This is a genomic window from Streptomyces sp. LUP47B (assembly GCF_001746295.1).
Lineage (GTDB): Bacteria > Actinomycetota > Actinomycetes > Streptomycetales > Streptomycetaceae > Streptomyces.
In genome coordinates, this window is record NZ_MJAH01000006.1 from 645,343 (window position 1) to 703,013 (window position 57,671).

Here is a 57,671-nt window from a genome sequence, read left to right on the forward strand (position 1 = left end):
GCCGCGGGGAACACCGCGGTTCCCCTTCTGGCCCTCGACCTGGGCGGCGGTGCCGGCTCCACGGGAGGAACGGTTCTGTTCGCGATCGTCGCCGCCGTCGCCTTCGCCACGATCCTCGCCGTCGTCGCCGGCATCACGCTCGCCTCCTCGGCCTCCGTCGCCCATGACCTGTACGCCTCACTGCGGCGCCGGCGGGCCAAGCCGCGCAGTGAGGTGGCCGTGGCCAGGACCGCCGCCGTCGCGATCGGCGTGGTCGCGATCGCTCTCGGCCTGCTGGCCCGCGATCTCAACGTCGCTTTCCTGGTGGGCCTCGCCTTCGCCGTCGCTGCGTCCGCGAATCTGCCGGTGCTGCTCTACTCGCTGTTCTGGCGCGGGTTCACCACCCGGGGCGCCGTCTGGTCCGTCTACGGCGGACTCCTGCCGGCCATGGCCCTGGTGCTGCTGTCGCCCGTGGTGTCCGGCAGCCCCGAGTCGCTCTTTCCCGACGTCGACTTCCAGTACTTCCCGCTGCAGAACCCCGGTCTGGTCTCCATCCCGCTGGGCTTCGTCGCGGGCTGGCTCGGCACGGTCACCTCGGCGGAGGTCGCGGACGAGGCCAGGCACGCGGAGACCGAGGTGCGGTCGCTCACGGGAGCGGGGGCCGTGTAGGAGCGGCGACCGTGAGCGGGCGGCGACCTCGTCGTCGTACGTCATGGGTCTTCGTCGTACGACTTCTGCCGGCGAGGCCTTTCGTGGCGTACGGCTATGGCGCCACCCATGCGTAGCGGTGCTCCGGCCGCCCCGTGTCGCCGTATCTGAGGGACAGGCGGAGGCGGCCGGCCTGTTCCAGATGGCGGAGGTAGCGCTGGGCCGTGGAGCGGCTCAGGCCCGTCTCGGCGGCGACCTCGTGGGCCGACAGTGGGTGGTCGGCGTGGTGCAGGACGCGGCAGATGAGGTCTGTCGTCGGCTCTGAGTGGCCGCTGGGCAGGCCCGGGGACGGCGGAACCGGGGTGGTGCGCAGGGCGCTGAAGATCCTGTCGACCTGCTCCTGGCCGGCGATGCCGCGGCCGCCGACCCGGTCGACGGTGCGGCGCAGGGCCGCGTAGGAGTCCAGCCGGGTGCGCAGGGCCGCGAAGGTGAAGGGTTTGACCAGGTAGTGGAGGGCGCCCAGGCGCATAGCGGCCTGGACGGTCGTCACGTCCCCGGCTGCCGTGATCATGATGACGTCGGTGCCATGGCCCTGTTCCCGCATGCGGTGGACGAGTTCGAGACCCGTCTGGTCGGGCAGGTAGTGGTCGAGCAGGACCAGATCGATGGTCCCGCGCTGCACGCTGGCCAGCGCCTGGGCAGCGCTGTGGGCGCGAGCGGCCACCCGGAAACCGGGCACCTTTCCCACGTACTTGGCGTTGATCTCGGCGACACGGAAGTCGTCGTCCACGACCAGGACGTCAATCATCGGGCCTCTTTCCCTCAAGGCCTGGCGGGCGTCACGCCCGTGTTTCGGCTTCGTTGTTGTAGCGCGCGCAAAACGAGCACAACAGGCTGTTGCAAGCAAAAGAACGGCATGTGCCCAGAAGACTGATGCCGTGGCGCAGGCCACATCTACCGTCCCCGGCCATGAGCGCAGACACCAGCCCCGCCATCGAGCTGCGGGGCGCGAGCAAGACATTCCGGACCCCGTCGGGGGGTCTGCATACGGCTGTCAGGGGACTTGACCTCACCGTGGGACGTGGGGAGTTCGTGGCGGTCGTCGGGCCCACGGGCTGCGGCAAGTCGACCACGTTGACGCTGGTCAGCGGGTTGGAAGAGCCGTCCGAGGGGGAGGTGCTGGTTGTCGGGGAGCCGGTCCGCGCAGTCGGGGAAAAGGTCGGTTTCGTCTTCCAGCAGGACGCCACCTTCCCGTGGCGCACGGTCCTGGCCAATGTCATGGCAGGCCCCCGTTTCCGGGGTGTGCCCAAGGCGGAGGCCAAGCGGAATGCCCGGGAGTGGCTGGCCCGGGTCGGGCTCGCGGCCTTCGAGGACCGCTACCCCCACCAGCTCTCCGGGGGCCAGCGCAAGCGCGTGGCGCTCGCCGCGACCTTCGTCAACGACCCCGAGATCCTGCTCATGGACGAGCCGTTCTCCGCGCTCGACGTGCAGACGCGGGCTCTGATGTCGGACGAACTCCTCGAACTGTGGGAGGGCACGGGCGCCTCCGTCGTCTTCGTCACCCACGACCTGGAGGAGTCCATCGCGCTGGCCGACAAGGTCGTGGTGATGACGGCCGGGCCCGCCACCGTCAAGCAGATCTTCGACATCGACCTGCCACGGCCGCGCAAGGTCGAGTCGGTGCGCCTGGAGCCGCGGTTCATCGAGATCTACCGCGAGATCTGGGAGTCCCTCGGTGAAGAGGTCCGCATCACCCGGGAGAGGGGCGCCGCCCATGTCGCCTGACATCATGCCCGAGGCCCAGCTCGCGCCGGCCATGACCGAGCCCGGCAACAAGACGGACCGCGCACATTCACGCGCGCGTGCCGTCCGCAGACGCCGGATCGTCGTCGCCGTGTCCCGCGTGCTGCTCCTGGTGGCCGTTCTCGGCCTGTGGGAGTTGCTCTCCCGGGCCGAGGTCATCGATCCTTTCAACTTCTCCATGCCCTCGAAGATCTGGGACCAGATCTGGACGTGGGTGACGCACGGGACCGCGCTCGGTTCGTTGGGCGAGCAGATCTGGTACACGCTGTACGAGGCGCTGCTGGGCTGGGTCGTCGGCGTGGTGGCCGGTGTGGTCTTCGGCATTGCGCTGGGGCGGATCACCTTGCTCGCCGACGTGCTTGGTCCATACATCAAGGTGCTCAACTCGATACCGAGGATTGTCCTTGCACCCATCTTCGTGATCTGGTTCGGACTCGGACCGGCCTCCAAGGTGGCCTCGGCCGTTGTCCTGGTCTTCTTCCCGGTCTTCTTCAACGCCTTCCAGGGCGCCCGCGAGGTCGACCGCAACCTGGTCGCCAACGCCCGCATCCTCGGCGCGAGCGACCGCAGGGTGACGCTTCAGGTCGTCATCCCGTCCGCGACCTCGTGGATCTTCACCAGCCTGCACGTCAGCTTCGGCTTCGCCCTCATCGGCGCGATCGTCGGTGAATACATCGGCGCGACCAAGGGCATCGGCCTGCTCGTCGCGCAGTCCCAGGGCACCTTCAACGCGGCCGGTGTGTACGCCGCGATGGTCATCCTCGCCGTTGTCGCCCTCCTCGCCGAAGGGCTGCTCACCTTCGCCGAGCGCCGCATCTTCCGCTGGAAGCCGGCGAGTTCCGACAGCTGAGGCCTTCCACGGCAGCCTCCCGATCCTCAGCCCAACCCCGGCTCAGCCCTTCCCCGCACCGCCCCTCACAAGGACGTGAACCCCATGCGCAAGACCGCCAGATACACCTCCCTGGCCGCCGCCGGCCTGCTCGCCCTCTCCTCGCTCACCGCCTGTGCCAACGACGCTTCCGGCACGGCGTCGGCCGAGGCGGGCAGCAAGGGTGACGGCAAGGGGACCAAGGTCAAGATCATGGTCGGTGGCCTCGACAAGGTCATCTACCTGCCCGCGATGCTCACCCAGCGGCTCGGCTACTTCGACTCCGAGGGACTCGACGTGGAGCTGCTGAGCGAGCCCGCCGGCGTCCAGGCCGAGACCGCGCTCGTCTCCGGCCAGGTCCAGGGGGCCGTCGGCTTCTACGACCACACGCTCGACCTGCAGGTCAAGGGCAAGGACGTGGAGTCGGTCGTGCAGTTCTCGCACGCGCCCGGTGAGGTGGAGATCGTCTCCAACAAGGCGGCGGGGGACATCACCTCGGCCAAGGACTTCAAGGGCAAGAAGCTCGGCGTCACGGGCCTCGGCTCCTCGACCGACTTCCTCACCAAGTACCTCGCCGTCAAGAACGGCGTGAAGGTCAGTGAGTTCACGCCGGTCGCCGTCGGCGCGGGGCCGACCTTCATCTCGGCGCTCCAGCAGGGCTCGATCGACGGAGGTATGACGACCGACCCGACCGTCGCGACGATCCTGGACAAGAAGGCCGGAAAGATCCTTCTGGACATGCGCACGCCCCAGGGCTCGGACGAGGCACTCGGCGGACCGTATCCGTCGTCAAGCCTGTACATGCAGACGGACTGGGTCAACGGTCACAAGGAGACCGTCCAGAAGTTGGCCAATGCATTCGTCAAGACGCTCAACTGGATGTCCACCCACAGCGCGACCCAGATCGCCGACAAGATGCCCGCCGACTACTCGCAGGGCAACAAGCTGCTGTACGCGGTGGCCATCAAGAACACGCTGCCGATGTTCACCAAGGACGGCGTGATGCCCGAGAACGGTCCCGAGACCGTCGAGAAGGTCCTCAAGGCGTTCAACCCCAACATCCAGAACGCCGACGTCGACCTCGACAAGACGTACACCACGGAGTTCGTCAAGAAGGCCGCGCAGAACGCCGGCTGAGCCTCCTCACGCGCGGGTCGCCCACACGTAACGGTGTTCCGGGCGGCCCGCGTCACCGTACTTGAGAGTGAGCCTGGCCCGTCCCGTGCGCTCCAGAAGCTTCAGATAGCGCTGGGCGGTCTGCCGGCTCACCCCCGTCCGGTCGGCGATCTCCTGGGCCGACAGCGGCCCCTCGGCGTTCATCAGGGATCTGCGGACGAGTTCCACCGTGGTGGGGGAGTGTCCCTTGGGCAGCTCGGGCTCCCCGGGCGTGGACAGCGCGCCGAAGATGCGGTCGACCTCCGCCTGTTCCGCCTCGCCCCCGCCGTCCAGGGTGCGCCGCAGCTCGGCGTACGCCTCCAGCCTGGCCTTGAGACCCGCGAAGGCGAACGGCTTGACCAGGTACTGCAGCGCGCCGTGCCGCATCGCCGCCTGTACGGTCGTCACGTCCCGCGCCGCCGTCACCATGATCACGTCGGTCTGGTGGCCACGTCGGCGCATCTCCTGGACGACCGCCAGACCCGTCTCGTCGGGCAGGTAGTGGTCCATCAGCACCAGGTCCACGTGGGGCAGTGCCTCCAGTTGCCGCAGCGCGTCCGCCGCGGTGTGCGCCTCTCCGGCCACATGGAAGCCGGGCACCTTCTCGACGTAGGCGGCGTTGACGCGTGCCACGCGGGTGTCGTCGTCCACGACCAGCACCTCGATCATCACGATGCCTCCTCGGTGGCGGCCCGCTGGGCGGGCGGCGCGGTGAGCGCCGGTTGCGGCTCGGCCAGTGCCTCGGGCAGCACGACGGTGAACTCCGCGCCTCCGCCGTCGGCATCTGCGACGGCCGCGCTGCCGCCCTGACGCTCGGCGAGCTTGCGTACGAGGGAGAGCCCGAGGCCGCGCCCCCGGTGCGCAGGAGGCTCCTTGGTCGACCAGCCCTCGGTGAAGACGAGTTCCCGCTGGTCCACCGGGACTCCTGGCCCGGTGTCCCGCACCCTGAGGACGGCGGTACGGCCCTCTGTGCGCAGTTCGACCTCCACGCGTGCGTGCAGGGCGCCGGCGGCGGCGTCCAGGGCGTTGTCCACGAGGTTGCCGACGATCGTGACCAGCCCGCTCGGATCGACCAGCCGGTCCGGCAGCCGGGTCCGGTCGGAGACCCACAGGGCGACACCGCGCTCCGCCGCGACGGTCGCCTTGCCCACCAGCAGCGCGGCGAGCAGCGGATCCTCGATCTTCTCGGTGACCTGCTCCGCGGTGGCCCGGTGGTCGCCGACGACCTCTCCGACGAACTCCACGGCGTCGTCGTACATCTCCAGCTCCAGCAGCCCTAGGAGCGTGTGCATCCGGTTGGCGTGCTCGTGGTCCTGCGCGCGCAGGGCGTCGATCAGACCGTGGGTCGAGTCGAGCTCCCGGCCGAGCTGCTCCAGTTCGGTGCGGTCGCGCAGGGTGGCGACGGCACCTCCGTCGTCGGTGGGCATGCGGTTGGCGACCAGCACCCGCTGGCCGCGGACGGTGATCAGATCGGTGCCCGTCACCCGTCCGGCCAGGACGTCGGCGGTACGGCCGTCCCCCAGGGCCTCGTCGGGGGGCCGGCCGACGGCCTCGTCCCCGATGCTCAGCAGCCGGCGGGCCTCGTCGTTGAGCAGCCGGATGCGCCCGGTGCGATCCAGGGCGACGACGCCTTCGCGGATGCCGTGCAGCATGGCCTCGCGCTCGGCGAGGAGGGCGGAGATATCGGAGAAGGCCAGGTCACGAGTCTGTCGCTGGACTCTCCGGGAGATCAGCCAGGCTGCCAGCGCGCCGACGGCGAGGGCCCCGCCGGCGTAGGCGAACAGCCCCGGGATCGCGTGGATCAGCCGGGCGCGCACGCTGTCGTAGGCGATGCCGACGGAGACCGCTCCGACGATCTTGTGTTCGTTGTCGTACAGGGGCACCTTGCCGCGGGCGGTGCGGCCCAGGGTGCCGCTGTCGATCTGCATGATCTCCTTGCCTGCCAGGGCCTGGCCCGGGTCGGTCGAGACGATCCTGCCGACCTCGCTGCGAGTGGGGTGCGACCAGCGGACGCCCCGCCAGTCCATCACCACGACGTATTCGGCCCCGGTCGCCCTGCGGATCCGCTCGGCCTCCCGCTGGACGGGGCCGGTGGGCAGTGGGGGCGTGTCCGTGACCTGCTCGGCGATCTGTGACTCGGCGGCGGTGGTCTGGGCGATGGCGAGGGCCCGGCGCATCGCCTGGTCGTCGAGCTGGTTGCTCAGAGGCGCGAGGAACAGACCGGTCGCGAGCACCGCGACTCCCGCGGCGATCGCCAGCTGCATCAGGAGAACCTGCGAGAACACCCGGCGGGGCAGCCCGAGGCGCAGGCGGCGGGCGGGGGGAGTGCGGCTCATACCGAAGACGGTACGTGGAGGTGCCCGATCCGCCGCAGGGGGTGTGACATGGATTTCTTGATCAATGCGTGGACGGGCCCGCGGGCCCGGTCAGCTCGCCGGCGCTACTGACGTCCTCAGCTCGTGCACGCTACGACGTCCTCAGCTCGTGCACCGCCACGACGTCCATCCGCGCGGGTGAGCCGAGCGCCGACGCACCGCAGCTCTCCGGACGGGGCGGCAGGGACGCGGTCTGGGCCACGAGGACGCTCCAGTGGCGGCCGTCGGCGTGTGCGACGGTCACCTCCCAGTGCGGGGCGGCGCCGTCCGTTCGTACGACCGTCAGCGCCTCCGCCGCGTGTTCGCGCACCGCTGTGCGCACGGCCAGCTCGGCCGCCTGGCCGGGACGTTCCCAGGCGGAGCTGCCGCGGCACCCCTCGACCACGATGCGGCCCTCCTGGACGCTGTGCAGGACTTCCTTGACGGCATGGGCCTCGGCGCGGCCGTAGGCATAGCCGTACGGCAGAACGAGCAGCGTCGGGGAGAACCGGTGACCACCCAGATGGGTGACCTCCCAGGCGCCCTCGACGCCCGAGGCGGCCAGTTCCGCGGCGAGCGGGCGGCCGAGGAGCGCGCAGCAGCGGTCCCGCTTGCCGTTGGTGCAGACGAGCGCGAGGGGATCGCCGGTGTGGGGGCGCCCGCCGAGCACGGAGTCGAAGGTGGCGTGTTCGCCCCTGCCGAGCGCGGCGAAGTCCAGGTCGAGCAGGTCCCGCGGATCGCGGGTGGTCGCACCGCGCAGCCATACGTTGCCGGGCACGGTGTGGGCGGCGTACACCTGCCGGGTGGTGGGTCTTCCGCTGTCTGCGTGCCGTCCGGGACGCCGGATCAGCGCGATCCGCACGCGCGTGTCGTGCGCCGCGGCCTCCAGGGCGCGGCCCAGGGCGGGGTCCAGGTGGCTCGAAGTGAGCGCCTTGGCGCCCCAGGGACCGGACTGTTCCAGCAGCAGCCAGGTCCGCGCGGTGGCCGCGGTTCCGGAAACGGGCTCGTCGAGGTCGTGCGAGACCGTTGAACAGGTACTCACAGAGGTGAGCCTAACCTGACTTGCGGCGCGACGACTTCCGGCCGTGCCGCTGTCAGGCCTCCGGCAGTGGTTGGGGCGGCTTCGGGCCCACATAAGTGCCGCTCGGGCGCATGCGCAGGGGGCGTTCCCCGTACTCCTCCAGTGCGTGGGCGATCCAGCCCGCCGTGCGGGCGACGGCGAAGATCGTCTCGCCGGCCGTGGAGGGCATCCCGGAGGAGGCGGTGAGCGCCGCGAGGGCCAGGTCCACGTTGGCGTGCAGGGGGGCGTGGCGGGCGGTGGTGGCCACGATGTCGCGGGCCGCGAGGAGTGCGGGTTCCGCGCGCGGGATCTCCTCCAGGAGGGCGAACAGGGCTCGCGCGCGTGGGTCTTCGCCGGGGTAGAGCCGGTGACCGAGGCCCGGGATCCGGCGGCCGGCCCGCAGTTCCTCCGCGATGACGGGGGCCGCGTCGCCCCGGTCGAGCACATCGAGCAGCAGTTTGTGCGCGAGCCCGCTGGCAGCGCCGTGCAAGGGGCCCTCCAGGACACCGAGTCCGGCGGAGACGGCGGCGTACGCGTGCGCGTGGGCCGATGCGGCGACGCGTACCGCGAGGGTCGAGGCGGCGAGGTCGTGGTCGACGAGCAGACCCAGTGCGGTGTCCAGGGCGCGCAGGGACGCCTCGTCGGGCTTGCGTCCGCTGAGGCGCGTCCACAGCCTGTGGGCCAGCGGGCCGTCGTCGCGCCGGCGGTCGCGCAGCACGGGCGGGAGAGCGGCGACGAGGGTCGGGATGAGGGTCCGCGCGGTGCCGAGCACGGCTTCTTCGGACAGGTCGAAACGCAGTGGATCCGAGACCGCGGCGGCGATCGCCGCCACCCGCAACCGGTCGGTGGGGCCCGTGTGTTCGGGCAGCGCGTCGACCGCGCGGCGGGCCACCTCGACGGCGGCGTCGGGCGCGGTGAAGGTGACGCCGGGGCGCATGCGGCCGGTCCACAGCCATTCCGCGATCTCTTCGTAGGAGTGGTGCGCGGCCAGTTCGGTGGCGTCGACGCCCCGGAAGTAGTAGCGGTCCCGGTCGATGAACGTGATGCGGGTGCGCACGGACAGTTCGCCGCCGGAACCCGGACTCCCGCCGCTCTCACGGCGGTTGCGCCGGGAGAGGGTCTCGACCTCCTTGGCGTCGAAGGTGCTGCCCCGGCCGCCGGGAACGCGTCGGCTGCTGAGCTGGCCTCGGCTCACGTAGGCGTAGACGGTCTCGGGCTTCACGCCCAGCAGTTCGGCGGCTTCCTTGGTGCTGAGCCGGCGCTCGGCGGGGCCGGGGAGGGGGTCGTGATCGCGCATAAGAAGTCACCGTATCCGCAACCACGTGGGTTGATTGGCGTGTATTGATTCAATCAATATTGACAGCTATGAGTCAACCATGGACAGTCGAATCAAGACCAGGGAGGAATCATGTCGGTCAACAGGTCAGCCACGCTCGTCGATGTACCGCGAGGACTCGCCGGAGTCGTCGTCACCGACACGGAGGTCGGAGATGTCCGGGGACGCGAGGGCTTCTATCACTACCGCCAGTAAATCTGCCGCACCCTTTCTGACCTGGGCTTATGAGGGTTAAAGCGGCTGTGACCTGCTAGGACGGGTTGCAGAGGCGATCGGAGGCAGTCAGAGGAAAACGCTCTGATTCGACCCCGGTACGACCCGGGTCGCTCGGAGGCAGTCAGAGGCAGTGCCTCTGCAAGCTGCTTCTGGGAGACCCGAGTTGACCGGACGGATCAGGAGCGGCGACCTCGACGGCGCTCCGCTCCTGCCTTGGTCGAGTTGCGATGGGGACGCCTGCCTCCAGAGCGGGGCCAGGCATACGAATGCCTCCAGGACGGCAATCCTGGAGGCATCGCTGGCACCGATCGGAGGTCGGTTCCGGGCATCACCCGTGGTTTTAGCGGGCCTGGGTGACGCCCTTGTCTTTGCGAGACGACCTCACCGTGCCACACCACAGTCATCAGGCAGAACCACAGCGGCAGATCCCTCACCCGTTCGGCCGACTGGGCCTTCACCACCTTCGCCCGGCAGCCGCCGAACTCGTGCTCCTAGGGGATCTCACCGGCCGGTACGCGACGGGCAGTTACAGCAGGCTCGGCTCCGACGGCCGCACCGTGGCCGTGCGCCAGGACCGGCAGGGCGCGGCCGAGCACGGGCACCGCGTCACGGCGGCGATCGCCTGCCATGTCGCTCGGGCCGGCGGCACCGTCGACGAGCTGACCCGGTTGCTGCTGCACCCCGACCACGAGGGTGGTCGGCATGCCCGCCACATCGCAGTGCGCTCGGGGCAGGCGCGCGCCCTGGACTACATCCGCCGGGTGTGGGCCAGCGCGACAGCCGTGGTCGCCGGAACTCGAGCACTGGGCTCACGCCACCACGCATACGAGGTCTTGGCCGCGCTGCGGGATCGCATCGAGACCACGCCCTGGCGCGGCGAGCGGGGACGGACCGCGCTGCGGGTGCTGCGGGCGCATCTGAACTTCGCCGAGGCCGCCGGTGGCCCTCTGCACCACGCCAGTGAGCGGCAGACCGCGGAGGAAGCGGGAGTCTCCCGCACAACCCTGCGGGTGGTCTACGAGACCGTTCTCAAGCCTGGGGGCTGGCTGCGTCGGCTGCGGGTCGGGCATGGCCGGGAGGGTTCCACCTGGTACCTCGACTACGGCAGCGCCGGTGGCCGTCGTGGCTCCGCTTCACTGTCTCGTTTCTGGACCACTCAGTACCCCCCCGACCTGGCACTTGAGGAGTGGACCAGCCCTGAGACGGCCATGACGGCCGACATCGACTCCACCGTCATCGCCCGTCTGATGGGCCACGACGCCTTCGCCCACCGCGGCCTCGGCAGCTCCGCCCTCATGATCATCGGAGCGCTGCAGGTCCGGCCCGCTCAGACGGTCAGCGATCTCGTCGGTACGGCTTCCGTGTCCCGTGCCACTGCCTACCGGACTTTGCGGCGCCTGGCCGACCACGGTCTCGTGCACCACGACGGCGAGACCTGGACCCTCGCTCCCCGCGCCGTGGAGGGCTTCGGCAACGGCTCTCAGGATGCCGCCACGGAACCGGGCGCACGGCCGGCACAGGGCTGGGACGGCATCGCCCAGTGCTACGCCACGGCGGGCGTCGCGGTCCGGCGCAGGACTCTGCACGCGGTCGAGCGGGCGGCATACCAAAAGGCGCTGGACCGGTTCGCGGGACACCGCAGCAAGGCCACGGTGATCGTCCGCGACGGGCGCCAGGTCCTGGTCCCGGCACCGCGGCCCGATGAGATCCCGTCCGCGTGGCAGACCCCGGGCGGCAGCGTCCTCGACCCAGTCACCGGTCGGCCTGCCGCCGATTGGCGCCTCGCCACGGACGGGCGACTGATCCTCATCACCCCTGCTGACCAGCGCAGTTACGACGAGCTGGCCGCTGCCCATGCCGAAGCCCTCAGGGAATGGAACTCCGCCGCGTGACTCCACAACCCCCACCCGCCGATGCTGAGAGCCAATCGATCACTCCTGAAGGCCTGCGCGAGCAGTACGAGTCCGGCGCCACCGTCGCCGAACTCGTCGCCACGAGCGGGCTGTCGTACGGCACGGTCCTGAATCGTCTGCGCGAGGCCGGGACCGTGATGCGCACCTCGTGGCAGACGCGCAGGATGCGCGACGGGCAAGCCCGCCGCAATCTCGCGGCCCGTCTGCGCCGTCTCTACGAGCAACAGGGCGCCACGCTCACGGAGTTGGCCACGGCAGCGTCCGTGACGCGACGTGCCGCCCGGCGACTGCTGATCGAGGCCGGGGGCACGCCCCGCACCGCCCAGCAGACACTCCGTATCCGCTCTGCAGCCAATGCCGCACGTCGGATGAAGCTCGCGTTGTCCCTGCGCGCACGGTACGAGGCCGGCGCCACCGTGCCGGACCTCGCCGAGGAGTGCAGCTACTCCGTCGCCACCGTCTATCGGCTCCTGCACCAGGCAGGCACCCGGATGCGGCCCAAGCACAGCCACGGCCCGGCCCGCACCCCGAGGAAGCGGTCATGAGCGCCCTCGAAGGTGTCCCCGTCGGCGCCTGGCACATCCCGAGTCCGACGGTGCGCCACCCCGGATCCAGCACTGCAGCACGGGCCCCTCCTTCGTCCGTATTCAGCCGCCTCCGACGTCGGCCTTCTCACCGACGCACTCAAGTCAACGCACCTTTCCCGATTCTGGAGATCAAGCACACGTGAGTGAGAACACTCGTACCAAGACCCTGGCCGCGGCCACGGCGAGCGCCTGGGACGCGTTCGTCATCGTCGTCGGCATGCTCAAGGGCGGCACCGGCAAGACCACCTCTGCCTGGTTCATCGCCCTCTACTACGCCGTCGTCCTCGACCTGCCGACGCTGCTGCTGGACGCGGACGCGACCAGCCAGTCCGCCTACGACTGGTTCAAGGTCGCCCAGGCCGAAGGCTTCGAGATCCCCGCCAACCTGGTCATCGAGCGCTACCCGTTCGACGACATCGCCGAGTACATCCGCACCAAGCGCGCCGAGTTCGGCGCGATCGTGGTCGACGCCGGCGGTGGCAGCGCCCGCATCTTCCACGAGGCTGTTACCGAGGCGAACCTGCTGCTCGTCCCGGTCGCTCCCACCAAGATCGAGCGCCGGAAGCTCGTGGCCACCTTTGACGAGGCCGAGCGTGCCGCCGCCCGCAACGAGCAGGGTGTCACCGCCCACGTCGTGATGGTCAAGGCGGACGACCGCACCAGCCTGCCCCGCACCGCGAAGGACAAGCTGCTGGAGCCCGCCAGGGGCGAGGGCATCGGCCCGGACCGCGACGAGGCGTTCCCGCTCGCCGAGACCACCATCCACTCCTGGGTGCACTACATGGAGGCCTTCGGAGAGATCCCCACCGAACTGAGCGAGTACGCCAACCTGATGAAGGAGCTGACCGAGGCATGAGCGAGAAGAACGAGAGGCCGAAACCGCCGACCCGCCGCACCGGCGGGCGCACCCTGGGCGGGGCCAAGACGGCGACCCCTCCGCCCCCTCCGCCGGCCGCCGAGCTCACGCCCGAGCAGTTCGCTGCTGAACAGACCGCTGCCCGGGGCGAAGGCCGTCCCGCCGCCGATGAGTCTGCGGCCCAGCACCCTTCCACGGCTCCCGCGGAAACTGGGGCGCACGGCGACCCGACCGGGATGCTCGCCGAGTTGCCGCATCCCCAGACCCCTCCGGCCGTCGACGTCGTACCGAGCGGCCCCGTCCAGGCCCCGGCTGCCCAGCTGGCTCACCCGGCCGCAGGAGCACCTGCGGTGAAGTCTGTTCCCACTGGGCATCCGATGCAGGGGCCCGAGCAGGTCGTGGCCCACGCTGCCAAGCCCGCGGCACCCGCAGTTCAGTCCGCGCAGCTGATCGAGCAGGTTACCCAGGCCGGACTGACCGACGCTACTCCCACGACCGCTGGGGCGTCGCCGACCGCCGAGGTTGCCGTCCGGCCAGCCGTATCTCCGGTCCCGGGCAGTACGGCCTTCCCGGTGAGGACGGATGTTCCGGGATCTCACCAAGAGCAGAACACGCGATCGGAGACAGCACCGAGCGAGGGAACCCCGTGGGCTCAGGGACCCGGTCGACCCAAGGACATTCCCGAGACTGCCGTCGTTCTCAACCAGCGCATCATCACGCGCGAGAGCCTCGACTCCTCCGTGCCGACCGCACTGAAGCTGAAGCGGCGGATTAAGCGCTTCGCGCTGGACAACGAACTCGATCACCTGCCGATCGGCGACATCGTCTCGGTCGCGCTGGATGAGTGGCTCACCGCCCGCGGCTTCTGACGCGGCGCGCATCTCCCGGGGTGGCCGCCCCTCGTAGGGGTGGGCGGCCACCCGTTCGTCCGACTATTCGACTAACCCAATAGGCGGCTAGCTATCCGCCTATCCGGACCAACCGGAGTAGTTCGTGCCCGATCTCGCCCATCACGCCCGACGACTGCGTGAGCTGGCCGACGCATTGGAAGCGCAGTCCCAGCCCGCCGAAGACCCATTTACGCCACACCCGAACACGCTGGAGATCATCAGCAATCGCCGCACCCAACGCGGACAGCTCAACTACGCCGTCCCCGACGTACTTCAGCTACAAAAACGCATTCGCCGCTACAACGCCGACCACGACGTGTCCCATGGCGACATCGTTGCCCTCGCCCTTGACACCTGGTTGCGCGCTAAGGGTTATCCACCCGACCTCACCTCGCCCAACACCAAAGCGCGGTGATCACTCAGCACTGCCGCTCGTCTCGACGCAGTCAGTGACCGGGCCTCGGGTGCCAGGCGCACGAGGGCCCCGATTGTTCGTCCGCGCATTCGCCTACGGGGATGGCTCCGGTCGCCCAGGCGGCAGTTCGAACCGCAAGCGCATGGACGTGCCGACGACCCGGTAGCCGGCGAGGCCAGGGGCGCTGAACGGGTTGGGGAGAGGGGTGATGCGTCGGTGGTTGCTGTCGAGGACGTGGGAGACGTAGACGATGGTGTAGGTCTCGTCCGGGCGGAGGTGACTTGCTCGTTCGACTTCGGACTCGCCAAGTTCGAACTCGCCCCGATCCCCGGTCGAGGCCTTCACCTCGTACAGGAGGGTGCGATCCCCGTCGTGGATGAGGAAGTCGTAGCCGAGGCTGTCGTCGCCCGAGCCGTCGGCGAAGACGTATTGGCGCAGCCCGGACTTCCAGGATTGCTCGCGAGGGACGCCGAACTGCCGCTCCAACCAGGCGGCCACAGCCACCTCTCCTGCGAGTCCAACGGCCCTGTCCTTCTGGGTTTCCCGGGGGACGGCCCGGTATCCCCCGCCGCGGCCGGCGTCCCCGGAGGTGGTTCGTTGTCTCGGGAGTGCGGGTGCCGACGGTGTGCCGGGCTGTGGGGAGGCGGCGAGTTGGTCGGGGGTGAGGTCGGCGGCGATCCGTCGAGCGAGATCGCGCAGGTCGTCCGGGCCGACCGGGAGCGCGCGGCCGTTGAGGAGGATCGACGAGCCCGGGGTGGTGGGGAGAGGTGTGCCGCCCCTGGGTGGTGTCGGTGTGAGCGGAGGGGGATCGTTCAGGCCCAGGTCGGCCGCCCGATCCGTCGCGGGCATACCCTCGGGCCAGTGGCCGTGGGTCTGAAGCCAGGCGATCAGCTTACGGACGCCGATCGGTTCGAAGTCGAGTAGGCCTTCGGCGTCCATCGCCGACGCGACTTCGGTGGCCGACGGCAGCGAGAGACCCTCGCGGCCCTGGCGGTTGAGCCATGCCTCCATCCGGGCGCGCAGGCGGGGAAGGAGCGTGTGGACGGTGTCGACGCACTCCTCGTGGATCTCGGCCACCGGAAGCGGCGGTTGCGATCGGGCCGGTGCCGCAGGCAGGCGGGTGGCGGCCCATGTCTCGGCGTGGGAGTCGAGCCGGTCGGGGGTGAGATTCCAGTGGGCGAACCCCCAGCGGGGGTCTGGCTCCAGGCCGGGAAGCGACCTCAGTCGGACGTACTCCGTGAGGGGAGCGCCCGCCTTGTACGTCGTCACGTACGCGTCACGGACGCGGTCGGCCAGTCGGCCCCGGTTCTGCTGCAACCAGGCCTGGAACTGCCGTTGGTGGGTCTCCGAGTTGTCGACGGTCGGCAGGTCCAGCGTCTCCCAGACCCGGTTGGCCTCGGACAGGGGCACTCCCAGGGCGGACAGCTTGCGCTGCCAGTCATTGTCGTCCACGAGTCCCAGGAGGTGATCAGCGCGGTCGAGATCGAGCCTGGACACGAGCCAGTCGTGGAGCTCTTTGCGGTCGTGGAGGTCTTCCTGTCCGCGCCGCAGTTCGTCGGCGAGATCGGGCGCGATGCAGGCGAGCAGGGGGACGAGGCGGGCGCTGCCGGAGCGGATCGAGGCACGGTCGGCCAGGACGGCCTCCAGCCGCTGCAGTGGGATGCTGACCACGGCGGCGATGTCCGAGTCGGTGACGTCAGCGACGGAGCGGCCACGGCGCTCCAGTTCGATGAGTGCCAGCCGTACCGATGTGGCCAGGTACGAAGCGCCGGCCAAGGTGCTCAGGGCGGCGGAGGCGGTCTGGAGCACGTGCCAGTCGGAAGATCCAGGTGCGCACACGATCACGACGCAGGGATCCTCCTCGTCGTGCAGGAGTGAGCGGTCGTCGCCGGGGTCGTCGAGGGTGTGTCCGGCTATGTGTGTGATGGCGGTCTGGGCGGACACGGCACCGCAGGCTTCCAACCGTCGTCGTACGTGGTGTGCCGTGGGGGCCTCGGGGCGGATGGAGCGATCGTCGTCGAATTCGACCAGCGCGGCCAGGAGGGTGGGCAGCCAGGGTCCGGCCAGGGTGAGCAGTGGTGCGCGGGGGGCGTCGGCGATCGGCAGCAGGTCCACGCGGATGTCGACCTCTGCCTCGCTAGTTCCGCGGACCGAGTGGTGTCCTTGTGCCGCCAGGTGGGTGTGGACGCGTTGGCCCAGTGCCCGGTCGTCGATGGGGAGGACGGGCACGGGCACCTGGTTGAGCAGCCTGCGGTTCTGGGTCCCTGCCACGTCGGGCACGTAGACCGGTTCGGTCTCGGGGCCGGTCGGGAAGGCGTCCAGTGTCCCGGTCCGGCTCACGAGGAGGTCGGGCAGGTGCCCGAGGTGACGGCCGGTGCCGGTCTCGTGCAGGGGCAGCAGATCAGACCAGGCCTGTTCGTAGGCCCTGCCGAGCAGATGCCCGAGGCGGCCCTGCCGGAGCCGCGGCATCCGGCGGAGCAGGGCGGGCAGGTGGCGCAGCCGGTCGCTGGCGGTCTCCGCGCTGTCCCAGCGGCGTACTCCGAGCAGGCGCAGGCGCTTGAGGACGCGATCCGACTGCCGTCGGCGCAGCGCGGCGGAGGCGACGGAGAGGAAGGCGGGTGGCGCCTCTGCGGCAGCCCACCACCATGCCTGGCCGGCCGTGGTGAAGGCAGGGGCGTCCTCGTCGTCGCCCGTCTGGGGAATCCATGGCGCCCGGCTCAGGAAAGCCGCAAGAGGGGTGGGCCACGGTGTGCCCTGCCGGTCGGAGCCGCCCGCGAAGTGGAACTCAAGGGCGTTGGCGTGCCAGGTGTCCAGGCCGTGGACGATTAGTTCTGCGTAGAGTCGGCGGCTCTCTTCGTCGAACGCGGCGTACTCCCGTTGGCCGGGGAGCATGGCCACCTTCTTGCCGGTAGGGCGGTATTCGACGGTCTGGTACAGGACGCTGCGCCGGTTGGGCCAGTGCTCAGCGGTCGACCGCCACTGGGCCAGCTCGTCCGAGTTCAGGCTCAGTGCCCACAGTCCGGGAAAGACGTACGGGTGGTTGAGGAGCTGCCCCTTCACCACCTGGGACGTTGCGGTGTAGGTCAGTAGCAGGCCATGGTGGACGCCCTGCTGATCGAGGAAGCGCCGCAGGGTCTGTGTGTCGGTCCGGGTGTCGGCGCAGATCTCCTGAGGGGGACGGACGACCCGGTCGGCGGCGGCTACCAGAGCCGGGGAAACTCCCTCGGTGTGATCGAGGAAGCGGGTCAGCGTCCGGTCGATCCCGCTGTGCGCGCCGGTCCAGCCGTCTCCGAACATAGCCTCGGTTGCGGGGACCCAGCCTTTGCGGCCTGGCACCAGCAGTCCCCTGATCACGGGTCCCTTGCCGTTCCGGTCCAGGGATGACGCCCACAGGGCGCAGGCGAACAGGAGGTGCTCGCGCAGGGCTTCGTCGTCGTCACGGTTCTTGCGCATAGCTTCGCCCAGCACGTCCAAGAGGGCTTGCGGACTGTAGTCACGCACCAGCCCCTGTTCCTCCAGCCAGGTGCGGCCGCGGGACCGCCGACTTGTCTTTCTTCCCATCCAGGCGATCTCCGCGTGGACGAAGGAGATGCTGTTCGCGAGTCCGGCCGGAAGGCCGGGCAGCGCTGCCGATGAACCGTCCGAGCCGCGGAAGAACAGTCCGGGACCTCCGGCCGGAGCCAGCTTCCCCTCGGCTGTGAGGACGATCTTCCTGTCCTTCAGCACCTCGCCGGTGCGAGGGAAGCAGAGCGAGAGGTCGTGGTAGTAGTCCGCCCACTTCCCCGCGTCGAACTCCCGCTGGGCGTGGGCCGAAGCGACGCTCTCCGCCCAACCGGCGAGCACGGTGGCAGGCGGAAGGAGACTGAGTCCACGGGCCTCACCCAGCGCGGTCAGCCGCTCGGCGCGCCGGGGATGGAGCTGTGGGTCGATGACATGCCGGACCCCGGCGGCTGCCACGGCTTCCGGTGTGAACACGCGAGCCTGGTCGGGGCCGCGCCACAGGTAGCCGTAGCGGTACGAGGCGCGGGCGCCCGCGGGGTGCAGTACCGGCATGAACGGTACGTCGTCGAACTCACGGTCCTGTGCCTTGAAGGCCAGTTCCAGGCGCCGAACCTGGTCGTGCTCCCAGCACATCAGGTCGATGAGAGAGCCCGCGGGCAGCGCGACACGTCCCTCGTCGACCAGTACGGTCGCCTGTGCGCAGGCCTCGGCCGCGGTGTCGAGCAGCAGGTCGTTCCACTGCGTGGACTCCGCCATAGTGCGTCGGCTCACGTCCGTGTGGAAAGGAGCGTTGACGAACCCGCTTACCGGACAGGTCCGTTGTGGCCCCATGGGCAAGAACGTGTAGAGCCTGCCGCGCTCCAGAGGCTTGCCCGCGGGCACCGCCACGCTGACCACGGCCGAGTCGCCCAGTGCCTGCCAGCCGTCCTTCAACGGTCCCGATCCCAGGCCGGCGGCGATGGCCTCGTGCGCGCGCTCACTGTCCACGGCGGCCGTCACCATGATCAGGCGAGTGCGACGGCGCAGTGTGATCTGCTGGATCTTCAGGTCGCGAGAGGCGAAGAGGGTGTCCACTTTGCGCGTGTAGAGGCTGGGGCGCCCCCGGCCGCCCACTCGGTGTGTCACGGCCACTTTGCCGAGACGGTCCAGAAAGAGTTCGAACGGCGCCCCGTCATCGGTCAGTTCGCGCAGCTGGCGCACCGCTTCCAGCCTCGCCTCGGCGGACCGCAGCGGGAGCCGGACCACAGTCACCAGCCCCCGCCGACGGAAGGACGCCACTGTGGCCGGGACGTCGTCCACCGGCACCGGGACCTTCAACGACGACAAGTTCGAGCGCAGTTGGTCGGCGGCCTCCGGGCGGCCGGGCGCAACCTGGTCCGCCAACCAGTCGAAGTCGTCGTCCCGAGCGAAGCGGAAGCAGAACCCGTCGAAGGCCTTGGATGCGGAACCCCTGACGCTGTACATCTCCGGGGCGGAGGTGAGCTGAAGCACGCTCTTGAAGCCGACACCCTTGTGGCCGATGCCCTCATCGGGTCGCTTGCTCGACAGGCCGATGCTGCACAGCGCCTCGAAGTTCTTGTACCCGAGGGGCCTTCCACCGTTCGCTACATAGAGGACGCCGTGTTCGCCCTCGTCCTCGTCGAGGACGATCTCGACGAGGCCGTCGCCATGCCGGGCGAGGTGTGCGTCATGGGCGTTCTGAAGGAGCTCGACCAGTACGCGCCCCTTGTACTCGGGCGAGAGCATCTGCTCAGTGACTTCTTTGAGTTCGAGAGCGGCGCGGCGTCCGCGCTTCAAGTCGGCGAGACACCCTTCGGCCTCCATGACCGCCGTCGACACGACGCGCTTGCGCCTGGCTGAGCCGCCGGAACCCGTGGACCGCCTCGCTCGCCACTGCCCGTCGGTCACTGTTCCCCCTGGAGCCCTCTGAAATTACTGGTGTCGACGATAGGGGTGATCACTGACATTCGGATGCGCAACCCGAGGCGCCAGCAAGGGCTCATTACCGCGCCGGTCGGTACGAGCCGCCCTCGAAGACCTCCTTTTCCGTCCGATCCACGAAGGTGTCGTTACATCCTCAAGCACGTCCCGCCGAGCGCTCGAATCGCCATCCGCTCCGCCTGCTACTTGGAGAGGTGAGAGCGCCTTCTATCGTCTAAGAGGTCGTTTTCACCATTGATGCGCGTTTTCTCCTGCATTTCTCGATGCAGGTTGGTCGGCATATTGGGGCAGGTGGAGTGGATGTGGCCCATGCGCTGCATGGTGTGACGCCTGGGGCGCAGTATGGCTTGCACCTGTCTCATCCCAGGACGCCCCGTTCTGCGTCTGTGCTTCCGCATGCTGGCGGCGTGCGCCTGGGCGCACTCGGTTCTGGGCGGTACGTCCAGGTCATGAGTGAGCGACGCCCGTATCCGAGTGATCTGTCCGATGCCCGCTGGGAGCTGATCGAGCCGGTGCTTGCGGCCTGGCGCTTCGAGCGCCGCGGCCGGGCCCTGGACTTCGGGCGCCCGCCCAGGCACGACCTGCGCGAGATCATGAACGCGATCCTGTACGTGGACCGCACCGGGGTGCAGTGGCGCTACCTGCCTCACGACTTCCCGCCCTGGGAGACCGTGTACGGCTACTTCGCGAAGTGGGAGAAGGATGATGTGTTCGCGCAGCTCACCGGCGTATTACGCAGGCTGTTACGGCAGCAGGAGGGCAAGCGTGCGGAGCCGTCCGCCTGCGTGATCGACGCGCAGAGCGTGAAGACTTCCACCAGCGTCCCGGCCACGAGCCAGGGCACAGACGCGGGTAAGAAGATCGTGGGCCGCAAGCGAAGCATCGTCACCGACACGCTCGGACTGCTGCTCGCGGTGCTGGTCACGGCCGCGAGCGTGCAGGACTCCGCCGCCGGCACCCACTTGGTCGACGAGGTGGCCGCCGCCTATCCCACCATCCGCAAGGTCTGGGTCGACGGCGGCTACCGCCAGCACCTCGTCGAGCACGCCGCCGCCCTCGGTATCGACATGGAAATCGTCCAACGGGCCCCTGGAACCAGGGGATTCACCCCGCAGCCCAAACGCTGGACCGTGGAGCGGACGTACGGGTGGTTGATGTTCCACCGCCGCCTGGCCCGCGACTACGAAACCCTGCCCAGCCGCTCCGAAGCCATGATCCACCTAGCCATGACCAACCTCATGGCCCGCCGTCTCACCGGCGAGGCCACCATCTCCTGGCGCGACCCGACATCACCGGACCAACTCCGTATCCCGGGATGAAACAACGGGAGAAAACGACCTCTAAGCGGTCTTGGCGACGTCACCGTAGCTTCCCCGGCGAGGGCCCGTCTCACCGAGGTCTGGAGCAGGTCGTCCGACATATGAGGTGCGGTTACCGACTCGTGGGTGTATATCGGTTGAATCCATGCTGGCGTGTTGTGAGGGGCACGGGGGTTGGGTGCGGGCACTGGGGCGACTGTGCTGCCAGTCCGGACTGGTGAAGGAACAGGAGCACGTGTGCACGTCGCGACCAGCAAGGTATGGGCCCAACAGATCGTCTTCGGCAACAATGCGGTGCGCCAACTACTGGTGCCGTCAGGCACTTTGGATGTGGTGGAGGCAGCCACCGGACTGGAGGTGGCCAGCGTCCAGGGCCGATGGCCCGCGATACGAGCCGGAGGCAGCGAGCCTGAGCAGCTGACGGCTGTCATCCCCACCGTCAAAACAGGCGGGCGTGTGGGCTGGGTCGGCGACACGGCACTTCGCTCGCCGCAGACGGTGCTGGCCTCGTTCATCGACGGCATCGGGTTCCGCGACCACGCCGAACCGCACGCGCTGCGGCGTCCCCAGATCGGTGCCCTGCACTCGGTGATCGGCTACTGGGCCTCGGGGGTGACTGCTCCAGGAATCGTCGTGATGCCCACCGGAACGGGTAAAACGGAGACAATGCTCGCGCTGCTCGTGGCCGCCCGACCCGAGCGGCTGCTCGTGCTGGTGCCGACCGCAGCGCTGCGTGATCAAATTGCGGCGAAGTTTGAGTCGCTCGGCATCCTGCACACACACCAGATTGTCACTCCGGGCGTGATGCGACCCGTGGTGGGAAAACTCCAGCACGGGTTCCACGACGCCGCCGACGCTGAGGCATTCGCCTCTGCCTGCAACGTGGTGGTCGCGACCCCGCACGCTCTTCAGGCCTGCGAGCCGGAGTCTCGCGACGCGTTCCTGGCCGCGTTCAGTCACCTGGTGGTTGACGAGGCTCATCACGCGCCAGCGCCCACCTGGTCGCGCGTGGTCGATGCCTTCGCCGACCGGCGTGTCCTGCTGTTCACCGCCACTCCATTCAGAGAGGACGGCCGTCCTGTGCCCGGGCGGACCATCTTTCGGTTCCCGTTGCGGGAGGCTCAACGGGATGGGTACTTCACTCCGATCAACTACCGGGCCGTGCTCAGTCTGGAGGACACTGACCGAGAGCTAGCGAAGCTGGCGGTTGGACGGCTGCGCGCGGACCGGGCTGCTGGGCTGGATCACATCGTGATGGTGCGGGCGAGGAGTATCGCGCGGGCCAAAGAGCTAGCTGAGCTATATCAGGCACTCGCGCCGGACCTGAATCCGGTGGTTCTGCACGAGAAGGTGGCGGCCAGAGCACGGCGTGCGGCGTTGGCCGCTCTGGAAGATCGGTCGTGCCGGATCGTGGTCTGCGTCGACATGCTCGGTGAAGGCTTCGACTTGCCGGCTCTGAAGATCGCCGCGCTGCACGATGTGAAGAAGAGCCTGAGCCCGATGATCCAGTTCATCGGGCGGTTCACCCGGTCCACTTCCGTGGGCTCGACGATCGGGACAGCCTCCGTGTTTGTGGCCCGTGATCCGTCGGTAGCACTGTCGCCGCTGCGTGAACTGCTACGCGAGGACGCTGACTGGGACACAATCCTGCACGACATCACCGAACGTGCCACGGCGAGCGTGGAGGAGATCAGCGACTTCGAGGCGTCCTTCACCGATGCCCCGGAAGAGGTGTCGGTCACGGTGCTGGAACCCAAGATGAGCGCCATCGCTCACCGTGCTCCCAGCCACACCTGGACTCCCGAGCGGGCCTTGGAGGTCTACGGCGAAGGACGGGTCCTGGACAGCACCATCGCGGTCAACACCACCTCCACCGTCGCCTGGTTCGTCGTGGAGAACCGCAGCGAAGTCCGCTGGGGCGCCCCGCAAGCCCTTGAGCAGGTCACCTACGAGCTGATCGTCATGTACTTCAGCCGTATCCAAGGCCTGCTCTACATCCATGGATCGAACAACACCGGTGACTACCGGGAACTCGCACAGGCCGTCCTGGGCTTGGACTCCCGGCTGGTCACCGGTATGCCGACCTTCCGGGTGCTTGGTCACATGGAGCGCTTGATCCCCACCAACGTGGGCCTGCTGGATTCACGGGACCACTTCAACCGGTTCTCTATGCATGTGGGAAGCGATGTCTACGAGGCGCTGTCCACCGCCGATCGGCAGGGCAAGAGTCAGACCCACATCGCCGCCTCCGGATTCCGCAACGGGGAGAAGACCACCATCAGCGCCGCCTTGTCGGGACGGTTCTGGTCAATGCAGACCGCCCCCAACCTCAAGGCCTGGACCGACTGGTGTGACGAGCAGGGGGCCAAGCTCACCGACGCCAGCATCGACCTGGCCAGCGTCATGGACGGGTTCATCTTCCCGGAGGACCTCACCGAACGTCCCGAGGGCGTACTCATCGCTGCCGAATGGCCCTGGCCGCTGTTCACCGGCAACGGGCCCGGCCCGCAGATCACCTTCGGCGGCACCACCTACCCCGCCGTCGATGTCCCACTGCAGGTGGCAGACCACTCCTCTACCGGCCCCTTCCGGATCCGCCTGACCACTCCTGCCTGGCAGATCGGCTACAGCGCAGAATTCACCGACAACGGACTGACCTACAGCCCCGACGCGTTGGACGGACATGTCCGCTCGGGAATCCACGAGTATTCGCTTGAGGAATGGATCAACCGGAACAAGCCCACCGTGTTCCTGGCAGGCGACAAGATGATCACCGCCGAGGATCGACTGCTTGCCCCTCGCAAAGACCTCGACCCCTTCGACCGCAGACGACTGACCATCCTCAACTGGGCCGGAGTGGACATCAAGAAGGAGTCACAGACCCCCACGCGTGAACCTGACTCCATCCAGGCCTACATCTCCGCCCACCTGCAACAGTCGCAGGAGTTCGACGTCCTCATCGACGACGACCGCGCTCGCGAAGCAGCCGACCTGGTCGGAATGAAGATCAACGGTGACGAACTCGTCGTCACCCTGGTGCACTGCAAGTACTCGTCCGAACCGACCCCCGGCGGCCGGGTGGCTGACTTGTACGAACTGTGCGGGCAGGCTGTCCGTGGCGCGAAGTGGCGGCAAGACCACCTGGGCCCGCTCCTGAACCATCTGGACCGACGCGCCAGAAGCTTCCGGGCCCGCACCGGAGTCTCACCCTTCGAAGTCGGCAGCATCGAGGAGCTCTACCGGATCCGGGAACTTGCCCCGCAGTTGCGGCCTCGCGTCCATACTGTGCTCGCCCAGCCCGGGCTGTCCGCATCTGCGTGCACCGAGGAACACCTGCGGCTGCTGGCCGGCGCCGAGACCTACGTCCACGCCCTCACCCGGGGGACGTTCACCGTGTACTGCAGCGCCTGAACGCATGCAACGGGCCGACACCCTTGTTGCATCCGCACGAGCATGACCGGGCAGCCCTACCAACTGCCACTGCAGCCGCCCGCCACGCGGTGGCTTGTGTGTGCGGACGGCATGCCCCGGGCTGGGTAGGCAGTTCCGTCCATGCCGACTTCATCACCCGCGCTTCTCGCGCGGGATCGATGACAGACGCTGATCAGCAATGATCGAAACGGACGCAACCCATCACATCGCTGACCACTTTGAGCCAAGTAGGCATCTCTGTCCCTTCCGTATCAGATACTGCTCTGACTCTCGGTAGTCGCACGCGTATGCCGTCCCGGGAGCGGGGTTGGGGACGATGTCGGGAGTGAGATGCAGCTGACGCATGCCGAAGTGATCAACTTTCGTGCCCTGGAGAGGGTGGACGTCCGGGTTGATCCGAAGGCCACCCTCATCGTCGGGCGCAACAACAGCGGCAAGACGTCGTTCGTCAATCTCTTCGAGAAGTTCTTCGGCGAGGAGGACACGAGGTTCGTCCTGGAGGACTTCTCCACCTGCCGTATCGCCGACATCGAGCAGGCGCGGCAGATCTTCGGCGAGGCGCAGGCACATGCCGGCCGTGGAGACTCCGAGACGAGCGAGGACCTACTGGCCAAGGCCTACGACCTCGTCCCAGCCATCCGGTTGGTCCTCACCATCGAGTACACGGAAGACGACGACCTCGCGCCGCTCACGGGTGTGATCCTCGACCTCGACGACTCCTGCTTCGAGGTCAAGATCGAGGCGGCACTTGAAGTTGCTCGCCCAAACGACTTCCTCAAGGACTTCTGGTCGGCCAGCCAGCGGGAGCAGTTCGATCGCATCAAGTGGCTGCGCAAGAACTTCTCGGACTACTTCGCCCCGGCCTATCGCGCGATCAGCCCCTTGGACGAGAACGTCCGCAAGGAGATCAAGCGCGGCGCCGCCGAGTCCATCCTGTCGGTCAAGTTCGTCTACGCGCAGACCAAGATGGATGACACGCCGAGCGACAAGGCCCGCACGTTGTCGAAGACGTTCGAGGCCTACTACAAGGTCAACAGCGGGAACGAGGACCGTCACCAGAGCATCGAGCAGATCGAGACCGCTCTGGCGTCCGCCTCACAGCAGCTCGACGACAACTACGCCACGCTGTTCGACCCGATCTTCGAGGACCTGCGCACCTTCGGGGTGGGCACCATCACACCGGTCCAGAAGCCCCGCATCGTCTCCCTCATCGAGGCCTCAGGCATCCTCCGCGGCAGTACACGCATCCAGTACCCGTCCGGGGACGCCGACTTCCATCTTCCCGAAGGACACAACGGGCTGGGCTACAGCAAGCTGATCTTTACGATCCTGCAGGTCATCAGCTTTCACCAGACCTACGAGCGCACCACACCCAAGCCAGCGCTGCAGGTGCTGTTCATCGAGGAGCCCGAAGCCCATCTGCACCCCCAGATGCAGGAGACGTTCATCAAGAACATCCAGGACTTCATCGACCGTAAGACGGGCTGGAAGGTGCAGGTGGTCATCACCACGCACTCCTCCCACATCGTCGCAAGCAGCGGCTTCCACACGGTGCGCTACTTCGACCGTTCCGAGCCGCAGCTCACGGTCAAGGATCTCTCGACCTTCGAGGCCAACGTGAAGGCCACTCCGCAGGGGGACGAGACCCTGCGCTTCCTGCGCCAGTACATGGTCTTGCACCGGTGTGACATGTTCTTCGCCGACAAGGTGATCCTGATCGAGGGCACCGCGGAACGGCTGATCCTTCCGGAAATGGTCCGGCGGTGCGCCAAGGGGCTTCTGCACCAGTACGTATCGGTCATCGAGGTCGGCGACGCCTACGCCGTCCGCTTCCGGCAACTACTCGCTTTCCTGAACGTCAAGACGCTCGTCATCACCGACATCGACTCCGTGTGCCCCAAACACCGCAAGGCCTGCCCACCCGGCCAGGGGAAGACAGTCACCTCGAACATGACGCTCAAGAACTGGCTGCCCGCAAAGTCCAGCATCGCCGAGCTGCTCGCCACCGACCCGGCCGACAAAGAGCAAGGACACGTCCGCGTCGCCTACCAGATCCCCGAGAAAGATTCGGGAGCCTGCGCGCGGAGCTTCGAGGACGCCTTCATCATCGCCAACGCAGAACCCCTTGCGCGTGACTTCCGCCAGCTCGCCCTCAAGGCGGCCTTCGTCAAGGAGGTCGGGGCCGACCCCACCGCCGACGACATCGAAGCCAAGGCCTACGACATCGCACAGCAACTCAGCGACCACAAGACGGACTTCGCCTTCGACGCCATGCTCCTGGAGGACTGGGCCGTTCCCCGCTACATCGCCGAAGGACTGCAGTGGCTCGCCTAGACACCCTCGAAGCCGTCACCACCGAGCTGGAGGCCCGGCGCAGCTTCCTCGTCGAAGCAGGGGCCGGCGCCGGCAAGACGACCACCCTGGTACGCGCCCTGCAGCACCTCCTGACCCACCACCGCGCAGACCTGGAGGCACACGGCCGGCGGATCGCCTGCATCACCTACACCAACGTCGCCAAGAAAAAGATCGTCGAACGCATCGCCGCAGACCCGCTCGTCGACGTCGACACCATCCACGAATTCCTGTGGAGTGTCATCCAGCCGTACCAGCTTGAGCTCTGGCAGCAGATCCTCGACTACAACAAGGACCTGTCCAAACCGGAAGACCTGGATGATGTCACCGATCCTCCCGTCATCGAATATTCCGACCGCGGGCGCAGGCTGCACGAGGGGCGCATCTCCCACGACGACGTCATCGCGCTGTCGCTCCGTCTCGTCACGGCCCACCCCAAGCTCATACGCATCATCACCAGCAAGTACCCGGTCATCTTTGTCGACGAGTACCAGGACACTTCGCCCAAGACGATCCAGCTGCTGCTGGACCACCTGGCGGGCGCAGGCCGCGAGAAATGCGTGGTCGGCCTCTTCGGCGACTCCATGCAGAAGATCTACGAGTCGGGCGTCGGAGCGGTAAACCGGCCCGGCCTTCTCACCGAGATCACCAAACACGAGAACTACCGGTGCTCGCCTCCGGTCGTCGAGGTGCTCAACCGGATGCGTCCCGAGCTCACCCAGGACGCCATCGGCAAGCAGCAAACCGGCGAGGTCCACTTGTTCCTCAACAGCAGCATCCCGGCCGGCCCTGAGCGACTCACCGCCGCCGAAGCAATACTCGCCCGGAACGGCTGGACACGGGAGAACAGCAAATACCTGCTGCTCACCCACCGAGGGATAGCCGGCACCCTGGAGTACGCCAACCTCCTGGAGCAGTACCGAAAGCTGGGCCGCTACGGTCCCGACGACCTCATGGCACGCAACGAGCCGTACATCCAGTACCTCACCCGCGTCGAGGCCATCAGTACCGCGTTCCGCAACAGCGACTTCGCCGGGCTGACCGACCTACTGGACGAGGGACGGACACGGATCACCCGTCACGCCCACAAACGCGCCATCAGTGACGCGATCCGTGCACTCGACGCCGTACGCACGACCGGAACCATCGGCGACGTGCTCGACCGGATGGCCGACGGCCATCTCCTAGCCCTGCCGGGAAAACTCAAGGACCTCGAACGCCGCAGAACCGCAACGGACCTGGACGAGCGCGACCAGCGGCGAGCGGACTTCTCGAACAACCTCCGCGGCGTGTCCTACCGGGAAGTCATCAGCGTCACGTACTTCATCGACGAACTCACCCCGTTCTCGACCCAGCACGGTGTCAAAGGCGACGAATTCGAGAACGTCTTGGTGGTGGTCGACGACCGCGTGTGGAACAGGTACAGCATCGGCAAAATGCTTGCCGGCACCGACAAACCCGACCGGACAGAACGGTCACGCAACCTGTTCTACGTGTGCTGTTCTCGAGCCCAGCGCGGCCTGGCTGTCGTGTTCGTCGACGATCTCCCAGACGGGGCGGAATCCACACTCCACAAGTGGTTCGTTTCAGGAACCATCCATCCATAAGAGAATGGTCCGGAGCCTCCATCAGCTCGGAGCGGTCCACGTGGACACGTAGCCTGGGACCTAGTTCTGGGCGCATCAGGCAGGAGTCAGGGCACGGGTACCGCCACTGGCGGCTGCGGTCCGACGTACCGCGCTGCCGGACGGATGATCTTCGAGTCGGCTGCCTGTTCGAGGATGTTCGCTCCCCAGCCGACCACGCGCGCTGCCGCGAACGTCGGGGTGAACATCTCGCGGGGCAGGCCGCACAGTTCCATGACCACGCCCGCGTAGAACTCGACGTTGGTGTGGAGTTCGCGGCCGGGCTTGAGTTCCGCCAGGATCGCCTCGACGCGCTGTTCGACCTCGGTCGCGAAGTCGACCAGTGGGCCGCCGAACTGTTCCGCGATGCCACGCAGCATGCGGGAACGGGGATCCTCGGTGCGGTAGACGGGGTGGCCGAAGCCCATGATGCGATCCCCGGCAAGGACATGTTGCCGGATCCACGGATCGATACGGTCCCGGCTGCCGATCGCATCCAGCGTGTCCAGCGCACGGCTCGGAGCGCCGCCGTGGAGGGGACCGGAGAGCGCCCCCACCGCGCCGGCCAGGGCGGCCGCCACGTCCGCCCCGGTCGATGCGATCACTCTCGCCGTGAACGTTGATGCGTTGAATCCATGGTCAATGGTCGAGATCAAGTACTGCTCGATCGCCCTCGCCCGGTCCGCGTCCGGTTCCGAACCCGTCAGCATGTAGAGGTAGTTCGCGGCGTACGGCAGATCCGTCCGCGGCTCCACCGGTTCGAGGCCCTGCCCGAGCCGGTACAGCGCCGTCAGCAGCGTGGGTACGGCCGCCGCGGCAGCGACCGTGTCCGCGCGTCGTTGGTCGGCGTCGATGTCGTACGCCGGCCGGAACCCCTTCGAGGCCCCGAGGAGGGACAGGGCGGTCCGTAGACCGGCAAGCGGGCCGGAGGCGCCGCTCGCCGCGGCGAGGGCGGGCAGTACGGCGCGCACGTCCTCGGGAAGAGGGCGAAGTTGTGCTGTCTGCGCCGCGAACACGGACAGTTGCGCAGCCTCCGGCAGTTCGCCGTGGACCATCAGGTACCAGACGTCCTCGAAGCCGCGGGTCCGCGCAAGGTCGACGGCCGAGTATTGGCGATAGTGATAAAAGCCTTCCAGTCCTCTGACGTCGCCAAGTGCGGTGTCGGTGACGATGACGCCCGCGAGGCCTCGCGGGACATCGATCGAGGTGGACGCGGCTGGGTTGGTAGGCATGTTCCCTCCTTGGACTTGATTCGACTGTCCATGATTGACGCTATGCACGTCAATATTGATTGAATCAATATCAAGTGGGATGCGGGGACACCCGCAAGGAGGCGAGGGTGTGCTCCCCCGTGCAATGGACTGGCTCGACACCGGGACGCAGCCGTAGCGCCCGAGCCGGGGGCAGGCCTCCATCAGCGTCGGCAGTCGGCTCCTTCGGTCACGGCGTGGGGCAGGTGCCAACGAGGTTCTTGCGCCAGTCGGTTGGGACCTTCCCCGGCTGATCCGCAGGCTCTTCGTGTTGCGTGAGTCATTGGCCTGCCGCTCGAAGATGGCCAGGCCCGCCTCGGCAGGCGCTGGCCGTTACCTGCGTGCGGCCCGATGTTGCTACTGCGGGGCGGATTCGGTAGAGCGACCGTCTGCCAGGTGATTGATGAGCTCACCGGGTGCGACACCGAGGGCTGCAGCAATGTCGACGAGAGTCAAAGCACTGGGATTGCGCTGCCCGTGCTCAATGTAGATGAGGCCGCGAAAGCTCAGCCCGCTGCGTTCTGCGAGCTCCTCCAGGCTGTAGTCACGTTCCTCTCTGAGGCGGCGGATCTGCATACCGAGGGACAGGAGTCGCGGGTCGGGTGATGGTTCACGATCTGGCACACAGCGACATCACCGGCATGTCACACCAGACACCATGAACAGCTGTGCATAATCGATCCTCGCTCGGGAAATGCTGATGGCGTACAGCCCTCAGGCAACAACCCGTGGCCTGCAGGCATCAGAGTCAAATCATCGCCGTGGGCGAATCGGCCCAGCCGAGTAGCCTTTTCCAGCGAGAGACATGATGAGACCAGCGCTGCCGTTTGATCGTTGGCATAAGTCCTACCCGAAACCGCATCGCGGTGACACTCCCTGCAGATGCGGCACCAGGAATCGACCTCTCTACCCTTCGGCCGACCACGGGCGAGGGCTGCGGTGGCAAGCGCGCTACCTCGATCACGCTGGGCAGGAATGTCGCGTTTCGTTCGGGGAATGGCATGAAGCGCAGACCCACTTGAACGAGGTGCGACTGCGCGGCGACGAAGAACGCATAGGGAGTCCGGCATACGCCGGCCGTGAGGTGTCCTTCTATGCGGCGCAGATGATCAAGAGGAAGAAGGCGAGGAGGAAGAGGCGGAACACGGTAAGCGCCTACGAGGGACATCTCCGCAACCACATCCTGCCGTTTGTCGGCAGCCGACCTGCCGTATCTCTGCGCCGCTCTGACTCCACGGCATTCGTGGACCATCTGCTGGCTACGCCGAGCCTTCGGTCGCCGCGCTCGGTGATCCAGGTGTTCAAGACGTGGCGCATCTTCATGCACTACCTGCTGGACGAGGATGTTCCGCTCCCCATCAACATCGTGTCCCGCATCGAACTACCCGAGGTTGACAGGCGCATCGAGTTCGCCCTCAGTCCCGAGCAGGTTGCCGCAGCAGCTGTGGCCATGCGGCAGGTAGAACCGCGTTTCGAAGTCGTCGTGTGGCTGGGGGCCTGTGGCGGGCTGCGCCGTGGGGAAGCTCTCGGCTTGAAATGGGATCACGTCGATTGGGCGCGGAATCTCCTGTGCATCAAAGAGCAACAGCAGCATGGGCGGGCTGCGCCGCTCAAGACGAAGTCGAGCAAAGCAACACTGCCGGTCGACCCTTTCCTCACCGGTCAACTGGCAAGACACATGGAGAAGTTTAGCCCACTTGGGTCTGGCCTGAGTTCTTCTGGTCTCACCGTCCGAAGGTTGGATAGCCTCGGCCTCGTCGTGATGAATGTTCATGGCCGGCCCGTACAGGCGAACGACTTCTATCGCAAATGGCATCAGGCCCTAGATAGAGCAGGGCTTCCCCCGGGAACTCGATTCCATTACCTCAAGCGTTTCTACACGTCCACGCTGGGGATGTCAGGAGTGCACGATCCCAAGACGGTCCAAGTTCTCTCCCGGCATGCCAGGTTTTCCGAGACCTGGGACGCCTATGCACAACCTCCACTGGCTGCCGAGGCGTTGAGGGTCAACGTCTTCAGCCGCGTATTCTCGACCGTGCGTTGACACGACTGCTGAGTTTGCAGAGCCGCACGAGGCCGGCGGCAACGACGGGCCTAGATGGATGGCCGTCTCCCCGGCCGCCGCGAGGCGACCGGGTGACAAACCCGGCGTACAGCCCGACTCGTCTGCCGCTCCTTATCTCCGCAGGTCAGAGGAAATGTTTACCGACTAAACGAACTCTCGGGGTCGAATCCGGGGCGAATCCGAGCCGTAGGTATCGTCGTTTCCGTCCGCTGCCAATGCGTCATATCCGGGCATTTCAGGTGTCAAATGTGGTCCAGTGTGATCCTGGAGGAGGCATCTCGGATACTGACGCACTCGGAAGTACATGTACGAGGTGTCTCCTTGCCGGTCTGCTCTGGCTGAACCTGAGCGCCGATGGGGCGACCTCCAGCGAGCCGTGCCCGGGGCCGGGACGGGTGACACTGCTCGCGGCCTGTCGAGACAGCTGCCGATGGCGCCCTCCCGGTTGTCGCGGGACGGACCGGACTGAACCCCGTGTGGCGGTGAAGGCGTGACTTCACCCTAGGCCGACGACCATCCACCCCCGCCCCGGTGCCTTCAGACCTGCCTGATGGCGGGCGCGTCCCGTGCGCCGGGCGTCGAGCCAGACTGGGTGCGAGACTGGTCACGAGCGACGGAGGTCGGTTGTCATGGGCTTCTATGCCAAGCAGGTCGTCCCGCGGATCATCAACGTCGTCTGCGGAATGAAGGAGGCCGAGCGTCTTCGGCGCCGGGTCTGCGAGGGCCTGGAGGGCGATGTCCTGGAGATCGGGTTCGGCTCGGGGCTGAACGTTCCGTTCTATCCGGAAGCCGTCACGCGGGTGGACGCGGTGGAGCCCTCCGAGGTCGGATGGAAACTTGCAGGCAAGCGCCTCGCGGCGACACCGGTCCGCGTGGAGCGCACCGCCCTGGACGGCCAGGTACTGCCCTTCCGCGACCACAGTTTCGACACCGCCCTGTCTACCTGGACGCTGTGCACCATCCCGGACGCCGATGCCGCTCTGCATGAAGTGCGGCGTGTCCTCAAGCCGGGCGGGACGCTGCACTTCATCGAACACGGACTCGCCCCGGCCGCAGACGAGAACGTGCGCCGCTGGCAGCAGCGACTCGACCCCATGGAACAGCGGCTCTTCGGCGGATGCCACCTGACCCGGCCGATCGTCGACATGCTGACCACAGCGGGTTTCGTCATCACCGACCTGGACGTCTTCTACGAGAAGGGCGCACCGAAGTCGATGGGTGCCGACTCCCTCGGCGTCGCCGTGTCTCCTGGCTGACCGCTCGACGCATACCAGGTCGATGCGGCCATCCGGCGCGACCAGGATTGGAAGTGTTCGATGTCAGCCGACTCTGGACCCGCCGAAGTGGCTATCGGTGGCGCGAGGATCTCGTCGGGCGCCTCGTCCAGCAGGAGATGCTCCGAGCCGTCCAGGACATGCAACCGGGTGCCCAGGTGCCGCTGGGCGGCCGGCCCCACCCGCTGCGGTGGTAGGAAGACGTAGCGGCCGGTGGCCACCAGACTGGGCACGCCCGGCGCTCGGTCAACAGCGCCGGAGGCAGCGGGGATAGGGGCGAGGCTGCTGGGGCAGCAGCGGGCGACCAGGGCCATCCACTCCGCCAGCTCATCCGGCACGCGACCACCCGCAGCCACCATGGGCCGCAGCATCCGGGCCGCCCGTGGCACGGTCGGCCGGGCCAGCCACGGCACCGTCGCGACCCTCATGGCCGACGGGACGAGCAGCCGCACCAGCCCGGCGCTGGAGAACACGACCCGCCAGCCGATCCGCGGGGAGGCGGAGGCGAGCACGATGGCTCCGCCGAGTGAGTGCCCGACGACCAGGGCTTTGCCCGGAACCGTCTGCTCCCGTGCCTCGGTGAGCCGCTGGCCGTACCACACCGACCGCCTGCGGCGCGGCTGGATGTCCGTGCTCAGCCCGGGTTGCCCGGGCTGAGCGAGCACCACCGTCGGCCACCGAAATGTTCCGGTCAGACGCGGCGGCGGGTGAAGCGCTGGTTGGGGTTGCCGCTGTAGGTGTACTGGGCGATGCGGGCGCCGTCGGCGGTGGAGTACTCCCAGACATCCATCGCCAGGCCGGACTCCCGGTTGACGAGGCTGATCACACCACTACCGTGATCGACCACGCGCCACTGCTGGCTGGTGGCGCCGGTGTCGCCCTGCTGGACGATATCCGTGCCGGTCGCGGTGCCCGTGGGCTGGAGGAACAGGCCACTGTGCTGTGCCTTGACGCGGACGTGGCCGTCGGCGGCGTCGACGAACTCGAATTGCTGGTTGGGGCGACTGTTGGTGGTCCGCTGGACGAGTTGTGCGCCGGCGGCGGTGGAGGCACCGTTGATCTCGGCGGCCTTGCCGCTGTGCTGGGCCAGCAGGGTGTAGAGGCCCGGACCACCGGGGGAGTCGCCCAGCTGGGCGTCCCACCTGGTGTTGGCCCCGGACGCGTCAGCCGGGAGGCGGTCCCGTGCGGCGGTGTCGCCGTACATGGTCCAGCGGGCCCAGTCGACGACGGTCCTGGGGAAGCGCTGGTCGCTCCAGAAGCTGGTGTGGCTGCCGCCGACGAAGGTGAGGAACGCCTTGGGCCAGGTGATCTCCGCGTACGCCTGCCGGGCCGAGGAGTACGACGTGGTCGAGTCCCGGTCGCCGTGGACGAACAGGACCTTGGCCGAGACCGAACCGGACGGGTTGCCCATGTCCACGCAGGACTGGGGGTTGGCGGACTTGATCCGGCTGTCGGGCCAGGAGGTCAGCAGACCGTGGGTGACCATGCCGCCCAGGGAGTGGCCCGAGACGCCGACGCCGATGCCGGTGTTGATGTGCCCGCCCAGGGGTCCGCTCGCGTTGAGCGCGAGGGTGTTGGTGAGGATCTGCGAGACGTCCTTGGACGTGTTGCCGTTGTTGACGTCGTCGAAGTTGTGGTTGAAGTGCGGGGCGGGGACGATGAAGCCCGCCGAGGCCAGGGCCCGGATGATGAACAGGGAGTTCTGCGGGCTGCTCCCGTAGCCGTGGGTGAAGTTGTAGACGGGGAAGAGCCCGGCGGCGACCGGGGCGTCCGTCACCGGACTGCCGCCGGCGGTGCCGGTGGCCGGGTAGTAGACGTACGTGGTGCACGGGCGGCTGCCACGGGTCCAGTTGTACCGGCGCACGCCGACCGCGAACGGCGTGGTCGGCGCGGTGTCCAGTGGCGCGGCGGCGGCTGGTGCCTGTCCTGCCCCGAGCAGGGACAGGCCCACGCCCGTCGCTCCGGCCGCGGTCATGCTGAGGAATGTCCGTCGTCGCAGGGTCATGGTGACTCCTTGGGTGCGGGGATGGGTGGGGGGTTTGGCGTTCGGTTGGTCCCGTTGCCGGGTGCGTCCCGTCGGCACAGAGGCCGACAGGTCGACGGGGCGCACGGCGCAACAGGGGGTGTGGGTGCTCCGGCCAGCCGCGAGGGGCGGCAGGACCGGCGTGTGGTTGGTCGGGTGCACCGGATGTCGGGGTGAGTGTGGCCGTCCCGTCGCCCAGGGCCTGGTTCTCCCAGGCGCTTCGGCAGCTGTTGCTGTCGGCCACCGAGTGAGCGGAGCACTGCTGTGAAGCGGTGATGATGTCGCCGGTGCCGTCGTGGTCTCGGCGGTGTGGCCTCGGTGAAGCAGGTTATGAGGTGGTCATGTCGTATTCGCCGTGGCTGGGCATGACGTCGATGACCGCCGTGACCGGGCCTGTGCGGGTCGTCCCGGTGACTGTCACCTCACCCGGCCTGTCGGTCGCGCCAGGTGGCAACGGCTGCCAGCGGACGGGGACAGCGGTGATCTTGTTGTTGGCGGTGGTGAGCACGCGGATGGAGGAGGGCAGCTTCGGGACGGCCCTCACCATCGTGCTGGTGTAGACGGTGTGCTGGAGGATGTGCTTGGCGCGGCTGGCGTTGAAGACGTTGATGGACGCGTGCGGCTCCCACGTGTTCGCCAGTCCGGGCACGGCCCGGAACATGGGCTGGTAGCCGGCCGGTTCCCACACCAGCGCTCCCGAACCTCGGTTGTCGACCACGTCGTTGGCGGCCTGGAACACCCTCCGGATCGCGTCCGCCTGCCCCTGAATGGTTCGTGGGTACGGCGAGTTGGGCAACGGCGAGCCATCGCCGCCCGAGGCGGGGTAGGCGGTTTCGGCGATGTCGATGTCGTAGCCGGGGTGCGTGGTGGCCATGGTGTTGAGGTTGAGATCCAGTGTCTCGGGCGTACCGTGCCATTCCGGGTAGTACGAGATGGCCAGCACATCGGGGTTCTGCCCCTTTGCCTTCACCCGGGTGAGGAACTGGTGCCAGAACTCCATGGTTTTGGCGAGCTTGTCCTTGTCGACGATCACGTGTATCTCGACCTTGGATGTCGGTGACGCGTCGCGGACGGCCTTGATCCCGGCCGCGGCCAGGGTGGTGAACCGGTCCCACGACTGGTCGTAGAGCCGTTGCTCCGCCGGGTCGGTTGACCGCCAGTACTTCCACAGCAGGCCACCGCCGGGCTTGGACTGGTAGATATCGGCCTGGTCGACGAAGTACGGCGGATTCGTTGTGCCGATCTGGGCCGCCTCGCTGCCGTACATGAACCCGTTGATGATCTCGTTGCCGACGGCCACCTTCTCCGGCGTGGTGCCCTGTCGGATCAACCGCTTCAGATAGTCGGCGGTGAAGCCGTACACGGCCTTGGAGAGGTCCGCGAACTCCAGCTCGGCCCAGGCGCGTGGCTTTGGTTGCTTGCTCGGGTCCGCCCATGAGTCCGCGTAGTGGAAGTCGATCCCCAGGCCCATGCCCCGCTGCTTGATCAACTTGGCTGAGGCCAGCGAGCGCTCCGGCCCCTGGCGCGGTATCGGCGTCGGTTGACCGGTGCTCTCGCTGCGCGGCTCGTTGAATATCCGCAGCCGGCTGTACTCGATGCCACGGTCCTTGGCCACGTCGAGCAGGTGTGGCCCGGCGCCGCGGTCTTCGGCCTGGGGGGCGACCCAGTACTGCTGGTCCTGGACGTCGTCCATCCAGGACAGATCGGCGCCCAGGGTGAGGTCGTCGCGCAGGTAGTTGAAGACCTGGAGCTCGCTGACACCTGTCCGGGCCCGGCCCGGCCCCCCTGCGAACGTCAGCCGGACGAAGCGCGTTCCCGGCCGGGTGAACAGGTGCACTTCCCCTCGCGACACGGCCCGGTTGTGGGATCTGTCGGCGATGGGCTTCCACCGGCGGCCGTCGGATGAAGCCTCGACGACGTACCGGTGGGCCACGCCACGGTCCGGGAAGAGCACCTTGACCTTACGCAGGTTGTCGTAGGTTCCACCGAGGTCGACGGTGAGCCACTGACGGGCGCCGGCACGATCCGGGCGCCAGGACGTCGCAGGGTCGCCGTCGAAGGCCAGACGGGCGCTGGACGAGCCGGAGGCGGCCGTCGCCGAGGCCCAGGGCTTGGCAGCGATATTGCTCTCGATCGGCTTGATGTCCGCGGTTCCGAAGGTCGCGTGGGCCGACTCGGGCACCATGAGTAGATTTGCGGACACCATGGTGACCAACGTCGCCGTGACCGCGATGGCGCGGACCAGACGCTTGCTGCTCATGTCCTTCTCCTGACGATGTCACGTACGGGCGGCACGGGCTGTTCCCTACGCTCTGCCGGTCGCAGAGACCGGCAGAGCACGGGATGTCAGTCAGCCGACATCGAGGCAGTCGACGTTGGGCAGTCCGGCGGCCGTGGTCGGATCCAGCCGGATGGAGTTGCTGCCGGCGTTCAACGGGACCGTCACGGTCTTGGTCGTCCACGTCGTCCACGCACCGGTGGACTCGAACGAAAGCGCCCCTGCCATGGCTCCGTTGACGACGAAGTTCGCCGACCTCGCACCGGTGGTGGCGCCATTGGCGAACCGGATCCCCAGCGTCGCCGTACGGGCGGTCTCGGAGTTCACGGTGAACTCCGCGAAGGCCCCCACAGCGGGGTCGCCGTTGCAGAACCCGCTGCCGGAATAGCCGGCTTGATTGGAGTCGATCGTGCCCCGGCACTGAGCCGGAGCGGTCTCTGCCTCGTAACGCCCCGGAGGTGCTGGTGTGCCGGCAGAGGTCTTGACGAGTGAGAGCTGGTCGACGATGAAGCCGCCCGAACCCGATGCCCGCACGGTGACGGTGGCGGCCCCGCCGGGTAGCTCGATGCCGGTGAGCTCGCGCTTCGCCCAGCCGCTCGACGACGGGATGCCGAGGGTGCGTTGGCTGCCGTTGGCGCCGGTGATCACGACCTGCCCGGCACTACCCCGAGCGTGCAGGGACAGGGTGTAGGTGCCTGCGGGCACCGACTCGATCCGCTGCTCGACGCCGCCGCTGTTGCTCATCTGGAGGGCGAAGCGAGACCCGTTCACACCACCGTTGACGTTGGTCACCGAACCGCCGAGGTTCCGCCATCCCCGCACGCTGGAGACGATGACGCGGTCGGCCTGGATGTCGGGGTTGAGGATGTAGTTGTTCGCCGGCCCGACGCGCCACTCCCCTGTCGTGGCGTTGAACTGCCACTGGCTCACCGAGTGGAACTGCGGCCGTGCGCCGGTCTTGGTGATCGGCACCCATTGGTTGTACCCGATGCCGTTCCAGGCGAAGTCCGCCCAGCGGTCGCCGGCGTAGAGCACCGTGTTCTGCTTGGTGCCCTTGACCGTCACGAAGAACCCGGTCTGGGTCACGTGGCTGTAGTCCATCTCAGTGCCGGCAAGGACGTACTCGCTGCTGTACGAGCCCTGGACGTTGCTGCTGGTCGACTCATTGACGTAGTTGACAGAGGTGTTCCAGCCATGCAGGTCCGACGCCGCGTGGTAGTACCTGCCGTCGAGCTTGAACATCGCGTTGCCCTCGCGACCGGCACCGCTGCGGATCTGCACGGCCGGCTCGATCCGCAGCGAGTCGGACTCCCGGAACTTGGCCACGAAGCCGCGCGACCGTCCTTCGCGGTTGGAGAAGATCAGGTAGTCCTTGCCATCCTCGTCGGTGAAGACGGTCTGGTCCCCGGTGCCGGTCGTCGGCGAGTTGGTGATCTGGGTCTGGAAGTAGCCGTAGTCGAAGGTGTCGGTGGGTGAGTCGCCCTGCAGCAGCAGGACACCGTGCCCGCCTCCGACGTAGGCCTGGGTCGCGAGCACGTACTTTCCGGTGTTCTCGTTGTACGAGACCCCGAGCCGCCCGACCCATCCCGCCTGACCGAGGGTGGCCCCATTGTTGATCTTGGTCGAGCGCGTCGCGACGTTGTTCTCGAACTTCCAGTTCACCAGGTCCTTCGAGGAGTACACGGGGACCGAGACGAAGCTGACGTTGCCGTCGTACTTCTTCGTCGGATTGGCCCGGTAGAGCTCGGCGCCGGTGTAGTGCACGCCGTACCAGTAGTAGGTGTCGCCGAACTTGAAGACCCCGCCGCCCTGCGAATAGATGGGGTTGCCGCTGGTGTCGTTCCAGAAGGTGTTGTTCGTGATGGTCTGGAACGTGCCCTCGTCGGAGGCCTGCAGATCGGCGGCGGCGGTCATCAGTGCCGTCTTCGCGTCGGCGACATCCGACGTGGTGGCCGAGGAGTCGTCGGCGACCTCGGCCGCGGCGGTCAACGCCTTGGCGAAGGGCTTCCAGGAGTCAGCCGTGTATTTCGTCGGAGTGCGCGTCTGGTAGTCGGACACCAGGTACTCGAGGCCGCGATCCACCACCGGTCCAGCCGCCGCCCCGTGGCCCTGGAGGTCCGTCGCCTGTCTCTGCGTTGCGGGTGTCTCCGCCGCGGCGGTGCTCGCCGACAGCGGCGCCGCCAACGCCACGGACAACAGGGTGGCGGCGGCTAACTTCCAGTATTGGGAGACGACACGCGGTCTTTGCCTCAAGAGGATCACCTTCCGTCATTCTCAAAGGCGCCGAGATCCGGCGCGCTTCCGTCAAAGGGCAGTCCCACGTCGGTGCCCTTGTCGATCAGGGCACTGTTCGCCGCGAGACGCAGGTGGGGCAGCACGGGCAGACTCCCGTCGGTCTGGCGGGGCGCGTCCCAACCGGACGTCGACACACTCCGGAACTGGGAGTCCGACAGGGGGACGCCGAGGTTCCAGGAGTTGTACGCGGCGCTCGTGCCGCTCATGTTCGACGTCGCCGTTCCGCTGTAGGCGAGGTTGTTGCGCAGGTTGCCCCGGCCGACGGCGGCGCCGCGCGAGTCGATTCCCAGCATGTTGAAGTTGGGGCGGTTTCCGTAGCCGGTGTTGTTGAAGAAGTCGTTGGCCACCGGGTGGTGGTTGGCGTAGAAACCGGCCGCCCTGTTGAGGAACGCCACCGAGGAGCGAACGGTGTGCTTGGGCGCGTTGGCCTCGTAGTCGCCCCCGTAGCCGCCCGACTTGAAGCCGGCTCCGTTGCCGGAGGGCGTCGTCGTCCCCGGCACGTACCCGTTGCGCCAGGCCCACGAGTTCTCGATGATGACGGGCGAGTAGGCGGAGATGAGGTCGAACCCGTCATCGGCGTTCCACCACGATCGGCAACCCCGGAACACGTTCGCGGAACGGCCCGCCGGCGTGTAGTGCGAACCGAACCCGTCGGCGTTCTCGCCGGGCCCGTCGTTGCTGCGCAGGTCGTAGTTGTCGTGCGCGTCCGAGTTGAGGACGAGGTTGCCGCCCCCGCCGCTGATGAACAGGCCGGTGCCCATGTGGTGGTGGGTGTTGATCTGCTCGAAGACGTCGTTGCTGCCGGAAACCCAGATCCCCCAGGACTCGGCGTTGCGGTTGTTGTTCTGGGGAACGCCCTTGACCTCCAGTCCTTTGAGGTGGATCCAGCTGCCGGTGACGTCGAAGCCCTTGATGCGGCAGTTGTCCGTCATCCGCGAGAAGTCGAAGACCGGTTTCTCGCCCGGCTGGGCCCAGTACCGGATCGGGTTGCCCGAGCTGCCGCTCTTGTTCAGGGTGATCGCGTCGACCTTGGCGGTCTGGCTCGAACAGGCGCTGTTCGCGCGGGTGTAGGCGTAGGTGCCGCCCCGGAAGTAGACCGTGTCGCCCGCCGTGGCGACGGCCTGTGCACGGGCGATCGAGGCCCACGGAGCGGCCTGCGTACCTGCCGCGCCGTCGTTCCCGTTCGGGGCGACGTAGTAGGTGTTTCCGGCCGCCGCGGCGCTCGCGGGCGCCGAGCCGGGGGTCATGGCGACGGAACTCGCCGTGACCAGGGAGAGCAGAAGGGCAGGGGTGCCGAACTTCGCGGTTCTCACAGCGTCATCTCCCGAGTCAGGTGATTTCCCGTGCGGCAGCAGGACTCGTGCCTGCCAGAAGAACTCAGCGCAGGTGCGAAAGCTGCTTGGCGAAGAGTGGGACCACGCGCGTGCTTCTTCAGAACTTCATGGCGCCGGCGGCCAGGTTGGCGATGAAGTGGCGCGAGCCGATCAGGAAGACCCCGATCAGCGGTATCACCGACATGAGCGCTCCGGCGTCTACACCATCGACTTGTCGTTGGTGTAGACGCCGTTCAGCTGCTGCACGGCCACCTGCAGTGTCACCTTGCCCGTGTCGGTCATCACGATCAGTGGACACAGGTTGTGCGGGTGGGCGTGCCGAGGAGGGGGCCGCTTCGCCGGTCGTACCCTCCGCCTCCGCCTACGTCGCACGCCGCGGCCCGATCGGAGCCGAGCCGCTTCCGCACACCACCGTCGGGTAGGGACGACTGCGTCTCCGGTCTGCGGCACCGCCGTCATTGAGGCCAGCCGTGAACCGACCGGCCTCGGTTCGCGCCCACCGCCGCGTGCTACTTGAGATACGCGGCGAGCGGGAGGTTCTGGCGGCGCACGTCTCCGGCGACGAGCCCTGCGACGCGCTGGGCGCCGTAGGTGTCGAAGTGGGTGTGGTCGTTGCAGAAGAAGGTGCCCAGGGGACCGCTGCCTGAGTAGTCGCCGTTGTTCGGGCAGAAGTGCAGACTGTTGTAGAGAGAGACACTGAGCGTCTGCAGGTCGATGACGGGCGCCCTGGTGGCGGTGCCGGCGGCGAAGGTCTCGCCCACGAAGCCGCGGTTCTTGGTCGCTGTGCTGCCGGAGCAGGTGATGGCGGCCACCGGGGTGAGCAGCACCGGGTGTGCGCCCCGGGCCAGGGCGGCCTGCGCCATCATGGTCATCAGTTGTCGGTACCGGGCCGTGCCGACGTGCCGGGGGCAGGTCGAGGAGGAGTCGTTGATGCCGAACTGGATGAACAGGTAGTCACCGGCCTTCATTCCGGTGGTCGAGTTCAGCATCGCCTGCCACCGGGAGGAGTACGTGGTGGACGTGAGGCGGCACTCGCCGTCCGAGCCCTTGGTGCCGCTCACGTTTCCCTCGTACAGCCAGGTCTGGATGCTGCGGCCTCCGACGGCCTGGTTCTTGACGGTTACGTCGCTGTTGAACAGGGCGTCGAACTGGCTACCCCAGCCGACCGGGCACCGGCCGGAGCTCGGGTTGGCCATGGTGGAGTCGCCGGCCAGCCACACGGTGACCGGCGCGGCGGCCGCCTGTGCGACCGGGGCCTGGGCGCGGGAGGCGCTGGTGCAGTTCGTGGCGACGGGGTCCGCCGCGGATGCGGCGCTGACACCGACGCTCGACAAGGCGATCATCAGCGCGGTCGTGATGAGAATCCGTAAGTTCCTCAACGGGTCCCTCCTTGGGACTGGCGCCGGGCGTTCGGTCAGCGCAGGTACGCGGCCAGGGGCAGGCGCTGCTCGCGGATGCTCTGGAGCACCAACCCGCCCATCTGGCTCGCCCCGTACTGCGAGAAGTGGGTGTTGTCCGTGACACCGTCGACGGAGGAGCGCAGGAAGAGCTGCGCGGAGGCAGACGGGCCGAGGGACTCGACGAGCGCCTTGCTCTTGGCGGTCAGATCGATCACCGGAACCCTCTGGGCCGTCCCGACCGAGCGCATCTCGGCGGGCAGGTTCACGCCGACGCCGTTGACGTGCAGGGCCGTTGACGTGAGCCGGTTGCCGTCGAACAGCCGGCGGACCGGCGGCGTCACCAGGACTGGGACACCGCCCTTCGCACGGACCTGCGTGATCATGGAGGTGAGATTGCTCCGGAAGGCCGACGCGCTGGTCTGCTTGTCGTTGTGCCCGAACTGGATGAACACCGCGTCGTTTGCCTTGACCTTCGACAACAGTGCCGGGAAGAGCGCCGAGTTCCTCAGAAAGCTGCCCGAACTCTCCCCCGAGTCGCCGTAGTTGGCGACGGACGCTCCGGGACCCACCGCCGGCGTGATCATCTGGCCCCAGCCCGTGTACGGGGCCACGGGCTGGTCGCACACGGTCGAGTCGCCGGCCAGGTAGGCGACCAGCGGCTGGGGCGCCGGTTTCACCGAGACGGCCGACACCTGTGGGTTGGTCCCCGAGAACCGGAGGTCCAGACCGGGGTTTCCGGCGCCGCCCTGGCCGGTCGGCTGCCCCTCCGGCTGCCGCACGTTGACCGTGAAGGAGTACGTGGCGGCGGCACCGGCCGGCGTCTTCGTCGCCGGAAGCATCAGGCGCCGGGCCTCCACCCACATGTCGGTCTCGGCGGCAGTGGTACCACCGACAGAGACCGTGACGTCATAGTTGCCGGGTGAGACCGCGTAGTGACACTTGATCGGCGCGGTGCCGGAACAACCGGCCGGCAGCGCCCGCGTGACGGCATCCGCATGCGCCGCACCGGTGCCGACCAGCGTCGCAAGGGTCAGCAGACCCACTGCTCCCAGCCTGGACCCGTGCCCTTCGAGACTCAATGTCATGCCCATTACAATCACCAATCCCAGTCCTTGATCGGAGAGTTGCCCGGGTTGAGGTCCACGGCCCGTCGCTCAGGCCTGGGTGAAGCCGTTCATGATGGCGGTGGGCCGCTTGCTGGAGGAGTCCCAGGCGCCCATGTTGTAGCCGGTAAACGGGGACATGCACTCCGGCTCCCAGTAGAAGACGCCCTGCCCGCCGTTGGCCTTGAGGGCCTTGATGTAGGCGACCAGCGAGGCCTGGGTGGAGGAGGCGCGGTCCACCCGACCGCCGAACTCGCTCTGCAGGAACGGTTTGCCGTAGGCGTCGGAGATCTTCTTCATGTTCGCCACGATCCCGGCCGCGAGGTCGGCGCTGCCGTAGGACGAGAACACCGACATGTCCCACTTGCCGCCGCTTGCCGCGAAGCGGCTGAAGAACGTCGTCATCACGTCGTACTTCTGCGGCTGGGCCAGGTGGATACACACGATCGAGTGCGGCGACACCGCCTTGACCTGTTCGTATGCGGCATTGAGCAGCCCCGTCATCTGCGCCCCGTTGGAGACGCTGCCGACCGGGCGACAGATCCCGCTGTTGATCTCGTTGCCGATCTGCACCCAGGTGGGCAGCACGTCGTTGTTCCTCATGACCGTCATGGTCTGGTTCACGTACGTGCCCATCGCGGTGCGCATCTGGCTGTAGCTCATGTTCCGCCAGGCCGCGGGCGGGTTCTGCACGCCTACGGAGTTCCAGGTGTCGCCGAACATGTAGTCGAGCATGATCGACATCCCGGCGGCCTTGACCCGCTTGGCGAAGGCGGCCACCTCGTTGATGCCGCAGTGCCCGTTGGCCGGGTCGTTGGACGGGTTGACGAAGGTGCGCAGGCGTACGGCGGTGATGCCGTACCCCTTGAGGATCGTCAGCAGGTCCTGGGTCTGCCCGCCGGCGTTCTTCCAGGAGTAGCCACGCGCCTCCATCTGAGGTGCCCAGCTGATGTCGACGCCCTTGACAAAGCTCGCCGCGGCCTCGGCAGGCGTGTCGAGTTCGGCGAACGCGACGGCGGTGGCGATCGCCCCGGCGGTCGCGGTGGTGGCCCTGAGCAGGGTTCGCCGGCTGAGGCGCCCGGCAACTGGTGTGGGGGGTTGCGGGGACATGGTCGGTCCTTTCCTTCCGTCGGCCGTGGGTGAGACGTCGCGGCCGGCGGAGAGCGGGTCAGCGAGAAAGGGACTCTCGGGGGCAAGGCGAGTGAGGGTGACAACTGACGCTCAAGCCCCAGGAGTTGGTGTAGCCGCGTGCGATCCGGCCGATGCTGCCTCCCTCGGTGCGGCGACATCTAAGGCAGGAGTGCTGACGAGTGGCACGTGTCGAAGAGGGCGGCCTTGACATGCCAGGGCCGCCCTCCAGATCGGACCTGTGAACGATCACAGAGCTGTTGCGACGGAAGTGCGCAATCGCACCACAACGAACCGGAGGTGCATCACGCAGCTTCTCGATCGGGCACGAAGCTGTCAACCGTTGCACACCGATCCATGGAAGAAGCAGTGCGATCCTGTGGGCGGGTGCTCGCCGTGCCTCGGCTGTGAGCTGTCTGAAACGGCGGGAGTCATACCAGTTCAAGTGCTCTTTCAGAAGGAAGGCAGCGGCGGGGACGAGGCTGCGCACGGGCATCTCGTCGGCTCGCGCTCGAACACGCTCGAACAGGGAAAGTCAACAGAATGCTTGACGGGCTATCAGTGAATTTCTACCCTCGCAGCGAATGGGAGCGTTCCCACGCTGTGGTCGGAGCGCTGTCTCCGCGATCTTCGCACCCCCCACACATCGGAGGTTATCGTGGCCGACCCGCACCGGCATCCGCGCACCGCATCGCCTCCATGGCGATACCAACGCCGGTCGAGCAAGCGGCTGTTCGGCGGCTTGACGGCCGCCACCGCGCTGGCCGTCTCCGCGCTCACCGGCCTGCCGCAGGCCGCGCACGCCGCGACCGCGCGGCAGGTGGAACGCCTCGACCGGGGACTGACCAGCGTCCACACCGGCAGCGGGAACCTGGTGTCGTGGCGGTGGCTGGCCACTGACCCGAACGACGTGGCCTTCAACGTCTACCGCGGCGGCACCAGACTCAACTCCTCGCCCCTGACCACCTCGACGAACTACCTGGACGCCGGCGCCGCGGACTCGGCCGACTACACGGTGCGCGCGGTGGTGAACGGCGTCGAGCAGGCGCCGTCCGAACACGCGCTCCAGTTCCGCACCGGGTACAAGGACGTGCCGATTTCCCCGCCGTCAGGGGGCACTTCACCGGGCAACTCGCCGTACACCTACGAGGCCAACGACGCCTCTGTCGGCGACCTCGACGGCGACGGTGCCATGGACATCGTTCTGAAGTGGCAGCCGACGAACGCCAAGGACAACTCCCAGTCCGGGTACACGGGCAACACGATCGTCGACGGCGTCAAGCTCGACGGCACTCGCCTGTGGCGGATCGACCTGGGCCGCAACATCCGTTCCGGCGCGCACTACACGCAGTTCCAGGTTTACGACTACGACGGCGACGGCAAGGCCGAGGTCGCCATGAAGACCGCCGACGGAACGAAGGACGGAACCGGCGCGGTCATAGGCAGTTCCTCGGCCGACCACCGCAACTCCTCGGGCTACGTGCTGTCCGGCCCCGAGTACCTGACGATGTTCAACGGGCAGACGGGCAAGGCGATGCAGTCCGTCGACTACGTCCCAGCCCGGGGCACGGTGTCGTCCTGGGGGGACTCCTACGGCAACCGCGTGGACCGGTTCCTGGCGGGCACGGCCTACCTGGACGGTTCCCGACCTTCGCTGATCATGGCTCGTGGCTACTACACCCGCGCGGTGATCGCGGCCTGGGACTGGCGGAACGGGAAGTTCACCCGCCGGTGGACCTTCGACTCCAACGCCAACAGCGGCTACGCCGGCCAGGGCAACCACCAGCTGTCGGTCGCGGACGTGGACGGGGACGGCAAGGACGAGGTCGTCTACGGCGCGATGGCCGTCGACGACAACGGCAACGGCCTGTGGACGACGCGGAACGGCCACGGGGACGCGATGCACGTGGGCGACCTCGACCCGTCCCGGCCGGGTCTGGAGGAGTTCAAGGTCGACGAGGACAGCTCCAAGCCGTCCTCCTGGATGGCGGACGCGAGGACCGGCCAGGTCCTCTGGTCCACCCCGGCCGGCGGCGACAACGGCCGGGGCGTGTCCGGTGACATCTGGTCCGGCAGCGCGGGCGCCGAGTCGTGGTCGTCGCTCGTCAGCGGCGTCCGCAACCCCAAGGGCGCGGTGGTCTCCAGTCGCAAGCCCGGGTCCACCAACTTCCTGGCGTGGTGGGACGGCGACACCACGCGCGAACTCCTCGACGGCACCCACATCGACAAGTACGGCACCTCCGGAGACACCCGCCTGCTCACCGGCTCCGGGGTCCACTCCAACAACGGCACCAAGTCGACGCCGTCCTTGTCCGGCGACATCCTCGGCGACTGGCGCGAGGAGGTCATCTGGCCGACGTCCAACAACACGGCCCTGCGGATCTACTCCACGCCGTACCAGACCAATACGCGGATCACGACCCTCCTCCACGACACTCAGTACCGCACGGCCCTGGCCTGGCAGAACACTGCCTACAACCAGCCCCCGCACCCCAGCTTCTTCATCGGCGGCAACATGCCCACGCCACCCCGCCCCACCGTCGCGCTGCCGAACAGCCTCTGAGCTGGACAGCCGACTTCCCTGATGCTTGAGCGAGTTCAAGCATCAGGGAAGGGGTGTTCTTCGGGTACAGGACCTGGCGGAGGCGGTCGCACGGACCGGGCTGAGATTCGCAGCGTGCTCAAGCTCGCCGGATACGTCAACACCGCCGCCGGACGCCGAGCCCACACCGAACGCCCACACGTCCTCACCCTCTACGGCATCACCTGATCAAACCGGACGACCAGGGCAAACGCCAGGGCCCTGCGCCCTTGTCGCTCCTGGCGGGTTCACCGGGAGCCGAGCGTGGATGCGGCCGCGAGGCGGGTGCCCTGTCGCCAGACCGCGCGAATCGACAGGATGTCGTTGATGGTCGTGGTGGGATCACCGTCGACCAGGACGAGATCTGCCCGCAGGCCTTGCTCGACGCGGCCCCGATTGTGGAGGCCGAACCGTCGTGCTGTCAGTGAAGTCGCCGAGCGCGGACACCGGTCGTACGTATCTCGCACGGGGCAGGACAGATCAAACTGCTCACCGATGTGAGCACACTGGCACCAGGAGAGCGGAGGTCTCCCGGGATGCTGAGCCAGCAGCACCTGATGCACGAGGGGCGACTGGTCCCGGCGGCGATCGTCTACGCCCATGACCGGGACCTGGAGGAACTCGGCCGGTCCTGTCCGGAGGCGCTCGCGGTGGCTCATGTGGCGGGTGATCCGTGCGTTGACCGGATCACGGCCGGCTGGCCCGGGCGGGAGTCCTACCGCCGTGCCCTGGGAATCGAGGACGGGCAGCGGCTCGTCGTCGTCACGTCCACCTGGGGACCGACTTCGACGTTCGGGCGGCTCGACTCCCTGCTGCCGCAGCTGCCGAGTCAGCTGCCCCGCGACCTCTACCGCGTCGCGATGCTGGTCCATCCCAACGTGTTCCCCCGGAAGCCGACTGGCAGGCGCCACTGATCGCGGCTGACTGGATCAGCGGGGCATGTCGGCCCCCGCGCGCAGAGCCTGCCAGTCCCGGTACATCGCCAGTGCCGTCAGGGGCCGGTCGGTGTCGGGGAGGCAGCCGCCGAGCATGCCGGTCAGCACGTCGCCCGGGCCCAGTTCGAGACAGGTCGTCACACCGTCCTTGTGTAGCCGGCCGACCGCGTCCGCGAACCGGACGGGTTCGCGCAGCTCTCGTACCCAGAACTCCGGTGTGATCGCCTCGGCCCCGACCGGCTCCGCCGTGATGTCGGAGATCAGCGTGGTGTGCGGTACCGCGAGGCGCAACGTCCTCAGCGTCCTGAGGACGTCGTCCAGGATCGGATCGAGCTGCGGAGAGTGCGCGGCCACGCTCACGCGGAGCAGCCGACTCCGGTGGCCGCGAACCGTCCACGCCTCGTGCAGGGCCGTCACCGCGTCCCGGTCGCCCGAGACGACCACGGCTCTGGGGCCGTTGACCGCCGCGACCACCACCCCGGGTGTCGGTGGCAGCTCCTGTGGCGCGGCCTCCATCGCGGCCATCGCCCCCTGGCCCGCCAGCGCGTCCATCAGCCGGTACTGGACGCCTACCGCGCGACAGGCGTCCGCCAGGGAGAAGACACCGGTGACGTGCGCCGCGGCCATGCGCCCCGCCGAGTATCCGAACACCACGTTCGGTTCCAGCCCCCAGCTCTCCAGCAGCCGGTACTGCGCGACCTGGAGCGCGAAGATGGCCGGATTCCCGAACGCGATCCGGTCGAGCAGCGCCGAGGTCCGGGTGCCCGCCTCGGCGAACATCACGTCCCGCAGCGGCAGATCGAGGTACGGGTCGAGGAGCGCGCAGACTTCGTCGAGGGCGGCCGCGAACACCGGGAACTCCGCGTGGAGTTCGCGGCCCATGCCGGGCTGCTGGGATCCGGCGCCCGAGAACAGGAACGCCGTCCGGCCCTGTGGCAGCCGTATCGGAGCCGGAGCACCGGACCGCTCGGCGCGAGTGCCCGGGGATGTCCCGCCGGAGGTGCCCGCCAGCAGTTCCACCACTTCCCGTGCCGAAGTGCACACCGTGATCCGCTCCAGGTCCCCGGTCCTGAGGAAGCCCTCGTCCCGGGCATGTTCCAGGAAGGCCAGCAGCGGACGGTAGAAGCCGTCCGGGTCCAGCAGGACGCAGGGCTTGCGGTGGATGTGCAACTGGGCCCAGGAAACCGCTTCCAGCAGTTCCTCCGCCGTGCCCAGGCCGCCCGGCAGCGCCACGAAGGCGTCACCCAGCTCGGCCATCCGTGCCTTGCGCACGTGGATGTCCGCCACCACCTCCAGCTCAGTCAGCCCCGTGTGCGCGATCTCGTACGGCAGCATGCGGCGTGGCACGACTCCGGTCACGGTGCCCCCGGCGGCCAGGGCCGCGTCGGCGACCGCGCCCATGAGCCCCGAGCGGGCACCGCCGTAGACCAGGCGCAGACCGGCCTCGGCCAGGGCATGCCCGAACTGGGCGGCCGTACGCAGATAGCCGGGGCGCGACCCGGGCGCGGACCCGCAGAAGACGGTTACTCCGGTCACGGCCACAGGTCGTACCCCCGAGTGAGGATCCGGTGCGGGTCGTACTGCGTCTTGGCCCGCGCGAAGCCCTCCCAGGCCGGCCCGAAGTGGGCCTGCCAGTCCCGCGGAGTCATCTGCACGGCGCTGACCGCGTGGAGGGTCCCGCCCAGCTCCCGTGCCCGCTCGTACAGCTCCCGGTTGGCGGCGAGCGCCTGCCGCACCGCGTCCGCGTCGGCGGGCGGTGCCGTGCGCATCAGGGAGACCAGGCACAAGTCTTCCCCCGCCGGTTTGCGCAGCATGGGAGCGCGCAGTCGACCGGAGTCGAGGGGGCGCAGCTGGACCGTTCCGCACGTGCGCAGTCCCTGCTGGCCGCTGTCGGCCAGGATCGTCGGGACGAAGGAGACGGCTGCCGCCTCCGGGACCAGGAGCGTCAGCCACGGATGCGGGCGTTCCCATTCGCCGGTGACACGCAGGATGCGCTCGTCGCGGTCCATGCGGTGGAGGAACTCCGCGTAGGAAAGGTCCTCGATCTCCTCGACGTCACGGTCGTGACGGAGACCGTCGGTCAGCGCGGCGTCGTCCGGGGGAAGCCGACCGGTGTGCGGGGTGACGGCTTCGATCACGTAGTCCCAGGCTCCGGCGAGTGCGGGCCGCGCCTGGCCGGAGACATGGGTGAAGTGGTCGTGGTGAGCGAGGCGGCGCTGATCGGCGAAGTACGGCCCGGGGAGCGTGTAGTGGAGGCGGTAGCGGCGTACGAGAGCAGGTGCGGGCACCAGGCGGAGGGTGGCCCGGACGATCAGCGCGCACTGGCCGAGGCCGGCCAGGACCGTGTCGAACAGGTCGGGCCGGTGTCGGCGCGAGCAGGTCACCTGTTCGCCGGTGCCGGTGACGACCTCCACTTCACTCACCGCGTCGGCGACGAGGCCGTACCGGTGGCTGGACGCACCGAAGCCACCGGTGCTCAGCGTTCCGCCGACACTGGCACCGAGATGGTCGGGGAGCACCGGCGGCGCGAGACCCTCGGCGAGGGCGGCCCGTACGACGTCGCGCCATGTCGCGCCCGCCTCGGCGACCAGGGTCCGCTCGTCCGCCGTGCGGTGCACCGCGTTCAACGCGCGCATGTCGATGAGGTGTCCGCCCTCGGCCTGTCCCTGGCCGTACATCGAGTACCCGCAGCCCCGCGCGGAGACCGGTACACCCTGCGGGCCGGCGACGGCAACGATGTCGCGGAGCTCGTCGCCGGTGCGGGGCGCGCGGACATCCAGGGGGCGGGATGCCACGATGTGGCCGAAATCGGGCGTGGGGCAGGTGACATCGCCGAGAGCCGTGCCCGGTGGGGGCACCCGCTTGGAGGCCAGCCTCATACGGCGACCTGCATCATGTCGAGGTCCGGCCCGGGTTCGCGGATGAGGGTCTCGAAGATCTCGGAGAACACCCGGTGCTGCAGACGACCGTGCTCCGCGTGGCGTACGGCGATCAACTCGGCCATCCGCGTCAGCAGTTGTTCGGGAAGCTGCCGCTTGGCCAGGGACTCCACATCGAGTGAGTACTTGGCGCAGCATTCGAGGACTGCTTCGAAACCGTTCACGGAGGCCACGAACAGCCGTTGCCGGGGATCGTGCCAGAGCGTGGCCAGTTCGTCGATCAGGGTCCTGTCCGGGGGTGACGCGGTGAGCATGACGCGTGCTCGACGGGTGAGCGTGGCGAGGTAGTGGTCGTGATCGGGCAGCGGCAGCAGACGTATGCTCAGGCGCCAGGGCAGCTCGGCCGAGCGGGCGGACAGCTCCCGCAGCAGCGAGATGGATCCGCCCTCGACGATCACGAAACGGTGCCGATGCTGTGTGGCCTGCTGCTGGACCAGCGTGATCAGCGCGTCCGCCGCCTCGTTCGCGCAGAGGTCGCCGTCCGCGACGGTGCGGTCGCCGAGCCAGTACCGACGCACGCTCGGCACGTCGGCCCCCGCCCGGGCGCTTGTGGTGGCCATGTCCACGAAGCACTGCAGCCGGTCGGCGACGACGATCGGCGCGCCGGTGAGCTGGGCCATGGCGGTGGCGGCCGCACTCTTGCCGACGCCGGTCGGCCCTGCGATCACATGGACGACAGGATGTGTCTCAGAAGTGGATTTCCTGGTATCGGACATGAGAATTCCTGCTTTCGGGGCCGGTATTTCATGCCGGTCCGGGGCAAGGGGGAGCGGTATCCCGTCAAGCGTGCCTGAGCTGATCGATACTCGGCACACCAGGAGCGGCAAGGGGGTGTCTCCTCGGAGATCGTATGGAGAGTTCCACTCGCTTGTCCAGCATACGGATCTTCCTGGCTGGTGAAATAAGTTGTGAAACTTAGGGAGGGGGTTAATTCTGGGTGAGGGGTCGGGCAAGGCGGTTTCGGGTGGCTAGGGGCTCCCGTGTGCCGGCTCGGATTCCATGCCGGGCTCGACGGCGGGTGGCTTCTCGTAGTGGTCGGCGTACCGGGCGGCGAGGCAGTCGATGGCGTTGAGTAGAGCCCGGCCGTCCGGTGTGAGCTGGTAGTCCACCTGCGGCGGCGCGGTCGGGCGGACGATACGGATGACCAGACCGTCCTGTTCGAGGCTGCGGAGGGTGGCGGTCAGCATGCGGCCGCTGATGCCGTCCACGTTCCGCCGCAGCTCGGCGAAACGTGCTCCGTCCGGGTCGATGAACGACAGGACGGGCAGTGACCACTTATCTCCCATTTTGCGGAACAGTGCATGAAGTATTGCGCGCTGCTGTCGCTCGACTCGCCGGGTTTTCGGCTCGTGGTGGTTACCTTCTTGTTCCCTGGTCACATTGATGTCCGTCCTTGCGGCCGCGGGAGTGGCGGGATATTTTGGTGAGCGGTATTGATTCGCTTCCGGCGGTCACTCTGGTTGCAGATTTCTACACCATTGAGCTCCGGTCGGGAAAGCTGTGGAAAAATTAACGCGAGTTCCTTCCCGCGTCTTGTGGGAATTTCATGGAACTCATGGATTCCCGCATGCCCCGACAGATCTTGGTCTGCCGACGGTGCCTGCCCCCCAGGAGGAACGTCCCGTGCCCACCGACATGCTGATCGCCGCGGCGGAAGCCCTTGCCACGCCCCTTCCCCAAACCTCCTCCGGCACGGTCCTCGTCGGCTACGGGACCGAGGAGGAACTGATCCGGTACGCCATGGCCCCGGATTGGGCCGTGCATGTCCCCGGCCACCCCGACGAAGTGCGTCAGGTGGTCGCGGACGCCATGGCACGCGAGGACCGCGCCTACGTCCACGTGTCCGCGCGGGCCAACTCCGCAGCCCACGCACTGACCGGCGGGTTCGAACTGGTGCGGGAAGGACTCGACGGCGTGGTGATCGCCGTCGGCCCCACGCTCGACCCGGTGCTGCGCGCCACGGTCGGCATGGACCTTGCCGTCCTCTATGCGGCGACCATCCGCCCCTTCGACGAGGTCGGGCTGCGCACTGCCGTACTGGCCGCCCACCATGCCGACGTCGTGCTGGTCGAACCCTGCCTGCCGGGCGCCTCGGCCTTATACGTGGCTCAGACGCTGGTGCACGTGCCGCACAGGCTGCTCGCCCTGGGCGGCGCGGAGAGCACGGGCGAGGAGGAAATCGCCCGTGCCGTACGGGACTTCGTCAGGTGACCACTGCCGTGCGGCAGCCCCGAACCGGGCCGACCAGCCGGTCCTTCGACGAATTCCTGGAATGGCCGGGCGCAGGCGATGCCGAGTCGGCCACCGGGGTTCAGGACGCGAGCGAACTGCCGGGGAACGCCTTCACGTGTGCTCAGAGGTTGGTGAAGCCCATTCTGCGCGGCCGTCCGCTGGACCGTCTGCCGGTGACGGTGGAGGCCCTCAGCAGGCGGGGATTCACAGGCTGAGGGAGCCGAGCGTGGATGCGGCCGCGAGGCGGGTGCCCTGTCGCCAGACCGCGCGAATCGACAGGCTGTCGTTGATGGTCGTGGTGGGATCACCGTCGACCAGGACGAGATCTGCCCGCAGGCCTTGCTCGACGCGGCCCCGATCGTGGAGGCCGAACCGTCGTGCTGTCAGTGAAGTCGCCGAGCGCAGGGCTTCGGTGGGGCTGAAACCGGCCTGTACGAGCAGTTGCAGCTCGCCGTGCAGACTTGCTCCGTGGGTCACGCCGCGCACGGCCAGAGCCGCGGCGTCGGTGCCTGCGATCACGTCGACCCCAGCCTGGCGCAGGGCGGCGATCGTGGCCAGTGCCATGTCGAAGTGCGAGGCGGGCAAGCCGCCGAACGTGTCGGAGAGGTGCGCCCGCAATTCCGGCGCAAGCTTTCCCGCAACGCGGGGATCTTGCGCCAGGTCCGTGCTGTGCGACAGCCCGACGATGGAGGCAAGGGGAGTCAGTGTCGGCACCACGACCACGTTCGCGCTTGCGATGCGGTCGACGATCTCCGGGGTGTGGGCCGTGTCGGCGAACAGATGGGCGAGGCCGTCGGCGCCGGCGTCGACCATCTGTTCGGTCTCGTGCAGCGTCATGGCGTGGGCCATCACCATCTTCCCGCGAGCGTGCGCCTCGGCGATCACGGCGGCGTGAATCTCCAGTGGTACGTGCGGCAACTGGAAGCCGAACGCCTCGCCGCTCTCGGCTATCAGCTTGATGTAGTCGGCGCCCTCGCTGATCCGATCCTCGACGAACCCGGCCGCCTGCGCCACGGTGGTCGCGGTCGGCCAGACCGGATCGTTGAGGCCCTTCCGGAACTGATGAGGGTGGCCGTCGAGGTGGGTGAGCGAAAAGGAGGCGCTCCGCACGTCCGCGAAAGTCCGGTCGGCCTCGACCTCGGCGCGCAGCGGAATCATGGTGGCGGGGACCGAGCCCATGTCGAGTTCGGTGGTGACGCCGAAGGTCAGCGCCTGGCGCAGCATCGCGGCGTCTGTGTGGGTGTGTGCGTCGATCAGGCCCGGCAGCAGGGTTGCGCCGGTGGCGTCGACGACTTCCACCCCGGTGACACGCGGCCCGCCCACCGAGACGATGACGCCGTCGGCGACGTGCACGTCGACCTGGCCCAGGTTCTTCTCGCCGTCGAACACCTTCGCACCGACGATGACGAACTCGTTCACAGGACTCTCCTCGCAATGCTGGACGTGTACTGGTTTCGGGCTTCACGGCTACGACGTCTGCCGGACCGGCAGGATGGCCGCCGAGGGGTGTTCGGGGGCGTGGTGACCGTCTGTTCGGCTGGGCGGGCGAGGGCGACCCCACGGGGGTCGCCGTTCCGGACGGACTGGGCCTACCGGCCCCGTCGTGCGGGTGGGATGGGAATCGGCTCGGCTCCTGGGACGACGCGGGTGGTCAGGGTGCCGAGTTGTTCGACGGTGACGGTGACGACGTCGCCGGGTTGCAGGGGGCGGTGGGCGTTCAGGCCTTCGCGACCCCACAGTTCGGCGAGGCAGCCGCCGCCGCAGGTGCCGGAGCCGAGGACGTCGCCGGGGCGGATCTCGGTGCCACGGGAGGCGTAGGCGATCATGTCGGCGTAGGAGAACGCCATGGACGACCAGCGGTCCTGCCCCAGCCGTTCGCCGTTGACGTCGACGGTCATCGTCAGGTCGAACGCGGTGTCGGTGCGCCAGGGTTGCAGCTCGTCGGGGGTGACCAGGACCGGTCCGAGGGTGGTGGCGGTGTCCTTGCCCTTGGTGGGGCCGAGCCGGACCTGCATCTCGGCGAACTGGACGTCGCGGGCCGACCAGTCGACGAGGATGGTGTAGCCGGCGACGTAGGCGTCGGCGTCGTCGGGGTGGATGTCGCGGCCGGTGCGGCCGATGACGGCGGCGACCTCCAGCTCCAGGTCGAACATCCGGCTGCCGGGCGGTACGGGGACGTCTTCGGCGGGGCCGAGGATCGCGTAGGGGTTGGTGAAGTAGAACGCGGGTGCCTCGTACCAGCGCTCGGGGACGGTCGCGTCGGGTCCGCCGAGTCTGGAGACACCTTCGACGTGCCGTTCGAAGGTCATGAAGTCCCGCACAGCGGGAGGATCGGGGATCGGCGCGCGCAGCCGAAGGTCGCCGACCGCCCGGGTCTCGGCGGGCGCCGCCAGGGCCTGCTCCCCGGCCGCCCGCAGGGTGCCGTCGCGCAGGAGGCCGAGCATCGTGACGCCGCGGCCCAGGGGATGGACCTGGTCGTGGTGGAGGACGCCGACCCGATCACCGTCGTCGTCGGCGTAGGTCACGAACCGCACAGTCGCGCTTCCCTTCAGACGGAGGTGTGCATCGGGCGGCCGAGCCAGGCGACCGCGTCCCCGAAGGCGGCGATCACGTCGAGGTCCCGGCCGGCGTGGTCGGCGTAGACGCGGTGCAGGTTGAGCACGATCCGTTCGGCGTCGCCCCAACCCGTGAACTCGCCCAGGTCGACCTGGCGGGCGGCCTGCAGGGGCGTCAGACCCCGGGAGAGCCCGTCCTGGGCGGTGTCGAGGATGAGCCGGTAATAGCGGCGGTGCTCCTCCAGGACCCGGGTGATGCCGGTGTCGGTGAGGACCGGGCCGTGACCGGGGACGACGACGTCGGGTCGCAGGGACTCCAGCCAGTCGACCGCAGCGAGGGCCCCGTCCACCGAGCCCATGAAGACCAGCGGGGTGAGTCCGGCGAACACCAGATCGCCGGAGAACAGCACGCGTTCTTCGGGCAGCCAGGCGATCAGATCTCCGGTGGTGTGCGCCGAGCGGCCGGGGTGCAGCAGTTCGATCCGCCGACCTGCAACGTGCAGGGTGAGTGCGGAGCCGGCCGAGATGTCGGGAAGCCTGCGGGTCACCGGCCCCCAGTCCGGGACCGGATTCCACAGCGGAGGACAGCCGTCGATGACCGGGTCGGCCTGAAGCCCTTCCCGCATCCGGCTGTGCCCGACGATCACTGTCGTGGAGGGGAGGAGGCTGTTGCCGTAGGTGTGGTCACCGTGCTGATGGGTGTTCACCGCCAGCCGGACGGGCGCCCCGCCGGTGGCCGTGTCCACGGCGTCGAGAAAGCGGCGGGTGCGAGCCGCGGTGGCACAGGTGTCGATCACCAGGACCCCGTCGTCGCCGGCCACCGCGCCGGCGTTGTTGACCCACCAGGTCCCGTCCGGCTGCACCCAGGCGTGGATCCCGGGAAGCAACTCCTGGAGTTCCGCCGCGTCCGCTGTGGGAGGAGGAGCGGAGTTCGTGTCCGGGGTGTCGGTCATGACCCGGCCTGTCCGTCGTCCATCACGGTGGCGACGCGGCTGCGGCCGTGCTGTTCGTACGTGGCGAAGTGCATGGCAGTCCTTGGGAGTTGGGTGGGTTGACGCAGGCCGGGGGCTCGGCGGCATGGCAGGGCGGGGGAGTGCGCCGGGCCCCCGGGGTCATGGGGTCAGGCCGGCGGAGCGACGAAGACGCCGCGGTCGACGTCGTTGAGCATTTCCTTGGCGACCATTTCGTTCATCGGGTTGGACGTGGCCCACTGGTCGGCGTTCTCGGGCTTCGTCAGCTCGTAGATGTGCGGGTGCCGAGTGTCCTCGTCCAGCTTTTCGAGCTCGGTGGTGTACTCCGCTCCTCGTCCCAGCGCTCCAGGAGCGCGAGCGTGGTCAACGCGGGCTCGTCCAGCGCCGTACGCAGGTCGAGCGCTCGGCCGTCCGGGGCCACGAGGCCCGGGGACCTGGTCTCGCCCGCGGCCGAAAGGGCGCCGATGGCGAACGGTCCGGAGAAGGGGGTAAAGGGTGCCGACGTGGCTGCGGATGTCACGGAGATTTCCTCCCGATTGCGGTGCCACTAATCTGGCCCGTAGATTGCAATCAGGGAAATTGATTTCCTGTATATAAGAATCCAGCCGGTGAATACCGATGGTGCCGGCTCCGGAATTGGGACCCTGGCGTTTGCCCGGGTCGTCCGGTTTGATCAGGTGATTGCCGTGGAGGGTGAGGATGCGTGGGCGTTCGGTGTGGGCTCGGCGTCCGGCGGCGGTGTTGACGTATCCGGCGAGCTTGGGCGCGCTGCGGATCAAGTCGCGGACGGCGGCGGGCGCGGCAGGCGTGTTACGGGTCCTGACCTGGGGTTTGTCTTCTCCGGAGACGACACCTCGCACCCAGTGGGCGGTGTTTCCCACGGTCCGGGTTCGCGAGCTCAGGAAGCGATCTCGGCTGCTCTTGCCTGCTCGGCGAACAGGTCGGTGATGGCGTGGACGGTCTCGCTGGAGCACTTCTTCGCTCCATAGAGACGGCGGCGTTGGATGCGCAGGACTTGGGCGGCGTGCGGGAAGAGCAGGCCGTCGACGGTGACGACC

General features: G+C 68.0%; 43 protein-coding genes and 2 pseudogenes (2 of these 45 only partly in view). 19 read left to right on the plus strand and 26 right to left on the minus strand.

The annotated features are described in order from the left end of the window. On the plus strand, window positions 1-648 hold the 3' end of the coding sequence (locus BFN33_RS21070; protein ID WP_069761618.1) for a cation acetate symporter. Its footprint begins 945 nt before the window's first position; 648 of the gene's 1,593 nt are visible here — the last part of the coding sequence; the start codon falls outside the window, past its left edge; the stop codon is at window positions 646-648. Window positions 649-742: 94 nt separating this feature from the next. On the opposite strand, the gene BFN33_RS21075 is transcribed toward BFN33_RS21070, so the two are convergent. Beyond that, window positions 743-1,435 (minus strand): response regulator, encoded by a 693-nt coding sequence (locus tag BFN33_RS21075; RefSeq protein ID WP_069761619.1) that lies wholly within the window; start codon window positions 1,433-1,435, stop codon window positions 743-745. A gap of 161 nt (window positions 1,436-1,596) precedes the next feature. On the opposite strand from BFN33_RS21075, the gene BFN33_RS21080 reads away from it, so the two are divergent. The 3 genes from BFN33_RS21080 (at window position 1,597) to BFN33_RS21090 (ending at window position 4,435) form a co-directional block, all read left to right on the plus strand. Beyond that, window positions 1,597-2,412, plus strand: coding sequence for an ABC transporter ATP-binding protein (locus tag BFN33_RS21080; RefSeq protein WP_069761620.1), 816 nt, complete (start codon window positions 1,597-1,599; stop codon window positions 2,410-2,412). After that, window positions 2,402-3,280, plus strand: a complete 879-nt coding sequence (locus BFN33_RS21085; protein ID WP_069761621.1) for an ABC transporter permease — start codon at window positions 2,402-2,404, stop codon at window positions 3,278-3,280. The genes BFN33_RS21080 and BFN33_RS21085 overlap by 11 nt, the downstream gene beginning before the upstream one ends. An 84-nt stretch (window positions 3,281-3,364) precedes the next feature. Beyond that, complete coding sequence (locus BFN33_RS21090; protein WP_069761622.1) at window positions 3,365-4,435, plus strand: ABC transporter substrate-binding protein; 1,071 nt, start codon at window positions 3,365-3,367, stop codon at window positions 4,433-4,435. Between the two features lie 6 nt (window positions 4,436-4,441). On the opposite strand, the gene BFN33_RS21095 is transcribed toward BFN33_RS21090, so the two are convergent. The 4 genes from BFN33_RS21095 to BFN33_RS21110 form a co-directional block, all read right to left on the minus strand. Continuing rightward, complete coding sequence (locus BFN33_RS21095; protein ID WP_069761623.1) at window positions 4,442-5,122, minus strand: response regulator; 681 nt, start codon at window positions 5,120-5,122, stop codon at window positions 4,442-4,444. Further along, on the minus strand, window positions 5,122-6,789 hold the full coding sequence (locus BFN33_RS21100) for a sensor histidine kinase (protein ID WP_069761624.1): 1,668 nt from the start codon (window positions 6,787-6,789) through the stop codon (window positions 5,122-5,124). Before BFN33_RS21100 ends, BFN33_RS21095 begins: the two co-directional genes overlap by 1 nt. Window positions 6,790-6,919: 130 nt before the next feature. Further along, window positions 6,920-7,849: a sucrase ferredoxin gene (locus BFN33_RS21105; RefSeq protein WP_069761625.1), complete on the minus strand. Its 930-nt coding sequence runs from the start codon at window positions 7,847-7,849 to the stop codon at window positions 6,920-6,922. Between the two features lie 52 nt (window positions 7,850-7,901). After that, window positions 7,902-9,164: a citrate synthase gene (locus BFN33_RS21110; RefSeq protein WP_069761626.1), complete on the minus strand. Its 1,263-nt coding sequence runs from the start codon at window positions 9,162-9,164 to the stop codon at window positions 7,902-7,904. A gap of 111 nt (window positions 9,165-9,275) precedes the next feature. On the opposite strand from BFN33_RS21110, the pseudogene BFN33_RS51970 reads away from it, so the two are divergent. From BFN33_RS51970 to BFN33_RS49955, 6 genes and pseudogenes are all read left to right on the plus strand, one after another. Next, window positions 9,276-9,395 (plus strand): annotated as a pseudogene (locus BFN33_RS51970) (citrate synthase/methylcitrate synthase); the annotation flags it as partial. Between the two features lie 410 nt (window positions 9,396-9,805). After that, a complete protein-coding gene (locus tag BFN33_RS21115; RefSeq protein ID WP_256122806.1) occupies window positions 9,806-11,311 on the plus strand; it encodes a helix-turn-helix domain-containing protein in 1,506 nt (501 codons plus the stop codon). After that, window positions 11,293-11,877, plus strand: coding sequence for a hypothetical protein (locus tag BFN33_RS21120; protein ID WP_069761627.1), 585 nt, complete (start codon window positions 11,293-11,295; stop codon window positions 11,875-11,877). The genes BFN33_RS21115 and BFN33_RS21120 overlap by 19 nt, the downstream gene beginning before the upstream one ends. Before the next feature lie 181 nt (window positions 11,878-12,058). Next, window positions 12,059-12,775 (plus strand): ParA family protein, encoded by a 717-nt coding sequence (locus tag BFN33_RS21125; protein WP_069761628.1) that lies wholly within the window; start codon window positions 12,059-12,061, stop codon window positions 12,773-12,775. Window positions 12,776-13,125: 350 nt separating this feature from the next. Continuing rightward, on the plus strand, window positions 13,126-13,644 hold the full coding sequence (locus BFN33_RS52675) for a hypothetical protein (RefSeq protein ID WP_141757978.1): 519 nt from the start codon (window positions 13,126-13,128) through the stop codon (window positions 13,642-13,644). 124 nt (window positions 13,645-13,768) lie between these two features. Next, the gene (locus BFN33_RS49955; protein WP_079140906.1) at window positions 13,769-14,080 is read left to right on the plus strand and encodes a hypothetical protein; all 312 of its coding nucleotides are present in this window, start codon (window positions 13,769-13,771) and stop codon (window positions 14,078-14,080) included. A gap of 93 nt (window positions 14,081-14,173) precedes the next feature. Here the strand turns inward: BFN33_RS49955 and BFN33_RS21130 are convergent, their stop codons facing one another. After that, window positions 14,174-19,420, minus strand: coding sequence for a sacsin N-terminal ATP-binding-like domain-containing protein (locus BFN33_RS21130; protein ID WP_141757979.1), 5,247 nt, complete (start codon window positions 19,418-19,420; stop codon window positions 14,174-14,176). 551 nt (window positions 19,421-19,971) lie between these two features. Between BFN33_RS21130 and BFN33_RS21135 the strand changes: the two genes are divergently transcribed. From BFN33_RS21135 to BFN33_RS21150, 4 genes are all read left to right on the plus strand, one after another. After that, on the plus strand, window positions 19,972-20,841 hold the full coding sequence (locus BFN33_RS21135; protein WP_069761630.1) for an IS5 family transposase: 870 nt from the start codon (window positions 19,972-19,974) through the stop codon (window positions 20,839-20,841). A 237-nt stretch (window positions 20,842-21,078) separates the two neighbouring features. Then, window positions 21,079-24,252 (plus strand): DEAD/DEAH box helicase, encoded by a 3,174-nt coding sequence (locus BFN33_RS21140; protein WP_069761631.1) that lies wholly within the window; start codon window positions 21,079-21,081, stop codon window positions 24,250-24,252. 351 nt (window positions 24,253-24,603) lie between these two features. Then, window positions 24,604-26,607, plus strand: coding sequence for an ATP-dependent endonuclease (locus BFN33_RS21145; protein ID WP_069761632.1), 2,004 nt, complete (start codon window positions 24,604-24,606; stop codon window positions 26,605-26,607). Further along, on the plus strand, window positions 26,595-28,232 hold the full coding sequence (locus BFN33_RS21150) for a UvrD-helicase domain-containing protein (RefSeq protein ID WP_069761633.1): 1,638 nt from the start codon (window positions 26,595-26,597) through the stop codon (window positions 28,230-28,232). The genes BFN33_RS21145 and BFN33_RS21150 overlap by 13 nt, the downstream gene beginning before the upstream one ends. An 86-nt stretch (window positions 28,233-28,318) precedes the next feature. On the opposite strand, the gene BFN33_RS21155 is transcribed toward BFN33_RS21150, so the two are convergent. Both BFN33_RS21155 and BFN33_RS49960 read right to left on the minus strand, forming a co-directional pair. Continuing rightward, window positions 28,319-29,482 (minus strand): citrate synthase, encoded by a 1,164-nt coding sequence (locus BFN33_RS21155; protein WP_069761634.1) that lies wholly within the window; start codon window positions 29,480-29,482, stop codon window positions 28,319-28,321. Between the two features lie 375 nt (window positions 29,483-29,857). After that, window positions 29,858-30,076 carry a helix-turn-helix domain-containing protein gene (locus BFN33_RS49960; protein WP_256122807.1) on the minus strand — a complete coding sequence of 73 codons (219 nt, stop codon included), beginning with the start codon at window positions 30,074-30,076 and terminating at the stop codon, window positions 29,858-29,860. 451 nt (window positions 30,077-30,527) lie between these two features. Between BFN33_RS49960 and BFN33_RS21165 the strand changes: the two genes are divergently transcribed. Then, the gene (locus tag BFN33_RS21165; RefSeq protein ID WP_256122827.1) at window positions 30,528-31,544 is read left to right on the plus strand and encodes a tyrosine-type recombinase/integrase; all 1,017 of its coding nucleotides are present in this window, start codon (window positions 30,528-30,530) and stop codon (window positions 31,542-31,544) included. Between the two features lie 650 nt (window positions 31,545-32,194). After that, window positions 32,195-32,821, plus strand: coding sequence for a class I SAM-dependent methyltransferase (locus tag BFN33_RS21170; protein WP_069761636.1), 627 nt, complete (start codon window positions 32,195-32,197; stop codon window positions 32,819-32,821). On the opposite strand, the gene BFN33_RS51975 is transcribed toward BFN33_RS21170, so the two are convergent. From BFN33_RS51975 to BFN33_RS21210, 8 genes are all read right to left on the minus strand, one after another. Beyond that, on the minus strand, window positions 32,755-33,507 hold the full coding sequence (locus BFN33_RS51975; RefSeq protein ID WP_176742429.1) for an alpha/beta fold hydrolase: 753 nt from the start codon (window positions 33,505-33,507) through the stop codon (window positions 32,755-32,757). The genes BFN33_RS21170 and BFN33_RS51975 overlap by 67 nt on opposite strands. A 23-nt stretch (window positions 33,508-33,530) precedes the next feature. Beyond that, window positions 33,531-34,844 carry an RICIN domain-containing protein gene (locus BFN33_RS21180; RefSeq protein ID WP_069761638.1) on the minus strand — a complete coding sequence of 438 codons (1,314 nt, stop codon included), beginning with the start codon at window positions 34,842-34,844 and terminating at the stop codon, window positions 33,531-33,533. 346 nt (window positions 34,845-35,190) lie between these two features. Next, a complete protein-coding gene (locus BFN33_RS21185; protein ID WP_069761639.1) occupies window positions 35,191-37,122 on the minus strand; it encodes a glycosyl hydrolase 53 family protein in 1,932 nt (643 codons plus the stop codon). A 90-nt stretch (window positions 37,123-37,212) separates the two neighbouring features. Continuing rightward, complete coding sequence (locus BFN33_RS55535; protein ID WP_370743300.1) at window positions 37,213-39,330, minus strand: family 43 glycosylhydrolase; 2,118 nt, start codon at window positions 39,328-39,330, stop codon at window positions 37,213-37,215. Window positions 39,331-39,398: 68 nt separating this feature from the next. After that, window positions 39,399-40,748, minus strand: coding sequence for a right-handed parallel beta-helix repeat-containing protein (locus BFN33_RS21195; RefSeq protein ID WP_088245363.1), 1,350 nt, complete (start codon window positions 40,746-40,748; stop codon window positions 39,399-39,401). Window positions 40,749-41,278: 530 nt separating this feature from the next. Beyond that, the gene (locus BFN33_RS21200; protein WP_218109001.1) at window positions 41,279-42,148 is read right to left on the minus strand and encodes an SGNH/GDSL hydrolase family protein; all 870 of its coding nucleotides are present in this window, start codon (window positions 42,146-42,148) and stop codon (window positions 41,279-41,281) included. Window positions 42,149-42,183: 35 nt separating this feature from the next. Beyond that, on the minus strand, window positions 42,184-43,254 hold the full coding sequence (locus tag BFN33_RS21205) for a rhamnogalacturonan acetylesterase (RefSeq protein ID WP_256122808.1): 1,071 nt from the start codon (window positions 43,252-43,254) through the stop codon (window positions 42,184-42,186). Window positions 43,255-43,323: 69 nt separating this feature from the next. Continuing rightward, window positions 43,324-44,382, minus strand: coding sequence for a glycosyl hydrolase 53 family protein (locus BFN33_RS21210; protein ID WP_069761642.1), 1,059 nt, complete (start codon window positions 44,380-44,382; stop codon window positions 43,324-43,326). Between the two features lie 676 nt (window positions 44,383-45,058). On the opposite strand from BFN33_RS21210, the gene BFN33_RS21215 reads away from it, so the two are divergent. After that, entirely contained in the window at window positions 45,059-46,963 is a 1,905-nt protein-coding gene (locus tag BFN33_RS21215) for a rhamnogalacturonan lyase (protein ID WP_069761643.1), read from the plus strand. A 266-nt stretch (window positions 46,964-47,229) separates the two neighbouring features. Here BFN33_RS21215 and BFN33_RS54385 read toward each other — a convergent pair. Continuing rightward, window positions 47,230-47,430, minus strand: a pseudogene (locus BFN33_RS54385) (amidohydrolase family protein); the annotation flags it as partial. Window positions 47,431-47,517: 87 nt separating this feature from the next. Between BFN33_RS54385 and BFN33_RS54390 the strand changes: the two are divergent. After that, window positions 47,518-47,895 (plus strand): hypothetical protein, encoded by a 378-nt coding sequence (locus BFN33_RS54390; protein WP_256122809.1) that lies wholly within the window; start codon window positions 47,518-47,520, stop codon window positions 47,893-47,895. Window positions 47,896-47,910: 15 nt separating this feature from the next. Here the strand turns inward: BFN33_RS54390 and BFN33_RS21225 are convergent, their stop codons facing one another. The 4 genes from BFN33_RS21225 to BFN33_RS21240 form a co-directional block, all read right to left on the minus strand. Then, the gene (locus BFN33_RS21225; protein ID WP_256122810.1) at window positions 47,911-49,452 is read right to left on the minus strand and encodes a TIGR00730 family Rossman fold protein; all 1,542 of its coding nucleotides are present in this window, start codon (window positions 49,450-49,452) and stop codon (window positions 47,911-47,913) included. Beyond that, complete coding sequence (locus tag BFN33_RS21230) at window positions 49,449-50,795, minus strand: FAD-binding protein (protein WP_069761645.1); 1,347 nt, start codon at window positions 50,793-50,795, stop codon at window positions 49,449-49,451. The genes BFN33_RS21225 and BFN33_RS21230 overlap by 4 nt, the downstream gene beginning before the upstream one ends. Continuing rightward, a complete protein-coding gene (locus BFN33_RS21235; RefSeq protein ID WP_069761646.1) occupies window positions 50,792-51,571 on the minus strand; it encodes an isopentenyl transferase family protein in 780 nt (259 codons plus the stop codon). Before BFN33_RS21235 ends, BFN33_RS21230 begins: the two co-directional genes overlap by 4 nt. Before the next feature lie 252 nt (window positions 51,572-51,823). Beyond that, on the minus strand, window positions 51,824-52,141 hold the full coding sequence (locus BFN33_RS21240; RefSeq protein WP_069761647.1) for a helix-turn-helix domain-containing protein: 318 nt from the start codon (window positions 52,139-52,141) through the stop codon (window positions 51,824-51,826). A gap of 337 nt (window positions 52,142-52,478) precedes the next feature. Here BFN33_RS21240 and BFN33_RS21245 point away from each other — a divergent pair, with 337 nt between their 5' ends. After that, window positions 52,479-53,066, plus strand: a complete 588-nt coding sequence (locus BFN33_RS21245) for a transketolase (protein WP_069761648.1) — start codon at window positions 52,479-52,481, stop codon at window positions 53,064-53,066. Between the two features lie 225 nt (window positions 53,067-53,291). Here BFN33_RS21245 and BFN33_RS21255 read toward each other — a convergent pair whose 3' ends face one another. From BFN33_RS21255 to BFN33_RS54400, 5 genes are all read right to left on the minus strand, one after another. Beyond that, window positions 53,292-54,440 carry an amidohydrolase family protein gene (locus tag BFN33_RS21255; protein WP_176742430.1) on the minus strand — a complete coding sequence of 383 codons (1,149 nt, stop codon included), beginning with the start codon at window positions 54,438-54,440 and terminating at the stop codon, window positions 53,292-53,294. A 236-nt stretch (window positions 54,441-54,676) separates the two neighbouring features. Then, window positions 54,677-55,621 carry a fumarylacetoacetate hydrolase family protein gene (locus BFN33_RS21260; RefSeq protein ID WP_069761651.1) on the minus strand — a complete coding sequence of 315 codons (945 nt, stop codon included), beginning with the start codon at window positions 55,619-55,621 and terminating at the stop codon, window positions 54,677-54,679. 14 nt (window positions 55,622-55,635) lie between these two features. Continuing rightward, window positions 55,636-56,595 (minus strand): MBL fold metallo-hydrolase, encoded by a 960-nt coding sequence (locus BFN33_RS21265; RefSeq protein ID WP_069761652.1) that lies wholly within the window; start codon window positions 56,593-56,595, stop codon window positions 55,636-55,638. 167 nt (window positions 56,596-56,762) lie between these two features. Beyond that, entirely contained in the window at window positions 56,763-57,494 is a 732-nt protein-coding gene (locus tag BFN33_RS54395) for a hypothetical protein (protein WP_256122811.1), read from the minus strand. A 17-nt stretch (window positions 57,495-57,511) separates the two neighbouring features. Next, window positions 57,512-57,671, minus strand: the 3' portion of a protein-coding gene (locus BFN33_RS54400) for a hypothetical protein (RefSeq protein WP_069761654.1). 56 nt of this gene lie beyond the right edge of the window; only the last 160 of its 216 coding nucleotides appear in the window; the start codon falls outside the window, past its right edge; its stop codon occupies window positions 57,512-57,514.

Coding starts and splice junctions, on each gene's coding strand:
- BFN33_RS21145 (WP_069761632.1), top strand. CDS start 24,604: ATGCAGCTGACGCATGCCGAAGTGATCAACTTTCGTGCCCTGGAGAGG.
- BFN33_RS21075 (WP_069761619.1), bottom strand. CDS start 1,435: ATGATTGACGTCCTGGTCGTGGACGACGACTTCCGTGTCGCCGAGATC.
- BFN33_RS21185 (WP_069761639.1), bottom strand. CDS start 37,122: ATGAGCAGCAAGCGTCTGGTCCGCGCCATCGCGGTCACGGCGACGTTG.
- BFN33_RS21120 (WP_069761627.1), top strand. CDS start 11,293: ATGGAACTCCGCCGCGTGACTCCACAACCCCCACCCGCCGATGCTGAG.
- BFN33_RS21080 (WP_069761620.1), top strand. CDS start 1,597: ATGAGCGCAGACACCAGCCCCGCCATCGAGCTGCGGGGCGCGAGCAAG.
- BFN33_RS21265 (WP_069761652.1), bottom strand. CDS start 56,595: ATGACCGACACCCCGGACACGAACTCCGCTCCTCCTCCCACAGCGGAC.
- BFN33_RS49960 (WP_256122807.1), bottom strand. CDS start 30,076: ATGCAGATCCGCCGCCTCAGAGAGGAACGTGACTACAGCCTGGAGGAG.
- BFN33_RS21110 (WP_069761626.1), bottom strand. CDS start 9,164: ATGCGCGATCACGACCCCCTCCCCGGCCCCGCCGAGCGCCGGCTCAGC.
- BFN33_RS21235 (WP_069761646.1), bottom strand. CDS start 51,571: ATGTCCGATACCAGGAAATCCACTTCTGAGACACATCCTGTCGTCCAT.
- BFN33_RS21085 (WP_069761621.1), top strand. CDS start 2,402: ATGTCGCCTGACATCATGCCCGAGGCCCAGCTCGCGCCGGCCATGACC.
- BFN33_RS21095 (WP_069761623.1), bottom strand. CDS start 5,122: ATGATCGAGGTGCTGGTCGTGGACGACGACACCCGCGTGGCACGCGTC.
- BFN33_RS21100 (WP_069761624.1), bottom strand. CDS start 6,789: ATGAGCCGCACTCCCCCCGCCCGCCGCCTGCGCCTCGGGCTGCCCCGC.
- BFN33_RS21210 (WP_069761642.1), bottom strand. CDS start 44,382: ATGTCCCCGCAACCCCCCACACCAGTTGCCGGGCGCCTCAGCCGGCGA.
- BFN33_RS21170 (WP_069761636.1), top strand. CDS start 32,195: ATGGGCTTCTATGCCAAGCAGGTCGTCCCGCGGATCATCAACGTCGTC.
- BFN33_RS21155 (WP_069761634.1), bottom strand. CDS start 29,482: ATGCCTACCAACCCAGCCGCGTCCACCTCGATCGATGTCCCGCGAGGC.
- BFN33_RS21090 (WP_069761622.1), top strand. CDS start 3,365: ATGCGCAAGACCGCCAGATACACCTCCCTGGCCGCCGCCGGCCTGCTC.
- BFN33_RS21135 (WP_069761630.1), top strand. CDS start 19,972: ATGAGTGAGCGACGCCCGTATCCGAGTGATCTGTCCGATGCCCGCTGG.
- BFN33_RS54390 (WP_256122809.1), top strand. CDS start 47,518: ATGCTGAGCCAGCAGCACCTGATGCACGAGGGGCGACTGGTCCCGGCG.
- BFN33_RS21230 (WP_069761645.1), bottom strand. CDS start 50,795: ATGAGGCTGGCCTCCAAGCGGGTGCCCCCACCGGGCACGGCTCTCGGC.
- BFN33_RS21240 (WP_069761647.1), bottom strand. CDS start 52,141: ATGGGAGATAAGTGGTCACTGCCCGTCCTGTCGTTCATCGACCCGGAC.
- BFN33_RS21205 (WP_256122808.1), bottom strand. CDS start 43,254: ATGACATTGAGTCTCGAAGGGCACGGGTCCAGGCTGGGAGCAGTGGGT.
- BFN33_RS21180 (WP_069761638.1), bottom strand. CDS start 34,844: ATGACCCTGCGACGACGGACATTCCTCAGCATGACCGCGGCCGGAGCG.